The sequence below is a fragment of the Microvirga sp. GN3 genome, assembly GCF_055792825.1.
The window spans coordinates 1-57,671 of sequence record NZ_JBVVAK010000042.1 but is presented as its reverse complement, the minus strand read 5'-3'; the positions used below and the strand labels follow the sequence as shown (position 1 = coordinate 57,671).

The 57,671-nt window shown below is 61.2% G+C and carries 44 protein-coding genes and 1 pseudogene (1 of these 45 running past the window's edge); 3 read left to right on the top strand and 42 right to left on the bottom strand.

Annotated elements, in window-relative coordinates; genetic code table 11:
• The 4 genes from ACS5Q1_RS20450 to ACS5Q1_RS20435 all read right to left on the bottom strand — a co-directional run.
• Nucleotides 1-1,539: the 5' portion of a cadherin repeat domain-containing protein gene (locus ACS5Q1_RS20450; protein WP_473099898.1), read on the bottom strand. Its footprint begins 1,302 nt before the window's first position; 1,539 of the gene's 2,841 nt are visible here — the first part of the coding sequence; the start codon lies at nt 1,537-1,539; its stop codon lies off the left edge, out of view.
• Nucleotides 1,540-1,632: 93 nt separating this feature from the next.
• On the bottom strand, nt 1,633-4,233 hold the full coding sequence (locus tag ACS5Q1_RS20445; RefSeq protein WP_473099897.1) for a hypothetical protein: 2,601 nt from the start codon (nt 4,231-4,233) through the stop codon (nt 1,633-1,635).
• Nucleotides 4,139-7,339 carry a calcium-binding protein gene (locus tag ACS5Q1_RS20440; protein WP_473099896.1) on the bottom strand — a complete coding sequence of 1,067 codons (3,201 nt, stop codon included), beginning with the start codon at nt 7,337-7,339 and terminating at the stop codon, nt 4,139-4,141. Before ACS5Q1_RS20440 ends, ACS5Q1_RS20445 begins: the two co-directional genes overlap by 95 nt.
• A 930-nt stretch (nt 7,340-8,269) precedes the next feature.
• Nucleotides 8,270-9,700, bottom strand: a complete 1,431-nt coding sequence (locus ACS5Q1_RS20435; protein ID WP_473099895.1) for a calcium-binding protein — start codon at nt 9,698-9,700, stop codon at nt 8,270-8,272.
• A gap of 255 nt (nt 9,701-9,955) precedes the next feature.
• Between ACS5Q1_RS20435 and lexA the strand changes: the two genes are divergently transcribed.
• Nucleotides 9,956-10,660 (top strand): transcriptional repressor LexA, encoded by a 705-nt coding sequence (lexA, locus tag ACS5Q1_RS20430; protein ID WP_473099894.1) that lies wholly within the window; start codon nt 9,956-9,958, stop codon nt 10,658-10,660.
• Here the strand turns inward: lexA and ACS5Q1_RS20425 are convergent.
• Nucleotides 10,638-12,914: pseudogene (locus ACS5Q1_RS20425) on the bottom strand (ComEC/Rec2 family competence protein). The gene lexA and the pseudogene ACS5Q1_RS20425 sit on opposite strands and share 23 nt — an antisense overlap.
• A 142-nt stretch (nt 12,915-13,056) precedes the next feature.
• Between ACS5Q1_RS20425 and gltX the strand changes: the two are divergent.
• Together gltX and gltA are read left to right on the top strand one after the other, a co-directional pair.
• On the top strand, nt 13,057-14,487 hold the full coding sequence (gene gltX, locus ACS5Q1_RS20420) for a glutamate--tRNA ligase (RefSeq protein ID WP_473099893.1): 1,431 nt from the start codon (nt 13,057-13,059) through the stop codon (nt 14,485-14,487).
• A 174-nt stretch (nt 14,488-14,661) separates the two neighbouring features.
• Nucleotides 14,662-15,954 carry a citrate synthase gene (gene gltA / locus ACS5Q1_RS20415; protein WP_473099892.1) on the top strand — a complete coding sequence of 431 codons (1,293 nt, stop codon included), beginning with the start codon at nt 14,662-14,664 and terminating at the stop codon, nt 15,952-15,954.
• Nucleotides 15,955-16,133: 179 nt separating this feature from the next.
• On the opposite strand, the gene lpxB is transcribed toward gltA, so the two are convergent.
• The 37 genes from lpxB to ACS5Q1_RS20230 form a co-directional block, all read right to left on the bottom strand.
• The gene (gene lpxB, locus ACS5Q1_RS20410; protein ID WP_473099891.1) at nt 16,134-17,312 is read right to left on the bottom strand and encodes a lipid-A-disaccharide synthase; all 1,179 of its coding nucleotides are present in this window, start codon (nt 17,310-17,312) and stop codon (nt 16,134-16,136) included.
• Nucleotides 17,305-18,168 (bottom strand): LpxI family protein, encoded by an 864-nt coding sequence (locus ACS5Q1_RS20405; RefSeq protein ID WP_473099890.1) that lies wholly within the window; start codon nt 18,166-18,168, stop codon nt 17,305-17,307. Before ACS5Q1_RS20405 ends, lpxB begins: the two co-directional genes overlap by 8 nt.
• Complete coding sequence (lpxA, locus tag ACS5Q1_RS20400) at nt 18,168-18,980, bottom strand: acyl-ACP--UDP-N-acetylglucosamine O-acyltransferase (RefSeq protein WP_473099902.1); 813 nt, start codon at nt 18,978-18,980, stop codon at nt 18,168-18,170. The genes ACS5Q1_RS20405 and lpxA overlap by 1 nt, the downstream gene beginning before the upstream one ends.
• Entirely contained in the window at nt 18,977-19,441 is a 465-nt protein-coding gene (fabZ, locus tag ACS5Q1_RS20395; RefSeq protein ID WP_203439557.1) for a 3-hydroxyacyl-ACP dehydratase FabZ, read from the bottom strand. The genes lpxA and fabZ overlap by 4 nt, the downstream gene beginning before the upstream one ends.
• Nucleotides 19,442-19,481: 40 nt before the next feature.
• Nucleotides 19,482-20,546: a UDP-3-O-(3-hydroxymyristoyl)glucosamine N-acyltransferase gene (gene lpxD, locus ACS5Q1_RS20390; RefSeq protein ID WP_473099889.1), complete on the bottom strand. Its 1,065-nt coding sequence runs from the start codon at nt 20,544-20,546 to the stop codon at nt 19,482-19,484.
• A 39-nt stretch (nt 20,547-20,585) separates the two neighbouring features.
• Complete coding sequence (gene bamA, locus ACS5Q1_RS20385; RefSeq protein WP_473099888.1) at nt 20,586-22,970, bottom strand: outer membrane protein assembly factor BamA; 2,385 nt, start codon at nt 22,968-22,970, stop codon at nt 20,586-20,588.
• Between the two features lie 166 nt (nt 22,971-23,136).
• On the bottom strand, nt 23,137-24,300 hold the full coding sequence (rseP, locus tag ACS5Q1_RS20380; RefSeq protein WP_473099901.1) for an RIP metalloprotease RseP: 1,164 nt from the start codon (nt 24,298-24,300) through the stop codon (nt 23,137-23,139).
• Nucleotides 24,301-24,320: 20 nt separating this feature from the next.
• Nucleotides 24,321-25,502, bottom strand: coding sequence for a 1-deoxy-D-xylulose-5-phosphate reductoisomerase (gene dxr, locus ACS5Q1_RS20375; protein ID WP_473099887.1), 1,182 nt, complete (start codon nt 25,500-25,502; stop codon nt 24,321-24,323).
• A gap of 6 nt (nt 25,503-25,508) precedes the next feature.
• On the bottom strand, nt 25,509-26,363 hold the full coding sequence (locus ACS5Q1_RS20370) for a phosphatidate cytidylyltransferase (RefSeq protein ID WP_473099886.1): 855 nt from the start codon (nt 26,361-26,363) through the stop codon (nt 25,509-25,511).
• A 2-nt stretch (nt 26,364-26,365) separates the two neighbouring features.
• On the bottom strand, nt 26,366-27,133 hold the full coding sequence (locus ACS5Q1_RS20365; RefSeq protein ID WP_473099885.1) for an isoprenyl transferase: 768 nt from the start codon (nt 27,131-27,133) through the stop codon (nt 26,366-26,368).
• Nucleotides 27,134-27,160: 27 nt separating this feature from the next.
• Nucleotides 27,161-27,721, bottom strand: a complete 561-nt coding sequence (gene frr / locus ACS5Q1_RS20360; protein WP_473099884.1) for a ribosome recycling factor — start codon at nt 27,719-27,721, stop codon at nt 27,161-27,163.
• Nucleotides 27,722-27,792: 71 nt separating this feature from the next.
• Nucleotides 27,793-28,506 carry a UMP kinase gene (gene pyrH / locus ACS5Q1_RS20355; protein ID WP_473099900.1) on the bottom strand — a complete coding sequence of 238 codons (714 nt, stop codon included), beginning with the start codon at nt 28,504-28,506 and terminating at the stop codon, nt 27,793-27,795.
• A gap of 71 nt (nt 28,507-28,577) precedes the next feature.
• Entirely contained in the window at nt 28,578-29,507 is a 930-nt protein-coding gene (gene tsf / locus ACS5Q1_RS20350) for a translation elongation factor Ts (protein ID WP_473099883.1), read from the bottom strand.
• Nucleotides 29,508-29,612: 105 nt separating this feature from the next.
• On the bottom strand, nt 29,613-30,635 hold the full coding sequence (locus ACS5Q1_RS20345; RefSeq protein ID WP_203439565.1) for a 30S ribosomal protein S2: 1,023 nt from the start codon (nt 30,633-30,635) through the stop codon (nt 29,613-29,615).
• Between the two features lie 146 nt (nt 30,636-30,781).
• On the bottom strand, nt 30,782-31,264 hold the full coding sequence (locus ACS5Q1_RS20340) for a GNAT family N-acetyltransferase (protein WP_473099882.1): 483 nt from the start codon (nt 31,262-31,264) through the stop codon (nt 30,782-30,784).
• Between the two features lie 55 nt (nt 31,265-31,319).
• Nucleotides 31,320-34,793: a DNA polymerase III subunit alpha gene (dnaE, locus tag ACS5Q1_RS20335; protein ID WP_473099881.1), complete on the bottom strand. Its 3,474-nt coding sequence runs from the start codon at nt 34,791-34,793 to the stop codon at nt 31,320-31,322.
• Between the two features lie 386 nt (nt 34,794-35,179).
• Complete coding sequence (locus ACS5Q1_RS20330; RefSeq protein WP_473099880.1) at nt 35,180-35,875, bottom strand: ABC transporter ATP-binding protein; 696 nt, start codon at nt 35,873-35,875, stop codon at nt 35,180-35,182.
• Nucleotides 35,876-35,877: 2 nt separating this feature from the next.
• Entirely contained in the window at nt 35,878-37,167 is a 1,290-nt protein-coding gene (locus tag ACS5Q1_RS20325; protein ID WP_473099879.1) for a lipoprotein-releasing ABC transporter permease subunit, read from the bottom strand.
• A gap of 6 nt (nt 37,168-37,173) precedes the next feature.
• A complete protein-coding gene (gene proS, locus ACS5Q1_RS20320; RefSeq protein ID WP_473099878.1) occupies nt 37,174-38,502 on the bottom strand; it encodes a proline--tRNA ligase in 1,329 nt (442 codons plus the stop codon).
• 390 nt (nt 38,503-38,892) lie between these two features.
• A complete protein-coding gene (locus ACS5Q1_RS20315) occupies nt 38,893-39,228 on the bottom strand; it encodes a DUF1467 family protein (protein ID WP_473099877.1) in 336 nt (111 codons plus the stop codon).
• Nucleotides 39,229-39,238: 10 nt separating this feature from the next.
• The gene (gene mce / locus ACS5Q1_RS20310) at nt 39,239-39,643 is read right to left on the bottom strand and encodes a methylmalonyl-CoA epimerase (RefSeq protein ID WP_473099876.1); all 405 of its coding nucleotides are present in this window, start codon (nt 39,641-39,643) and stop codon (nt 39,239-39,241) included.
• 22 nt (nt 39,644-39,665) lie between these two features.
• Nucleotides 39,666-41,339 carry a ribonuclease J gene (locus ACS5Q1_RS20305; RefSeq protein WP_473099875.1) on the bottom strand — a complete coding sequence of 558 codons (1,674 nt, stop codon included), beginning with the start codon at nt 41,337-41,339 and terminating at the stop codon, nt 39,666-39,668.
• Between the two features lie 5 nt (nt 41,340-41,344).
• Entirely contained in the window at nt 41,345-42,169 is an 825-nt protein-coding gene (locus ACS5Q1_RS20300; protein ID WP_473099874.1) for a biotin--[acetyl-CoA-carboxylase] ligase, read from the bottom strand.
• 2 nt (nt 42,170-42,171) lie between these two features.
• A complete protein-coding gene (gene nuoN, locus ACS5Q1_RS20295) occupies nt 42,172-43,611 on the bottom strand; it encodes an NADH-quinone oxidoreductase subunit NuoN (protein ID WP_473099873.1) in 1,440 nt (479 codons plus the stop codon).
• Between the two features lie 7 nt (nt 43,612-43,618).
• Entirely contained in the window at nt 43,619-45,130 is a 1,512-nt protein-coding gene (locus ACS5Q1_RS20290; protein WP_203439575.1) for an NADH-quinone oxidoreductase subunit M, read from the bottom strand.
• Nucleotides 45,130-47,172, bottom strand: coding sequence for an NADH-quinone oxidoreductase subunit L (nuoL, locus tag ACS5Q1_RS20285; protein WP_473099872.1), 2,043 nt, complete (start codon nt 47,170-47,172; stop codon nt 45,130-45,132). Before nuoL ends, ACS5Q1_RS20290 begins: the two co-directional genes overlap by 1 nt.
• An 85-nt stretch (nt 47,173-47,257) precedes the next feature.
• The gene (nuoK, locus tag ACS5Q1_RS20280) at nt 47,258-47,566 is read right to left on the bottom strand and encodes an NADH-quinone oxidoreductase subunit NuoK (RefSeq protein WP_036351479.1); all 309 of its coding nucleotides are present in this window, start codon (nt 47,564-47,566) and stop codon (nt 47,258-47,260) included.
• Between the two features lie 11 nt (nt 47,567-47,577).
• Nucleotides 47,578-48,192 (bottom strand): NADH-quinone oxidoreductase subunit J, encoded by a 615-nt coding sequence (locus ACS5Q1_RS20275; protein WP_203439577.1) that lies wholly within the window; start codon nt 48,190-48,192, stop codon nt 47,578-47,580.
• A 137-nt stretch (nt 48,193-48,329) separates the two neighbouring features.
• Complete coding sequence (gene nuoI / locus ACS5Q1_RS20270) at nt 48,330-48,818, bottom strand: NADH-quinone oxidoreductase subunit NuoI (protein WP_036351473.1); 489 nt, start codon at nt 48,816-48,818, stop codon at nt 48,330-48,332.
• Between the two features lie 12 nt (nt 48,819-48,830).
• Nucleotides 48,831-49,856 carry an NADH-quinone oxidoreductase subunit NuoH gene (gene nuoH, locus ACS5Q1_RS20265; RefSeq protein WP_473099871.1) on the bottom strand — a complete coding sequence of 342 codons (1,026 nt, stop codon included), beginning with the start codon at nt 49,854-49,856 and terminating at the stop codon, nt 48,831-48,833.
• Between the two features lie 12 nt (nt 49,857-49,868).
• Nucleotides 49,869-51,947 (bottom strand): NADH-quinone oxidoreductase subunit NuoG, encoded by a 2,079-nt coding sequence (gene nuoG / locus ACS5Q1_RS20260; RefSeq protein ID WP_473099870.1) that lies wholly within the window; start codon nt 51,945-51,947, stop codon nt 49,869-49,871.
• Between the two features lie 8 nt (nt 51,948-51,955).
• Nucleotides 51,956-53,257 (bottom strand): NADH-quinone oxidoreductase subunit NuoF, encoded by a 1,302-nt coding sequence (gene nuoF, locus ACS5Q1_RS20255; RefSeq protein WP_473099869.1) that lies wholly within the window; start codon nt 53,255-53,257, stop codon nt 51,956-51,958.
• 14 nt (nt 53,258-53,271) lie between these two features.
• Nucleotides 53,272-54,327, bottom strand: coding sequence for an NADH-quinone oxidoreductase subunit NuoE (gene nuoE / locus ACS5Q1_RS20250; RefSeq protein WP_473099868.1), 1,056 nt, complete (start codon nt 54,325-54,327; stop codon nt 53,272-53,274).
• 118 nt (nt 54,328-54,445) lie between these two features.
• Entirely contained in the window at nt 54,446-55,636 is a 1,191-nt protein-coding gene (locus ACS5Q1_RS20245) for an NADH-quinone oxidoreductase subunit D (RefSeq protein ID WP_473099867.1), read from the bottom strand.
• 18 nt (nt 55,637-55,654) lie between these two features.
• Nucleotides 55,655-56,257, bottom strand: a complete 603-nt coding sequence (locus ACS5Q1_RS20240; protein WP_473099866.1) for an NADH-quinone oxidoreductase subunit C — start codon at nt 56,255-56,257, stop codon at nt 55,655-55,657.
• A 14-nt stretch (nt 56,258-56,271) separates the two neighbouring features.
• Entirely contained in the window at nt 56,272-56,856 is a 585-nt protein-coding gene (locus ACS5Q1_RS20235) for a NuoB/complex I 20 kDa subunit family protein (RefSeq protein ID WP_203439584.1), read from the bottom strand.
• Entirely contained in the window at nt 56,847-57,212 is a 366-nt protein-coding gene (locus tag ACS5Q1_RS20230; RefSeq protein ID WP_203439585.1) for an NADH-quinone oxidoreductase subunit A, read from the bottom strand. The genes ACS5Q1_RS20235 and ACS5Q1_RS20230 overlap by 10 nt, the downstream gene beginning before the upstream one ends.
• Between the last annotated feature and the right edge of the window lie 459 nt (nt 57,213-57,671).

Here is a 57,671-nt window from a genome sequence, read left to right as displayed (position 1 = left end):
ATTGTCGAGGAGTTCGTAGGTGAGGTCATCGCCATCAGGATCTTCCGCATCGAGAGTGCCTACAAAGGTGTTGTTGGCACTGTTCTCCTGCACGGTATTCCCGGTTATGGACAAATTCCGTGGAGACTGATTTCCGGGCGTTTCGTCGAGATCAGTGACATTGATCGTGAAGGTCTTGTCAATGAAAAGCCCATTCTGATCCCCGACCCGGATCGTCACCTCATGCGAGGTATCGGTCTCGAAGTCTAGAACGGCACCAGCCCGTACCTGCAGTTGATTGTTGTTGCCGATCTGGAACTTCGACTCCGGATCGCTGAGAATGGTATAAGTGAAGGTGTTGCCCGCGTCCGGATCCGTGGCAGAGAGATTGCCGATAACGGTACCGCCCGGTGAGTTCTCAAAGACTGCGGACGCCGACAAGGCCATGTCGGACGGTCGCTCGTTGACGTTGGTGACGTTGATCGTGAACAGCTTGTTGAAGGTCAAGCCACCGCTGTCGGTCACCTGTACCGTCACCTGATGCGAGGTCTTGCCCTCGAAGTTGAAGGTCGCGCCGGCGCGCACCACGAGCTGGTTGTTGACGATCGCGAACTTGCTGTCGGCATCGCCCAGGATCGAGTAGGTCATCGTGCCGCCCTGCGCATCCGTCGCGCTCAGGGTGCCGACCACCGCTCCGCCCGTCTGATCCTCCGCCACCGTCGCGCTCGACAGCGCCATGTCCGTCGGAGCCGTGTTGGTACCGACGACGGTGGTCACCACCTCGATCTCGGTGTTGCTGACCTCGGTATGGGTGGCGTCCTTGGCCGTGACCGTGAACACCGTCGTGATCGGGTTGCCGGCCGCCGCCCGGTCGGTCGGGTTGAAGGTCAGCCCGTCCAGGATCGCCTTGATCTGCGCCGTCGTGCCGCTGAAGGTGTAGGTGATGGTGCTACCGTTGACCACGCCCTGCACGGCAGTCCCACCGAGCACGCCGTCGGCGTTGTTGAACGCCACCGTGACCGTGAGCACGTCACCGGGCTGAGCGTCCGTGATGGCCAGCTTGTTGAGGAACGGAGTGACCGGCGCACCGGTGTCGGTCGCAGTCGTCGTGCCGTTGCCCGTCACCACAATGTCCGGCGGCGTGTTGGCCGGTCCCTCGTTGGCGATGTCTTTCAGATAAATATCGTAGACACCTTCATGAACGGTTTCGGAAGGATCATTGCTGTCAAATACATCCACGGTAATCTGACCGTGGAGCGGTCCCTCGGGATCTTCGTAGTCAAATATGGTCGTTCCACCGTTTTTCACTACGAGGAAGAAGCCGTTAGTACGATCGCCGATCACCTGGTAACGATCACCCGGATCATTGCGGACTGAGAAGGTCAGCTGACCTGTTGCAGGCCAGGAAGCCTCCCAACCGACGATCCGCCCGATGACCGTGCCTGCCTCGACATTTTCATTGATCTGGACTGAATACTGATCGTTGGCGTTGTCAGGCGTGCCCTGTGAGGCACCGGTCTGGGGGTTCGCGACCGATACGATGGTGAGATTGAAAGCCATGATCGGCTCCTACTAGGTTTATAAGTTACGATATAAAGTTATTTTGTAGCGACATGAGAGGGCCTTGTGGAGGCCCTCTCCGCTGTTCTTGCGTTACACGATAAAGAAACTCGCGTGCGTGAGATTGGTAGGCTTGGTGTTCAGGGTGGCGAACTCAAGCGCACTGAAGCTACCGCCCGAACCATCGGCATCGTAGGATAGAATCCCAGTTGTCTGATTGTAGATGATCCGGTGCCCTGCGGTCGTCGCCTGCCCCCCTACAGTGAAGGCCCCAGCCGTGAGCTGACCGACATCTCCCAAAGCAAATGCAGTGAACATACTACGCGCCAATTCAATCCGATCATCGACGATGCTGAAGTCTGTAATCGTATCCTTGTTGGCATCGCCAGCCTGCTGGTTGAATACGAAGGTGTCTTTGCCGAAGCCGCCGGTGAGCTGATCATTGCCCAATCCGCCAATAAGGCGGTCAGCCCCCTGACCACCGATCAGGACATCATTCCCTGCAGCTCCGTTGAGGATATCATTGCGAGCCCCGCCCCTGATCGTATTAGCTTCCGCGGTCCCAGCCACATTCTCAATTGCAACATTACGCACGCCGATGTCGAAGGTCGTCTCAACGCTGCCTTTCCCGTCAGAGACTTGGATTGTTACTTTGAGTTCACGCAGGTCTTCAAAATCGATCCGAGTGTTGTCCACCACCTTGAGTCGTTGTCTGTCAAGAACGAAGCGTCCGCCGGCATTATCAATCAGCGTGTAAGTGAGTGTATCACCGTCCTCGTCAGTTGCGGCGAAGACACCGACGGTCGTACCCGCGTTAGCGTGCTCGCGAACGGTCGCACCGTCGAATGTGACTACGGGCAATCTGTTACCGGGCCCTTCAGCCACGTCGTTCACTTCGATCGTGAGCTCTTCCGTGTACTTGCCTCCATCGATATCGGCCACTTCGACGCTGACCTTGTGGAATGGATCGGTCTCGAAATCCAGGGTGGCATTTTCCCGAAGGCTGAGCACCCAGCGGCCGTCCGGCAGTCGTTCGATCAGGAACTTCTCGTCCGCATCGCCGACGATTCTGTATTGGAATGGGCCGTGAACATCGTCGACGGCGCTCAGCTCGCCGATGATGGAGAGACCTGGCGAGTTCTCATTGATCTCATAGGAGCTCAGCGCGATATCGGTCGGGTCGGACTCCGAACCCTGGCCACCTGTCGGAGGCGGAGGCGGGGTTATGTTCCGATAAACATAGTCAATGCCCATGGACTTGAGATGGTCCGCGAATATCGCAGCCTCAGCCGCCCCTCCGACGAAATTGCTATCCCAAATGTAGGCGACATCCATGTCGCCGCCGGTATCGGCATCAGACAGAGCATCACCTTTGTTGGCGAAGACATAGGTGTCGTTGCCGTCACCGCCCTCGAAGCGATCCGCCTCACCGGCACCACCGTGCAGGTAGTTTCTGCCTGCATTGCCTATAAGATGATTACTGAGGCTATTGCCGATCAGATGGATCGGGAAAGTGCCTTCGGCCGCTTTCAGCTCCTCAACTTCAACATCGTCCCCCAGGGTAAAGGTTCCGCCTGTGATGATCGCCCTGTCGGCTGTTCCTTCACCAGGGCCTTCGAAGACCGTGTCGCCGACACCGACATGGTAAGTGTCATTCCCTGCGCCGCCGACGAGCTCGCTTCCGGAGCCGTTGCCATGGATCGTGTTGGCGAGCTCGTTCCCGATCAACGCAAGAGCGCCGGTCGCATCCCTGGCATCCAGGATCTCGATGCCGGACGACAGGAAATAGACGGTCGGACCGCTCTCAGAGCTGAAATCACCGCGCAGGATGATGGTGTCGATGTCGGTATCATCGCCGTTATCATCGACGATGACCGTGGGTGCCGTGACAATATAGGTGTCATTGCCCTCGCGGCCCTCAAGGTAATCGTCTGCTCCACTGCTCTCGAGTGTATTCGCGAGATCATTTCCGATTAGAGTGCTAGGTGCGCCTTCATCCGCCGGTCGTCCGAGGAGCCAGACTCCCTCCACGCCGAGTTCGGCCTGCAGCACCTCGATACCGCTCCGACCTTCAAGCGAGTGCTTGCCAGCAGCGGTCACCATCAAGGTATCGGCGGTGCCAGCATCATCCTGAATGAAGTCATCGGCATCGGCATAGTAGACATCGTCGCCCCAACCGCCCTGCAAGGTGTCGACCCCGGCCCCGCCTTGCAGCGTATTTGTCCTGTCGGTGCCGATGACGGTCGTGCCGTGATTTCCCGCGATCAGCCAGAGACCCTCGATATCTTCACCACCGCTCAATGTCTCGATGCCGTCCGCGGCCGTAAATTTCCCTGAAGAGACCGCATAGGCGCTATCGTGATCACCGCCCGTATCGATGACAACATCACCTTCGGTGATAAAGTACCTGTCGTTCCCCTCGCCGCCTTCCAACTTATCGACGTGATCGTAGGAACCGGTCAATTCGTTGTCGTACTTGTTGCCGATCAGATGAACCGAGGATGTGACCGAACCATGCACTTCCAAGATCTCAAGTCCAATCGTGTCTTCGAGCTTGAAGTAGTCAGTGAAGATGACGGCGCGGTCGGTACCGGTATTTTCAACCTCCTCGATGACAACGTCGCCCACGCGAATCCAATAGGTATCCCCACCGTTGCCGCCCACCATGGTATCGGCGCCAGCACCACCATCCATCCATCCAGTCGGCGCCGTCGCCGCCGATGAGCCTGTCATCGCCCCCTTCTCCCCAAAGGGAGTCTGCGCCGTCCCGGCCCTCCATAACATTGCCCCGGTCGTCTCCGCGGATCCAATCTCCGTGCTTGGAGCCGATCACGTTCTCGATCGAGAGATACTGATCGCCTTTGGCCTCGCCCCCATTCTTCGTCGTGTCCGCAAGATTGACGTCGACCATGGCTGTGGCATTCTCATAGGAAGCGGCATCGTTTCCATCGCCGCCGACGAGAACGTCGACCTGGGTCGCCCCGTTGCCACCACCTTCAAGAACGTCATCGCCGTCGCCGCCATTCAGGTAATCGTTCGCACTACCGCCGACGAGTGTATCGTTCCCCCCATTGCCGTTGAACTCGTTATAGGCGTTAACGCCAACCATCCGGTCGGCGTTATGGGTTCCGCCGTAGGCATCAATCCCGACGAACACATCACCACGGGCTTCACCGGCATCGTTGTTCCGATTGCTCAGATCGAGCGTAATGCCAACGGTCGCCGTGGAGTATTCATAAGTCGCGTAATCCCAGACGATCGTCTCGGCAGTATCACCGCCGACCAGGATATCCCCCGCCGTGCCGCCACCGCCATAGAGCCAGTCGCTTCCTCCGCCGCCCTCAAGAATATTGGCAGCTTCGTTGCCGATCAGGACATCCTGGTAATTCGAACCGCGTATATTCTCGACCGAATTCAGAACATCGCCCAGCGCCTGATCGCCGGCATTCTGTGAATTATCCGTCAGGTTGACGCGGACACCCCAGACACTTCCCGCATCGGCCTTGGCTTCGTCATAAGTCGCCCAGTCGTTGCCGGATCCGCCATCGAGCCTATCGGCTCCCGCCCCGCCTCGCAGGTCGTCATCGCCGTCCATGCCTTCGAGCGTGTCGTTCCCCTCGCGGCCATAGAGCGTATTGTTGGTCTCGCGCCCGGTCAGGATATCGGCGAACCGGGTGCCGGCCATATTCTCGATACCTTCATAGGTATCGCCTTCGGCCTCTCCCTTGTTCTTCGTCGAGTCAGTGAGGTTGGCGGTCACTCCTTGACCATTGTCACCCTCATAGAGCGCCATGTCGAACAGGCCGTTGCCACCGATCAGTTGATCTGCACCTAATCCGCCAACCAGAACGTCCTCATCGTCTCCGCCGACGAGACGATCATTCCCGGAACCACCACGTAGCACGTCCCTGTCGGCACCACCGTCAAGGACATCGTCTCCATCGCCGCCGATCAGAAGATCAAAACCAGCACTGCCATCAAGTGTGTCATTACCCTTGCCGCCATCCAGAGCGTCACTGTCGGCTTCGCCGAGCAGTTTGTCGTTTGCATTCCCTCCCTGGAGAGTGTCATTGCCAGCCCGCCCCCGAAAAGTGACGGCATCGAACTCGCCATACATTCTGTCGGCCACATCGGTGCCCACAAAATTCTCGATGCTGTCATAGACATCATCAAAGGCATCGCCGTCATGGCCGCCATAAATCTGGAAGTCAGTGAGATCAATGACAACACCGCGACCAGACGTGGAGTACTGATAGGTTACGGTATCGTTGCCATCGCCACCGAAAAGATGGTCGCGATTCCCGTCTGCCCCGCCGTAGAGCGTATCGTCTCCTTTTTCTCCACTCAGAGTATTATAGAATGCATTGCCGCGCAGATCGTCGTTGAAGTTTGTACCTGTCAGATTTTCGATATCTGTATAGACATCATCCCTCGCTGCTCCTCCGTTGACGGAACGATCTGACAAGCTCGCCACGACGCCAGAACCAGCGCGAATGTAACTTACGGTATCATAATCATTGCCACCGTCGAAATGGTCACCCTCGTTCGTTGTATTACCAATGCCATTGTCGACGAAATGATCGTCACCACCTCTGCCGCTTAACTTGTCGTTGGCAAAATGCGTCGCAACATAGATGTCATTTCCATTGGTGCCCTCAAGTGTGACGGCAGCTCTGCGCGCATCGAAGATCTGAGTCTTGCCCAGCATCGTCCCGCGATCGCTGACTTCGGACCAGGCCACCATGAAACGCCCGTCCTGGAGGACAGTGATACTCGGCTGGACACTGTCTCCCACCGTTGATGTATTGACCACGATTTCCGGCTCGCCGATGGAGCGCGTTCCGTCTGCTTCAAAGATCTGAGCTCGGATGACCCATTTTTCGCCGCTATTGCGCTGAGCGACAGCAAGGACGAAACGGCCATCCTGCAACGTTCCCAGAGCCGGCTCTAATTGTTGACCAGAAGCCTCCATTTCAAAGGTGGAATTGGCCGACGGTCCAATTATTCGGCCTTGAACCTTAGAAATAACGCCAACACGATTGATACTCGTCCAAACCGTTGCAAAGTTTCCGCCGGCAAGAGCTGTTATTGCCTGAGGGACTTGATTATCGTTTCCAGTGACCATCGTCTCCGGACCCGACAGCATAACCCCGTCAGAGCTGTAGGTGGCCATCCGAATATCGGTGCCGAGCAGTTGGTCGCCTGTGCCATGCCCGTAGGCTATAGTAATAGTGCCGTCCGAGCGTTGCACCAGCTGCGGAAATGCGGAGCCCACCGACGGTGTCGAGACTTGTCTGAAGAGCGATCCGTCCGAATTGAAAATATTGAACCGGACTTCAGATGCCTGATTGTTAATGGTAGTCATGTGAGCAATGGCGAAGCGGCCATCCGCGAGCGCAGTGATCACAGATCCAGTCTGATTAGGCTCGTTTGCAACCCGCGTATGTGCGTACCACTCGCCGGTCTTCGGTTCGCCATTTACGTCAAAAACACGACCGAAAACATCCTGCCCAGTCCCATCCCCGGGCCCTTCCCAGATAACAACGAAGTCCCCATTGGGCAGCACGGCAATATCGGGATTATTCTGATCCCCCGATTTCGTTAGGTTGATGAGCCCTGCTGATTTCGTAACCCGACCGAGACCATCATGAACCTCCATCATGATGTCGGTGCCGGTCCCCTGAACGTTGGCCTGCCAGACCAGGACAAACCCACCATTCGGCAAGGCCCTGACTTTCGGACTCGTATGCTGCGCCTGGCCTGCAATGAACTCGATTTCGCCATCAAAGCGGGTGGTCATGATGCACCTTAACGGTAGGTCGATTAACGTTATATTAGCGCATTGTTACAAGGTTTCTCTCCATAAGTAAACTCCCTCTCCGACCTTCTGAAGTTATGGTTTACGGGGCAAGTTTGGCTAATCGAGCCCGCCAGCCAGAATACCGCTGATGTATACGACCGGACCTTCCGAAAGATATTAAGGAGGCACGGCCCTCTTCATTGACGTAGGGAGTTTGCTTTGATAAAATAACCTTTAGTTTATTTCAATGAAATCAAACCTATTATTCAGTATTTTTGTATAATTTCTTGCAACTTTTAAGCATGATATCCAATAGACACACCCTGGGTGGTGATCAGTTTTACTAAAATCCGACAAAGCACGCGTGAGAGGACTTTCAATGCTATGCTGAGAAGCAGAACCGGGCCAACGTGAGGGACTTGAGAAGTAAATACGCTTCATCTTGAAGGCCACACTCACCAACCATTTCATCAAGTGCATTTCGTGGGCTTAGAGTCTGACTCAAAATGCGGCTATCCGCTGCCACCGAGGTGTCTTCCTGGCGCTCCCCGCACCTGAAACGGTGAAAATCTGTCCCGTTTGGGCCTGATTAAGCTTCCTATTCCTGCCAGGATGCAGCCACAGGATGCGTTCCGGGAGTTTTCAGTCAGCCTCTTAGATCTTCAGAAGGAAAATGGGAATTATTTCCGAACCAACACTCATCGCACGAACATGCGGTGCTGCCTTTGAAATATCCCAAGTGCATCCGATCCAGATGAGGGTCGCTCCAGACATCTTGCACCCGGCACCGGGGCATCGGTCGATCCGATACTCGCCTTCTCATGAGCGCGTCGTCCGGTGCGAACCCAGGATCCGCGTCGAAAAAAAGCCGAGCCTGCCTTTCCGCGCGAGGCGCACACTAGCTGCCCTGATCCAAATCGGAAGGCTTCGTCAGATCACGAAGAAGTCGTGGTAAGATAGCTTGAGTTTCTTATCCAAAGTCGCGACCTTCACTTTCGCCGCCGAGCCTGTGCCATCCCTGTCGTAATAGAGCGCGCCGGTCTTCTTGTCGTAAAGGATCCGGTCCGAGGAATCCTTGGCCTTGTCGCTCATCGCAAACATGCCGGACTTCAGCTTCAGCGGCCTGGACGGGCTGTCCTTGCCGAGTTTCGTGAACACAGCATTGTCGAGCCAGATCGTATCGTCCTTCACATTGTATTTGTAGATCCGATCGATGTTCGACTTGCGTGCCGCCGTGTCGAAGACAAAGGTGTCGCGGCCTGCCTCTCCATAAAGCCTGTCCATCCCGGAACTGCCATAAAGCGTATCGTTGTCCGTGCCACCGTAAATCGTGTCGTTGCCCGATCCAGCCTGGATCAAATCCTGCCCGCCATATCCTCTGAGAAGATTGGCGCCTTCGTTGCCAGTGATGGCATTGGACGTGTCGGAACCATCAAGATGATATGATACCGAACTTGCGAGATCCTCGAGCTTCAACACTTCAATTTCCGCATCTCGGGCGAGAGAATAAGATGACGATGCGAGGACGGTATCGAACCCGCCGCTGTTGGCGTCTCTGATCTGGTCACCCAACTGGTCGACCTTGTAGACATCGTCCCCCAGGCCGCCCATGAGGATGTCGGCGCCGCCTTTTCCATCCAGAAAATTGGCCCCCCGATTGCCAACCAGAGTGTTGTTCAGGCTGTTCCCCGTTAACGTCAGCGCGATGCTGCCGGTGGGGTCCAAAGCCATGAGATTCTCGATCACAAAGCCTTCGGTCAGAGTGTAACTTTTGCTCGTGCGGATCGTATCGTTTCCTCCGCTGTCGAGGATGACATCACCGAAGGGATCGACATAGACATCGTCTCCCGCTCCTCCCTCGAGCGTGTCGATCCCAGCGCCACCTTCCAGGGTATCGCTACCGTTTCCGCCGATCAGGTGATCATGATCAAGGCTGCCCATGATCCAATCGTTGAAGATCGAGCCGATCACACCCTGGATGCTGTCGTAACGATCGCCTGCAGCCTCGCCGGTGTTCAGAATCGGATTGGCGAGAGAAATCGTCAGGCCCGTTCCTGCCTGCGCATAAGAAGCGAAGTCGAATCCTCCCCCTCCTTCCAGCAAGTCCCTGCCCAGACCGCCCGCGAGGGTATCCTTGTCGTCGCCCCCATAAAGGCTGTCGTTTCCTTCACCGCCGAAAAGCTGGTCGTCCCCGCCCGCCCCGTTCAAAGTATCGTCGTTGGCAGTTCCGGTACGGGTTTCGCTCCCGGCTGTTCCAGTCCAATTCTCTCCTGGAGCTAGTAAGGCGGGGGAAAACTCAGGCAATTTTGCGATGTCCCCTGTATGACCGATGACATTCACGATACGCGGTTCAGCCGCCATTTTACTCTCCAGCCAGATCACGATACGTTAGTACGTATCAAATTCGAGCCTGGAAATGCAATGCGTTTCAATAACCATCTGCTCACAGAGGGTCTGAACAGCCGAGGACGCCCCCTTTGGTTGTCCTGGGGCTATCCAGGAGCGCTCTGGCCTCTGCAATACCTTGGCAGGAGACTTGCGGAACACAGCGAGAACGGCTACCTTGTTCCCGATTTGTTTCAGAATCGCTCCGCTTGGGAGCAGTAAGGGCCAGCCATGCTGACGCGCAAACAGCACGAATTGCTCCGCTTCATTCATGAGCGGCTACGTGAAACCGGGGTGCCGCCGTCCTTCGACGAGATGAAGGATGCGCTCGATCTCAAGTCGAAGTCCGGCATCCACCGCCTGATCACGGCGCTCGAGGAGCGCGGCTTCATCCGCCGCCTGCCGAACCGAGCCAGGGCGCTCGAAGTGATCCGGCTGCCGGAGAGCACCAGCGGGGCGGGAAGCCAGCGGCGCTTCACGCCGAGCGTGGTCGAAGGCGGTCTGGCCGGCAAGGCCAAGGCTGCGCCTCAGGCGGCTCCCGATCCGCGCGACCGCGAGATGTCGATCCCGGTCATGGGCCGGATCGCCGCCGGCGTGCCGATCTCGGCGATCCAGACCCGCAGCCACTCGATCACCCTGTCGGGCGATTTCCTCTCTCAAGGCGACCACTTCGCCCTCGAGGTGCGTGGCGACTCGATGGTGGAGGCCGGCATCCTCGACGGCGATCTCGTGGTGATCCGCCGGCAGGACACCGCTAATACGGGCGACATCATCGTGGCTCTGATCGACGACGAGGAGGCGACCCTGAAGCGCTTCCGCCGCCGCGGCTCCTCCATTGCGCTCGAAGCCGCCAACCAAGCCTACGAAACCCGCGTGCTCGGCCCCGACCGGGTCAAGATCCAGGGCAAGCTCGTCAGTCTGGTTCGCCGGTACTAACGTCTTCTTCAGGGAAGTCCTGCTCGGGGACAGGCTGCGCGCGGCGCGGTCTTTCCCGGGCGGGTGGCGTTTCGGCCCGAAGCGTTTCTGCGCCTGGCCAGGGCGAGATCTCACGCCCTCTTTTGACCGAGCGCATTTCGATGGCGTCCGTGCCGAAGCGGATCGTCGTCGCGCCGTGCTCCTTCAGTCTTTCACCATCCAGAACGAGGCGCGCCTTGCACGTTGGCGGCGCCTCAAGTCTTGAGATGATTGCGGTCGCGCGGCGGCAATCCTCGTCGAAGGCCGAAAAATCCTGGACGAATGCGATCCAGCGTTGATCTCCAGCGGCAACGACACAACCTGCCGCATCGCATCTTGCCTCCCGCCTGAGGCTTGCATCATCGATGCTTCTTGCATCTCCATCGGCGCGCAGCCACTGCTCGGCGACGAAATCGGATGGGCGCCCCGCAAGTGACAACCGTCCGCTTTCGCTGCGAATGGCAGCCCCTGCCCCATCCCGGTCGATGAAGATGTCGTAGCGATGAGGCGTGGCGGCGAAAGCCAGCCCTGCTCCGGCGGGCACGAGAGCGAGCCATCGCAGGGGCGAGACTGGGATGGTCAGAACGATCAAGCCGATGCTCAGGAGGACAAGAGCAGCAATGCCCAATGCCGGAACGACGATGGTCGAACCGCTGAAACCGCCGACCCAGGCCGAGACATCGAGCACCAGCGAGACAGCGGCTCCCATGAGTTGCCAAATCGGACGGTCGAGGCCGAAGGGATAGGCCAGCACGCCGAGGACGGCGGATGGCATCACAATGAGCGACACAAGTGGCAGAGCGAGCGCATTGCCGATGAGACCGTAGGGGTTCAGGCTCTGGAAGTGATAGGCAGTGAAAGGCGCGGTTGCGATGCTGGCCACGAGCGTCGTCGTAAGGAGCCCCAACATCGCCTAACCGCTCCAGGCAAGACCTCGATCGAATAGGGTGGCAGGAGCCCCTTCTCTGTGCTGCCAATGCATCAACGGCACGAGCGCCATCATCGCGGCAACGGCACCAAACGACATCTGGAAACTCGGACCCAGCAGCGCCTCCGGCTCGCGCGCCAGCACGATGAGTGCGGCAATCGACAGGTTGCGCATGCTCAAGGCCGGACGATCCACCAGAACCGCACCGAACATCACGAGCGTCATGATGAGCGAGCGCTCGGTGGCGACATCGGAGCCGGAAAAGACGCAATAGATCGTCGCTCCGATCATCGCCGCGATAGCCGCGATCTTTTTCACCGGCCAAAGCAGTGCGAGCTGGGGCGCAAGGGCCAGCAGCGCGCGCACGAGCCAGAAGACGGTGCCGGCGGCCAGCACCATGTGGAGGCCCGAGATCGACACGATGTGATAGATGCCGGCCCCGCGAAGGACGTCGTTCGTGGGTTCCGGAATAAGTCCTCGCTTGCCCGTCACCAGCGCGGCACCGACGCCACCGGCGGCCCCGCCGATGGCCGAGGCGATGCGCTCCGTCAGCACATTGCGCGCCTCGTCGACACGTGCCGCCAGCCACAGGGGCCAGTCCGGCTTTGCCGATGAGCCGATCTGGCGCACCTGACCAACCATGGAGCCCACCGCGCCGATCACTTTGAAATGGGCATCGCGGGCAAAGTCGTAACCTCCAGGCCAAGCGGCCTGCGGTGGAGGAAGCAGGCGTGCCGTGCCGGCGATCATCTGTCCGGGTGAGAGCCCCTCGCCCTTGCGCACCGAGACCCGCACGCGCTTGGGCCGTTCGGCTTCGGCGATGTCCTTCATCTCCGTCACGCGCAGAAGCAGCCGCTTTCCCTCCTCACGGTCTTCGATGCTCTCGATGAAGCCTGTCATCGGCGTGATGACCATGCGGGTGAGAGCGGGCGCCGCCACGCTCCTGGCGCGGATCACGCCGGCAGAGAAGCCTGCGAAGAGCGCCGCGAGCGCGATCAAGGCGGAAAAAACTGCCAGGTTCCGGCGAAGGGCAATCGCGCCGGCACTGAAGAGCGCAAAGGCTCCGAGTGGCGCCCACAAGGCAGGCTGTCCCTCGGCCTGGAAGAACAGGACGATACCGATCCCGATGAAGATCGCGATCCAGGGAAAGAGCCGGCGCTGTTCGATCTCCAGGGCGATGTTGCGAGACAGCCACCCGCGCCCATCCGGAAGCGCCCAGTCCCAGGGAGCGCTCCGGGGCCGAGACAGCACCGCAACCCGCGCGGTGCTGCGCGGGATCCTGCGGGGCCTTTCTCGGTTGTCTTCCATCGCGGCTTCGTCTTAACGCGGGTCTCAACGCATGCTAGACGACCGCACGCTCCGGCCCAAACCGCCCTGTGGATTGAGTCGGATGACGCTGCGGATGGTAAAGCCGCGTGCCCGAAAGTTTTTCAAGTCAAGGTTTCCTGCGATGACCGTCGTCACCCGCTTCGCCCCGTCTCCCACCGGCTTCCTGCATATCGGAGGGGGACGCACGGCCCTGTTCAACTGGCTCTATGCCAAGCGGCACGGGGGCAAGATGCTTCTGCGCATCGAAGACACGGATCGGGAACGCTCGACAGACGCCGCCATCGCCGCCATCCTCGACGGGTTGAAATGGCTCGGCCTCGATTGGGATGGTGACGTGGTCTACCAGTTCTCCCGCGCCGCCCGCCACAAGGAAGTCGCCGAGAGCCTGTTGGCGCGGGGCCGCGCCTATTATTGCTATGCGAGCCAGCAGGAGCTGGAGGAGATGCGCGAGACCGCCCGCAAGGAGGGCCGTCCCCTTCGTTATGACGGCCGCTGGCGCGACCGCGACCCGTCCGAGGCTCCGGAGGGCGTCAAGCCCGTCATCCGCCTGAAGGCGCCGGCCGAGGGCGAGACGGTGGTCGAGGATGAGGTGCAGGGCCGCGTCGTCTGGCAGAACAAGGATCTCGACGATCTCGTGCTCCTGCGCTCGGATGGCACGCCGACCTACATGCTCGCCGTGGTGGTGGACGATCACGACATGGATGTGACGCACGTCATCCGTGGTGACGATCATCTGACCAACGCGGCGCGCCAGACCCAGATCTATCAGGCCCTCGGCTGGGATGTGCCGAAGATGGCTCACATCCCCCTTATCCATGGCCCGGACGGCGCCAAGCTCTCCAAGCGTCATGGCGCTCTCGGCGTCGAGGCGTATCGCAGCATGGGCTATCTGCCGGAGGCTTTGCGGAACTATCTCGTGCGCCTCGGCTGGAGCCATGGCGACCAGGAGATTTTCTCCACGCAAGAGATGATCGATGCCTTCGATCTCGGCAGTATCGGTCGCTCGCCGGCGCGCTTCGATTTTGCCAAGCTCGAGAACCTCAACGGGCATTACATGCGTCAGTCCGACGACGAGCGGCTGGTGCAGGCGCTTGAGGATCTGCTGCCGGAGCTCGATAAGGACGAGCACCATCTCGGCCGGACGTTCAAGCCCGGCCTGCGCCAGAAGCTGATCGCCGCCATGCCGGGTCTGAAGGAGCGCGCCAAGACGCTCGTGGAGTTGCTCGACAGCGCCTATTATCTCTACGCCCAGCGGCCGCTGCATCTCGACGAGAAGGCGGCGAGCCTGCTGGCGGATGGCCGTTTGCGCCTCGTCGGCATCGCCGCGAAGCTCGAAGCCATCTCCGACTGGTCGTCCCACAGCGTCGAGGCCGTCGTGCGCGAGCATGCGGAGGCGATCGGAGCCAAGCTCGGCCAAGTGGCGCAGCCGCTCCGAGCGGCTTTGACGGGGCGCGCCACCTCACCCGGTCTCTTTGACGTGATGGCGGTCCTCGGCAAGGACGAAACCCTGTTGCGCCTGAACGACCAAATCAAGGATGCGCCCGCTGCATAGCGGGCGAATCTCGCCTTTAGACGTGCTTGCTCCGTTCCTACGGATAAGCTACCGAAGGCGCCATTATCCTACCGACCGACCGGCAGACCTCGGTTCGGCAGCCGCGGAGACCTTCTCCGTTCCACAGGTTGCTCTAGGTTCTGCCCGGCCTCCTTTTTGAAAGGGCCATGACGCATGAGTTCCAACACCAGCACACTCACAGTCGACAACAAGTCCGTGGAACTGCCGGTCAAAGAAGGCACCATTGGCCCGAGCGTCATCGACATCTCGAAACTCTACGGCCAGACCGGGATGTTCACTTACGATCCCGGCTTCACCTCGACGGCGGCGACCGAGTCGAAGATCACCTATATCGACGGCGACGAGGGCATCCTGCTCTATCGCGGCTATCCGATCGACCAGCTCGCCGAGCATGGCGACTTTCTGGAGACCTGCTACCTGCTGCTCTACGGCGAGCTGCCGACCGCAGCCCAGAAGGCCGATTTCGACTACCGCGTCACGCGCCACACCATGGTGCACGACCAGATGAACCGGTTCTTCACCGGCTTCCGCCGCGATGCGCACCCGATGGCCATCATGGTCGCCTGCGTCGGCGCCCTTTCGGCCTTCTATCACGACTCGACCGACATCTCGGATCCGCACCAGCGCATGATCGCGTCCATGCGCATGATCGCCAAGATGCCGACGCTCGCCGCCATGGCCTACAAGTATTCCATCGGCCAGCCCTTCGTGTATCCGCAGAACGATCTGGACTACTCGTCCAACTTCCTGCGCATGTGCTTCGCGGTTCCGGCCGAGGAGTACAAGGTCAATCCGGTGCTCTCGCGCGCTCTCGACCGGATCTTCATTCTGCACGCCGATCACGAGCAGAACGCCTCGACCTCGACCGTGCGTCTGGCTGGCTCCTCGGGTGCCAACCCGTTTGCCTGCATTGCGGCCGGCATCGCCTGCCTGTGGGGACCGGCTCACGGCGGCGCCAACGAAGCGGCGCTGAAGATGCTGGAAGAGATCGGCACGCCGGATCGCATTCCGGAATACATCGCCAAGGCGAAGGACAAGAACGATCCGTTCCGCCTGATGGGCTTCGGCCACCGGGTCTACAAGAACTACGACCCGCGCGCCCGCATCATGCAGAAGACCACGCATGAGGTGCTGAACGAGCTCGGCATCAAGGACGATCCGCTCCTCGATGTGGCCGTGGAGCTCGAGCAGATTGCGCTGAAGGACGATTACTTTGTCGAGAAGAAGCTCTACCCGAACATCGACTTCTATTCGGGCATCACGCTGAAGGCGATGGGCTTCCCGACTTCCATGTTCACGGTGCTGTTCGCGCTCGCCCGCACGGTCGGCTGGATCGCCCAGTGGAGCGAGATGATCGAGGATCCGTCCCAGCGCATCGGCCGCCCGCGCCAGCTCTATACGGGCGAGAAGGAGCGCGATTACGTCACGGTCGCCCAGCGCGGGTGAGACAAGCGGAAACGCTGACATTGAAAAGGGGCCGAAAGGCCCCTTTTCATTGCTGCTGTTTACTGGCTTAGTGTCATTCCCGACCGGAGCGGTGGGGAAGGGAATCCATAGCGACAGAGCGTGTGAGTGGATCCCCTTCCCGCGCTTCGTGCGCCGGAGATGATATTCGCGAAAAGCGCCTATGCTTTCGCCGGGCCGGTCAACACCTCGTCGACAATCCTTGCCGCACGCTCGCTCGGTACCTCGTTCCCGATTTTCATCAATTCATCGAGCTTGCTGAACGCTGCGAGCTGTCGCTGCCGCTCAGGAGTCTCGCTCAGGAGTGGCAGAAGCGCATCGGCGAGCCTCTCGGGCGTGCAATCCCACTGGATCAGCTCGGGGATGACGTTCTCGCCGAGCACCAGGTTCGTCAGCACGATGGACGGTGCCTTGATGAGGTATTTCAGCACTTCCTCGATTTTTGAAACCCGGTAAGCGACGACCATCGGCACGCCGGAGAGTCCGAGTTCGAGAGTCACGGTGCCGGAAGCGGCGAGCGCTACGTCGGCCTGCCTGAAGGCTGCCCACTTGGCGGCCTCGCCTTCCACGATCCGTGGCTTCACGCTCCAGGATTGCGCCCGTGCCCGGATCTCCTGCGCGACGTGCGAAACCGCCGGGATCGTGACCTCGAAGGGATGTGGCGAACGCTCCTTCAGGAGCGTCAACGCCTCACCAAAGGGCTCCATGAGTCGGCTCACCTCCGAGCGGCGGCTCCCCGGCAGGACAAGGAGCTTGAGAGGTTTGCTCTCCACACTTCCGCGCTCACCGGGCGCAGGCCTGATCTCGGCGAGACGCTCGATCAGTGGATGACCGACATACGTTGTCGGCGGGCCGCCTAGACGCTTGTGGGCCTCTGGCTCGAAGGGCAGCAGGGCGAGAACGTGATCCACATAGGCCCGCATCTTCGGCGCGCGGCCGGGTCTCCAGGCCCAGACGGATGGGCTGACATAGTCGATAATGGGAATCTGAGGGGCACGCTGTCGGACGGCCTTAGCGACCCGATGCGTGAAATCCGGACTATCGATGATGACGAGCATGTCGGGATTCGCCGCGACAGCAGCATCAGCTGTGAACCGAATGCGCTTTAGAATAGAGGGTAGCCGCGCGATGACGGCGGAAAACCCCATGACGGCAATCTCTTCAAGAGGAAACAGGCTCTTCAGGCCTTCCTTCTCCATGGCGTGCCCGCCCACACCGCCGAAGCGCACGCGTTCGCTGCCGAGCCGGACCTTCAGGGATCGCATCAGCTTCGCGCCGAGCTGATCGCCCGATTCCTCGCCGGACACGATCCAGATCGTCAGCGGCTTTTCCTCAGCCAAGGGAATTCTCCATCCAGGGCAGGTGGACGGCGACGAGAAACAGGCCGAGCCGGTCAGCCATGTGCAGGGTCTTCTCCTGCTCCAGCACAAAAGTGGAGCCCGCGCCGACGGCAATGCCGGAAAGCCCTGCCTTTGCCGCTTCGACGACTGTGCGGGGTCCGATGGTCGGCATGTCGACCCTCAGGTCCTGACCGCGCTTGGCGGCCTTGATCAGCACCCCGCCCTCCTCGCGGCGGCGAAGGCCAAACCACGATTGGCGCATCTTCATGACCCGCCTCATCATCCGGTCGGTGCCCTCGGGTCCTTCGATCGCCAGCACGTGCCGGCGAGCGATAACGGCACCCTGGCCGATATCGAAGGCTGACAAGGATTTGAGGAGATCGAGGCCAAGGGCAATGGCCTCACGGTCATCCGCCTTGGGTGAAAGTTTTCCGCTCAATGACCGCGCGGCAACGAGATCGGGCGCGAGCTCATGGGCGCCGACCACTCGATGGCCCCGCTCCTCCAGCAGCATCACGGCTCCGCGCAGCACCTGATCGTCGCCGCGCGTGATGACCTCCTTCACCTCATGCATGTTTCGCAGCAGCGAATAGGCACTGAGGAGCGCGGAAAAGCCGGGACGGCGTACGGCGCCGACAAGGGAGACGGCCTGCGGCTGCCACCCTTCCAGTGTGTTCATGATGGTCTTGAGATCGAGAAGGTCGACGGTGGCATGGGCGCGACGCTGGAGTTCGGCTTCCGCGAAGCCGCGGAAGGCCAGCACGCGGACCTCTTGTCCCGTCCGCTCGAGATGGTTCACGAGTTGGATGGGAAGCTGCCCGGCCCCGGCGAGAATCGCGATTGGGCCTGCAGACATCAGCCCACCGAACTGACGGGATCCCGCGGTGTGCAGATCGCGCGATCCTTGCCTTCACGGATGAAGTCGAGGATCTCGTGCACGAAGGGATGATCGTCGAACTCGCCGGCCACGTCCTCGACCCGCTCCGACAAGGTGCCCTCATCGGCGAATAGCAGGCGATAGGCCCGACGGATGTCGTGGATCTGCTCGCGGGTGAAGCCGCGGCGGCGCAGACCGATGATGTTCAGACCGGCCAGATGCGCCCGGTTACCCATGGCCATGCCATAAGGAATGAGATCGTTCTCGAGCCCCGACATGCCGCCGACGAAGGCGTGGGAGCCGACACGGGCGAACTGGATCACGGCGGAGCCGCCGCCGAAGATCACGAAATCGCCCACCGTGACATGGCCCGCCAGCATCACGTTGTTGGAGAGAATGCAGTCGTTGCCGACCTTGGTGTCATGGCCCACATGGGAATTGGCCAGGAAAGCGCAGCGGTCGCCGATGATTGTGCGCAGGCCACCGCCCTCGGTGCCGGGGTTCATGGTCACGCCTTCGCGGATCATGCAATCGGCACCGATCTCGAGCGTCGAGGCCTCGCCTTTGTACTTCAGGTCCTGCGGAATGTGACCGATGGAGGCGAAAGGGAAGATCCGTGTCCGTGGCCCGATTTTCGTGCGTCCGGCCAGGGCCACATGGCTCATGAGCTGGCAGCCCTCGCCAAGCTCAACCTCGGGACCGACCGTGCAGAACGGGCCGATCTTCGCGCCCGGGCCGATCTTCGCGCCATCCTCGATGATGGCGGTCGGATGAATCGCGGTTTCCATTATTCGAGCACCAGCATGGCACTGACCTCGGCCTCACAGACGAGCGTGCCGTCCACCTTGGCCTCGCCTTTGTACCACCACATGTTGCGGCGGTTGTTCAGCTTGCGCATGTGGAACTCGACCCGATCGCCCGGCTCCACCGGTTTGCGGAATTTCACCTTATCAATCGTCATAAAAAATACCTGCTTCGGCTTAGCCTGCTGCGCAATCTTCGCCTTGACGCAGATGGCGCCTGCCGTCTGAGCCATGGCCTCGATCAGGAAAACGCCTGGAAAGATCGGGCGGGACGGGAAATGGCCCGTGAATTGTGGCTCATTGAAGGTGACATTCTTGATGCCGATGCAGGAATTGTCGCCGTCGATCTCAATGATCTTATCGACCAGGAGGAAGGGATACCGGTGCGGCAGAAGCTCCAGGATCTCCATGATATCGGCGGATTGAAGCGTGGTAGCCGCTTCGGACATGACGGGAACTCCAGGCAGTAATGGATGCCTTCAACGAACGTTATGAAGACGCATCGTCGTCTTTGGCGGAATCGCCCTGGGATGCAAGCTTTTTCAGCGCCGTGATCTCGCGGAACCACTCGCGCATCGGCCTGGCCGGGATGCCGCCCCAGCGGGCGCCGGCCGGTACATCGCCGTTGACGCCGCTGGTGGCCGCGATCTGCGCGCCCATGCCGATCCGCACATGGCCTTTGACGGCGACCTGACCACCGATAGCCACATAGTCCTCGATCGTCGTCGAGCCGGCGATGCCGACCTGGGCAACGATCACGCAATGGCGGCCGATCACCACATTATGGGCGATCTGGACAAGATTATCGATTTTCGTGCCCTCGCCGATCACCGTATCTCGGCTGGCACCCCGGTCCACGGTCGTGTTGGCACCGATCTCCACGTCGTCCTGGATGATGACCCGGCCAACCTGCGGCACCTTGAGGTGTCCCTGCGGCCCCATGGCAAAGCCGAAGCCATCCTGTCCGATACGCACGCCCGGGTGGAGAATGACGCGGTTGCCGACGAAGGCGTGGGATACGGTCACGCTAGCAGCGACGGTGCAGTCCCGCCCGATCTTAACCTTTGGCCCGATCACGGAATGGGCTCCGATCAAGGTCCCAGCGCCGATCTCCGCATGGGGGCCGATAACGGCCCCGGGATCGACCCGAACTCCATGCTCCAACCTGGCGGATGGATGCACGAAGGAGCCTGGCGAAATCCCAGTCGAGACGAAGGATGATTCCGGCCGCATGGCGGACGGGAACATGAGCCCGAGCACCTGGGCAAAAACGCGATAGGCCTGCGGGGTGACGATGGCGATGGTCTGGGACGGCACCTTCGCGGCGTAGCGCGGCGTCACGAGGCATGCCACCGCGCGCGTTGCCGCCAAAGCGCCAACATAGGCCGGGTTGTCCATATAGGCGAGATCGCCGGGACCGGCACTTTCCAGAGGCGCAACGCCTTTAAGCAAAAACTCCCCGTCGATGCCGTCGGGGAGCGTTGCATTCGCCAACTCTGCCACCTGACGCAGATTCAACGTCTGGCTTTGCGGAAAGAAATTGGATTCTGTCATGAAGAATAAGTGAGGGCACCTCTCGGCGCCCTCCCCGATTTAGAAGCGCGTACCGCCCGAGAACCGGAAGGCCTGGGTGCGGTCGGCTCCGACCCGAACACCATCTCTGAAAACACCCTCTTCCTTCGAGAGCGCATATGCGTAGTCGAAGCGGATCGGACCGAGCGGCGAGTTCCACAGGATGGAGGCGCCGACAGAGGAGCGGATCATGTCGCTGTCGAGAACCTCGATGCAGTTCTGCGGCACGTTGGGATCCTGCGTGCAAACCGCGTCGGCGGGATCGAGGATGCTGCCGCCATTCACGTTAAAGACAGTCGGACCTTCATAGCCGAAGAGCGTACCGGCATCGGCAAAGACGGCACCCTTCAGGCCGAGCTCGCGCGGCAGACCCCAGATCGGGAACTGCACTTCGAGCGTACCGCCGAAATAAGTGGTGCCGCCGATGGCGTTCGCACGGCTGTCGAGGCTCGAGATATCACGCGGTCCGATGCCGTTCGGTGCGAAGCCGCGGACCAGCGACGGACCCATGAAGAAGTGGTCGACGATGCGGAGATCGCCGTTATCGCCGTCATCGTCGCCGCTGTTGAAGCCCATGATGTGACCACCCTGGATACGAGCGATACCGACCACGTCTTCGAACAGTTCGCGGTAGTAGCGTGCATCGCCGGTCACACGGAAGTAGCGGGAGTCACCACCAAGACCGGCGAAGTCCGTCTTCACTTCGGCGTAGAAGCCGTTACGCGGCTCACGGATGCTGTCGAGCGTATTGTAGTTGAACGTCAAGCCCGCGAGCGAAGTAATGGTGTCGCCCTGCGATTCCTTGATAGCCAGAGAGGCTTCACCGTTGCCTTCGCAGAACTGACGGTTCGGCGTCCCGTTCGCGTTCAGCTGCGTATAACCCGGGATCGGAGCCGAGCAGTCGTTATACGGCTGATCGAGGTCGTTCGGGATATCCAGCGACTGCTGATAGAGCGAGTAGCGCGCAGTGACCGTGAACTCTTCCGTCATCGGAAGGCCGAGGCGCAGCGTACCGCCGGTCATCCGGTTCTCGTAACGGGAATACCGGGTCTGATCGCTGAACTTCGAGAACAGATCGATACCAGCCGACATCCGGTAGCCGAGGAAGTACGGCTCCGTGAACGAGAAGTCGACGCCGTGAGCGCGTTGACCGAGCTGGCCGGCGAGACGGACGAACTGACCGCGGCCAAGGAAGTTGGTCTCGGTGACCGAGACTTCACCGATGAAGCCGTCAGCCGTGGAGTAGCCGCCCGAGATGGCGAACGACCCGGTGGACTGATCCTCGACATCGACGTTCACGACCACACGGTCGGCCGAAGAGCCGGGCTCGTTCGAAATGCGAACCTGCTTGAAGTAGCCGAGGTTGTTCAGACGACGCTCGGCGCGATCGACGAGCACCTGGTTATAAGCATCGCCCTCACCAAGCTCGAACTCACGACGGATCACGTAGTCACGGGTACGGCTGTTGCCGCGCACGTTGATGCGCTCGATGTAGATTCGCGGACCTTCCTCGACCACGTAAGCAAGGTTGACCGTGCGGGTCGCAGGATCGCGGGTGCCGACCGGGCGCACCTGAGCGAACGGATTTCCTTGGCGACCGACATTGGTGGTCAGCGCCTGAACCGACTTCTCGACGGAGTCAGCATTGTAAACCGAACCCTCCGAGGTCACGATTCCACGGCGAAGCCCTTCGGCCTCAACCCCAGCAAGTCGGGGATCGACGCTGATATTGCCGAATCGATACTGCTCACCCTCATCCACCGTGATGGTGATGATGTAGCCGCCGGCATTGGCGTCAAACGTCACATCGCTGGAGACGAGACGGTAATCGGCATAGCCGTTCTTCAGGTAGTAGCGGCGGATGAGATCGAGATCGTTCGAAAGCCGGTTCGGATCGTAGACGTCGGTGCTCTTGAGAAAGCTCAGGAGGTTCGACTCGGTGGTCTGCATGACACCACGCAGACGGCTGGACGAGACCTGATTGTTGCCGACAAAGCGGATCTCTTCCACGCCAGTCTTGTCACCCTCGTTGATGGTGTAGACCACGTCGACCGTGCCGTTGGGCAGATCGACCAGGCGAGGCGTGACCGCGGCCAGACCACGGCCAGAACGGCGATAGACCTCAAGAATTCTCTGAACGTCGGCGTCGACGGTCGCCTGATTATAAGGAGCGCGGGCACGGGCCTGCAACTGATCCTCGATCAGGGCCTTCTCGACCCTCTTGTTACCTTCGATCACCACCCGGTTGACGATGGGACCCTGAGCAGCCGAGGCGCGGCGATTCCCCGGGGCCACCTGCTGCGCGAAGGCGCTCTCCGCGGCAGTAATCCCGACCATCAGCGCACTGATCGCGACAATGGCGGTGGTAGCCGGCTTTTTCCGGCGAGGCGTGGTCGTCGACATCATCAACTGGCCCGTTCTTTATATTCTGTCCCTAGCGAGGAAGGCCCCGCAGGTTGGAGACGAGTGCCCCCAACCTTATCTGTGTGGACCGCTTGTACAAACTTTCGCCGTTATTGCAAACGGCACATCCACAACAGAGTACCAATTTTTAAATAGCGTGGCGTCCTTGTCACGATCCCTGGGTCAGAAAACTGGTGCCAAGGTGAACAAGATCATTCCAAGTGGCGAAAAGCATGAGCATCGCCACCAGGGCAAACCCAATTCTGAAGCCGATTTCCTGGGCTTTTTCGCTCAAAGGACGCCCGCGAACCGCCTCAATGGCATAGAACAGAAGATGGCCGCCATCCAGCAACGGAATGGGAAAAAGGTTAATGAGACCGATCGAGACGGACATGAATCCGATCAAACTGACCAGACTATAGACCCCTCCGACATCGAAAGCGGTGCCCGAGGCCCGGGCGATTCCAATAGGGCCGGAGAGCTGGTCGGTCGATTCCCAGCCCATAACCAGGCGGCGGATGAAGTTGATGGTCCGCTCGACAAGGTTCCAGGTTTCGACCACGGCGGCCTTGACTGCCCCCCACGGCGTATAGGTCAGACGCTTGATTGCAGAAGGATCGCGGGAAGCCTCGACACCGAGCAGTCCGATGCGCTGCTTGCCGAAGGGACTGGTCCGCTCGACGAAGTTGGGCGTTGCCGTAAGGGCAACGACTTGGCCGCTGCGCTCAACCGTGAAATCAAGGGGTTCCCCCGCGCTGGAACTCACAATGAGCTGCATATCGGCGAAGGTTTGGATCTGTCGGCCGTCGACAGTCAGAATCAGATCCTTGGGCTGGAAGCCCGCCTTTTCGGCCGCGCTTCCAGGCTGGACGGCCTCGATGCGTGGCTCCAGGACCTGCCGACCGTTGAAGTAGTTGAAGCCGGCGAAGATGGCGATGGCCAGGATGAAGTTGGCTATGGGGCCTGCCGCCACGATGGCCGCACGCTTGGCCACATTCTGGTGGGGAAAACTGATCGCCCGCTGCTCCAGGGGCATTCGATCGAGCTGATCCTGGTCAGGAACGCTGGCCGCATTGAGGTCGCCGACGAATTTGACGTAGCCGCCGAGGGGAATCGCAGAGATCTTCCAGCGGGTGCCCTTCTTGTCAGTCCAGCCGATCAACTCGCGCCCGAAGCCGATGGAAAAGGCCGTGACGCCGACCCCGCAGAGGCGTCCGACCCAGAAATGACCGAACTCGTGGACGAACACGACGACCGTGAGAACTACAAGGAAGGAGATCAGGGTCAGGAACAGGGTACCTGTCGCGCCGCTGATCATCGAGAGAAAATCCATCATCGTCCCTTTCGCGCTCTTTAGAGCTGCGTCGCTTCGGCATAGGCCGGAATGAGCTGCCGCGCCGCCTGCCGGGCCTCCTGATCGATGCCTAGCGCATCCGCCACAGTTTCCGGCGCAGGAATTTGTCTTCCCGAGAAGGTCGAGCAAATGCTCTCAACCATCTCTGAAATATTGTAAAATCCGATCCGATCCGCCATATAGGCCTCGACTGCAATCTCGTTGGCGGCATTCAGGATCGTAGGCATCGCGCCTCCGGCCTTCAGCGCAGCTTTCGCCAGAGATAGGCATGGGAACCGTTGTTCGTCAGACCGCTCGAAGCTTAATCGACCAATCGCGGCGAGATCGAGACGGGGCAGGTCCATCGTCAGACGCCCCTGGTTGCGTAGCGCATTGGCGATCGGGACCTTCATGTCGGGCAGGGCGAGGCCGGCCGTCACGGCGCCATCGCTCCACTGAACGAGGCCGTGCACAATCGCCTCCGGATGAACCAGGACATCGAGACGCTCCTCTTCGATGTCGAACAGGTGATGCGCCTCGATCAGCTCGAGCCCCTTATTCATCAGGGTGGCCGAGTCGATGTTGATCTTCGATCCCATGGACCAGACCGGATGGGCCGACGCCACCTTGGCGCTAGCCTTTGCGATGCGCTCTCTGGGCCAGGTGCGGAAGGGGCCACCAGAGGCGGTTATCACCGCCTTTTCCACATCCCGGTTTGCACCCGCCGTAAGAGCATGATCCAGGGCGTTATGCTCGGAATCCACCGGCATGATCTCCACACCGAGACGGCGGGCATCGGCCATGAAGGCGGCGCCGGCGCAGACAAGACTTTCCTTGTTGGCAAGGGCAATTCGCCGGCCCGGCTTCAAAGCCGCGTGGGTCGGGGCCAAACCGGCCGTTCCGCTGATGGCGGCCACCACGACGTCGGCATCGCGCTCTGCAGCATCCAGAACCGCGGACGGGCCCGCACCATTCCTAATTCCGGTTCCTGACAAGGCCTGCTTTAACGCCTCCCCTCCGCGCTCATCGGCAAGGGCGGCGAATTTGGCTCCAAGCCGCCGAGCGGCATCCGCCAGGGCGGCCGCATCGCGCCCGCCCACGACCGCTTCAACACGAAACTCATCCCGATGGGCCAAGACGACATCGGTCGTCGAGCGGCCGATTGAACCGGTTGCTCCAAGAATCGTAAGGGAACGGGTCATCAATGCCTATGTCGTGAAATGAACAGTCAAAAGAACGGCTGCAACGATGAAGCATACGGCCCAGAAGCCGTCGAGGCGATCCATCACGCCGCCATGCCCTGGGATGAGATGGCTCGAATCCTTGACGTTGCAATGGCGCTTGAGAGCAGACTCGCCGAGATCTCCGATCTGGCTCGCGATGGATGCAATGATAGAGATAACAGCTGTGCCGAGAAGACCGAATGGCAGGCTCAGCCCATATTTCTTCCCGCCCCAGGCGACCAGCATCCCGCCCAGAGCTGCAGCGACGACGCCTCCGATGAACCCGGACCAGGTCTTTTTCGGGCTGATGGCGGGATAAAGCTTAGGCCCACCAAAGGTCCGTCCGGTGAAATAGGCGGCGATGTCGGTCGCCCAGACCACGGCAAACATCCACAGCAGCCCCAGAATGCCGAGTTCGAGATGGTCGCGCACGATCGGCGGCACGAGAACGATCAGAGACGCATAGAGGAAGCTCGAAGCGGCCCATCTCTTCTGCGCGCCCTTGGTAAGGACAAGACTCGCTGCCAGAAACACAAGACATGCTGCCACGAACAGGCCAAAGCTGGCATCGGTCAGAAAAAGCAGCGTCAGAACAGCAAGGCCGGAACCCAGGATCGCCTGCACCAACCGGCGCGGCTCGACCCCGGTCATGTCCGTCCATTCCACCATGATGGCGACACCGGCTGCCAGCCAGAACAGGGCGAACGGCCATCCGCCCCAATAGGCGGTCAGGAGGGCGAGTACGATCATGACGACGGCGGACAAAATCCGTGTCGTCAGTTCCTTGGACGGGGCTGGTTTCGGGCTGGATGGCAGGGAGGAGCCTTGGTCTGAGACCATCGTCAAACCGCCCGGGCGCTCAGGCCGCCGAACCGGCGCTCGCGCCTGCAGTATTCGTCAATGGCTGCCTTGAAGGCGGCCTCGTCGAAGTCCGGCCAGAAGCAGGGCAGGAAGACAAACTCGGAGTAAGCCGTCTGCCATGTGAGAAAGTTCGACACCCGCTGCTCACCTGAGGTCCGGATAACGAGATCCGGATCGGGGATGTCGTGAGTATCGAGGGCGGCTCCGACCGTATCCATATCGATATCGGCCGGATCGAGCGAACCTTCCTTGACCCGGCGCGCAAGAGCCCGCATGGCGCTCACGATCTCCTGGCGCCCACCGTAGTTGAACGCGATGACCAGGGTCAGGCCGGTGTTGGACCGGGTGAGCTGCTCCGCCTCTTCGAGCAGCAGACGGATGTCGGAGGTCAAGCCTTCACGCTCGCCGATGATCCGAACGCGGATGTTGTTGGCGTGAAGCTCGGCCAAGTCGTGGCGCACGAAACGCTTGAGGAGGCCCATAAGATAGGACACCTCATCAGCAGGTCTGCGCCAATTCTCCGCTGAGAAGCTGTAGACGGTGAGGTAACGGATACCGAGATTGGTCGCGGTTTTCACCGCACGGCGTATCGCCTCGATCCCCTTCCGATGGCCCTCGAACCGGGGCAGCCCTCTTTGAGCGGCCCAGCGTCCGTTTCCATCCATGATGATGGCAACATGGGTCGGCGTCCCCTCGCCCGCCTCTTGATGGGCTAGGATGGGGGCCGACCGCTTGGCTTCGCCGCTCATATTTCCGTCCCGATGCACGCCTGACGATCAGACGTGCATGATTTCCTTTTCCTTCGCCGCCAGAAGGGTGTCGACCTCAGCTACGAACTGATCCGTCGCCTTCTGCACCTGGTCGGCGTGGCGCTTTCCGTCATCCTCGCTGATGGCGCTGTCCTTCTCAAGCTTCTTGAGCAGGTCGAGACCGTCGCGGCGCACGTGGCGAACCGCGACCTTCGCCTCTTCAGCGTATTTGTGCGCGACCTTCACCATTTCCTTGCGGCGCTGCTCGTTCATTTCGGGGATCCGCAGACGGATCACCTGCCCCTCGGTCTGCGGATTGAGGCCGAGATCCGATTCCCGGATCGCCTTCTCCACGGCGGCCACCATACCCCGGTCCCAGACCTGAACGCTGAGGAGACGCGGCTCCGGCACGTTCACAGTGGCAACCTGCGCGATCGGCATCATGGCACCATAGGCGTCGATCTGGATCGGATCGAGCAGATTCGGCGAGGCGCGTCCGGTGCGCAGGCTAGCCAGGTCGTTCTTGAAAGCGTTGATGGCGCCCTGCATGCGGCGCTTCACATCGGCGAGATCAAAGGTCGTGGCCATCAGTTTCTGTCCTTACGCGAACTATTTAAACGGGCTTACGCTTCCAAGGGTCCAGCATCAAGGCCCTAGGATCAAGGGGCGACGACCGTGGAGGGCACTTTCCCCTGGAGAAGAGCGGTGACGGAGCTGGGAGCATGCACCGAGCCCACGATGATCGAGAGCTTGCTCTCGCGGGCCAGGGCGAAGGCTGCGGTATCCATGACCTTCAGATCTTTGGCGATGGCCTCGTCATGGGTCAGGCGGTCGAATCGGATCGCATTCAGGTCTTTTTTCGGGTCAGCCGAGTAGACGCCGTCGACCTGGGTCGCCTTCAAGACCGCGTCGCACCGCAGCTCGGCGGCGCGAAGGACGGCAGCGGTATCGGTCGTGAAGAAGGGATTGCCGGTGCCACCGGCCAGAACCACCACCTGCCCCTTGTCGAGGTGGTGCAGGGCCGGCTGACGGGCATAGGTTTCGCAGATCGTCGGCATGGAGACCGCCGACATGGTGCGGGCCGGGACGCCGGCGGCATTCAGAGCCGTCTCGATGGCGAGCGAATTCATCACTGTGCCGAGCATGCCCATGGAATCGGCCGTGGGACGGTCGATCCATCCGGCGGCGCTCATGCGGGCGCCACGGATGATGTTGCCGCCACCGATGACGACGGCAATCTCGAATCCGGCGCGGGTAGCCTGGGCCAGATCCTCGGCCAGGGAGGATAGGATCTGAGTATCGAGCCAGTAGCCGTCGGGAGCCATCAAGGCCTCACCCGAGAGCTTCACCAGGATGCGCCGGAACGTTGCCATCATCAGACCTTTCTTTTCGAGACCTCTCATGAAAACGGCGGCTGAAGAGCCGCCGTTTGCTTGGGTTCGATTTAGGCCTTGAGACCGGCCTGGGCGGCCACTTCGGCCGCGAAGTCCGGAGCCTCTTCCTTCTCGATGCCCTCGCCGAGAGCATAGCGGACGAAGGCCTTGAGGGTGACCGGCTTGCCGGCCTTGGACTCGGCTTCCTTGAGAACCTGGGTCACGGTCTTCGAGGGATCGTGCACGAAAGGCTGCTCCAGGAGGGTGACCTCCTTGAAGTAGCTCTTCAGACCGCTCTCGATGATCTTCTGCATGACATGATCCGGCTTGCCGGCGTTCTTGTCGCGCAGGATGGCGCTCTCGCGCTCGATCGTGGCGGCGTCGACGCCGGAGGCGTCAAGCGCAACCGGGCTGGTCGCGGCCACGTGCATGGCGATCTGGCGACCGAGCGTGCCGAGAACGGTCACGTCGCCCTCGGACTCAAGCGCCACCAGGACGCCGATCTTGCCAAGGCCTTCGGTCACTGAGTTATGGACATAGGACGCGATTACGCCCTTGGACACTTCAAGCTTGGCGATGCGGCGCAGGGTCATGTTCTCGCCGATGGTGGCGATGAGCTCCTGCAGGCGGTCCTTCACGGTCGTCTGCGAACCGGGGAAGTGAGCGGCTTCGAGCGACTCGACGGTGCCGTTGCCCATCAGGCCGATCTTGGCGGCTTCGCGCACGAAAGCCTGGAACTGGTCGTTACGGGCGACGAAGTCCGTCTCGGAATTGACCTCGAGGATCGTGGCAGTGTGACCGGAGGACTCGACGGCCACGAGGCCCTCGGCCGCCACGCGACCAGCCTTCTTGGCAGCCTTCGACAGGCCCTTCTTACGCAGCCAGTCGATCGCAGCTTCCATGTCGCCGTTGGTCTCGGCGAGAGCGGCCTTGCAGTCCATCATGCCAGCGCTGGTCGTCTCGCGCAGCTCTTTCACCATCGCAGCGGTAATGTTCGCCATGGCTTTTCCTTTCAATGGTTCACGCATAGAGGGAGCCCGGCGCTCGTGGAACGCCGGGCTCGATCATTCGTTCAAGCGGCGCTGCATGTTGCGGCGCCGTAAGGCTTACGCAGCAGCGGCTTCGATCATCGAGCGGGCCTGGTTGATCCAGCCATCACGCTCGAGACGGCCGTTCAGCTTCAGATCCTTGTCGAGCTGGGCGGTATCGCCCGGCTGCATGGCGGCAAGCTGCCAGTAGTGGAAGATGCCAGCCTCGTTGAGCTTCTTCTCGAGCTGCGGGCCAACGCCGTTCAGCTTGGTCAGATCGTCCGGGGCGCCGCGGGGAGCAGCCAGACGCTCGAACTGCTCGCCTTCATAGGCTGCGGTTGCCGTCTCAGCAGCCGGGAGCTCTTCGGCCATCGGGTTCTCGGACGCGCCGATATCGATACCCATGTCGCCGGCACCACGGGAGATGCCGTCGAGGGCAGCACGAGCAACCAGATCGCAGTAGAGCGAGATCGCGCGGCCGGCGTCGTCATTGGCCGGAACCGGGAAGGTAATGCCGTCCGGATCGCAGTTCGTGTCGACGATGGCAGCCACCGGGATACCGAGGCGCTTGGCCTCCTGAATCGCCAGCTGCTCCTTGTTGGTGTCGATGATGAAGATCAGGTCGGGCGTACCGCCCATATCCTTGATGCCGCCAAGAGCGCGCTCGAGCTTCTCCTTCTCACGGGCAAGCATGAGACGCTCTTTCTTCGTGAGGCCCTGGCCGCCGCCGGCGAGAATCTCGTCGACCTTGCGCAGGCGCGCGATGGAGCCGGAGATCGTCTTCCAGTTGGTCAGCATGCCGCCGAGCCAGCGGGAGTTCACATAGTACTGAGCCGAACGCTTGGCCGCATCGGCAACGGCATCGGAAGCCTGACGCTTGGTGCCGACGAAGAGCACGCGACCACCCTTGGCAACCGTGTCGCTGACGGCCTGAAGGGCGCGGTGCAGCATCGGAACCGTCTGGGCGAGATCGATGATGTGGATGTTGTTACGGGTGCCGAAGATGTACTGACCCATCTTCGGGTTCCAACGGTGAGCCTGGTGGCCAAAGTGAGCGCCAGCCTCAAGCAGGCTGCGCATCGAAAAATCGGGAAGCGCCATAGTTTATTCTCCGGTTAAGCCTCCGCGGAACAGTGGACCGGGTTAAGCCGGCCACCGGGATACCTCATGGGCTTATGAGGTGGATTCCGCGTGTGGGATAGGCGCGCATATAGGGGTAAAGCCGCCGAAATGCAAGCTGAAGGATGTCAGCCCCGGGAAGAGGCCTCAATCGCCCTATCTGGCCGCGGAAACCTCTTGCAGAGAAAGAACCGGGCATGGCCCTGAGGTTTCTCCCCTTGCTTGTTCTCCAGCATCCCGAAGGTTTCATAGCCAAGCTTCTCATAGAAGCTCCTGGCGCGCTGGCTGGAGGTGTCGAGCCAGGCTCCATGACAGCCGCGGCTCAAAGCCTCCTCCTCGGCCAATCGCATGATTCTGGCACCGAGCCCCTGGCTGCGGAGCTCTTCCGCAACCCAGAGAATCTTGATCAGCAGCCATCCATAAGATGTTCCGCCGATGAGCCCGCCGAGAACCGCGCCTTTCTGATCCCGCGCGAGAATCCCGAAAGGCGCATAGTCGCTTGCCGGGACGTTCTGCTTCAGGGAGGCGAGAAGGCGCATCTCGATCTCCTCCGAAAAAGCATCAGGATCGGGCTCGACCGCGATGCGGATATGAGAAAGCCTGTCATCCATGAATTTCCTGACGGGCGACCGATTCACATTGCTAGCATAAACCGTTCTGACCGGCTCAGTTCATGTGAACATCTACCACACCCGGCACGGCGCGGAGCGCTCCGGCAATCTGGGGCGTCGTCATATACTTGTCGCGCAGCTTGATCTCGACCTCCCGGTCTCCGTCGTCGAGGATGAGAACGAGAGACACCTCCCCTTCACCTCGCGTTTTCAGCCGCTCGTAGACGCTGGAGATCGGACGCTCGTCGCGCAGGAAGATCCGCATGCTCTTCTGGTGCTTGGCGAGCGCCTCATCCAACGGCTCCGCCATGCCGATACGCGCCCTTACCTCCTCGCCTTCGAGACCGGCTTGCAGCATAAGGACGACAGCCGTGCCGGGCTCCAACACGTCGCGAAGGCGCACGAGGCCTTCGGAGAAGATGATCGCTTCGAACTGCCCGGTCTGATCCGACAAGGTCAGGATGCCCATCTTGTTGCCGGTCTTGGTGCGGCGCTCCTGCCGGTCGAGAATCGTAGCCGCGACCCGTCCCACAGAATTGCCCGCTTTCACGGAGCGACAGAATTCCATCCAGGTTTGCACCCGCAACTTCTTCAGGAGATCGCCGTATTCATCGAGCGGATGTCCGGAGAGGAAGAAGCCGACCGCATCGTATTCCCGCTGCAGCCTCTCAGCGGCCGGCCAAGGCTCGTAAGGCCCGATGCGCAGCTGCACATCGGCTGACGCGACGCCGCCGAACATATCCATCATGCCACCATTGGCGGCTTCATGGGATTGCTGTGCCAGACTCATCATGGCGTCGATGGACGCGCAGGCCTTCGCCCGATCCGGCTCCAGTTCATCGAAGGCACCGGCCGCGATCAGGTTCTCCAGCGTGCGCTTGTTGAGCATGCGCGGATTGATGCGTCGGGCGAAGTCGGCAAGATCCTTGAACGGCTCCTCGCCTCGTGCTTCGACCACGCTCTCGACGGCCTGGCGCCCGACACCTTTGACGGCAGCAAGCGCGTAGAGGATCTGGCCCTTGCCTTCCGCATCGTACTGCACGTCGAAGACCACGCCCGAACGGTTGATCGACGGCGGGATGACCTTGAACCCGAGGCGCTGCGCCTCTCGGCGGAATTCGGCGAGCTTGTCGGTGTTGTCGAGATCGAGCGTCATGGACGCTGCCAGGAACTCGACCGGGTAATTGGCCTTGCAATAGGCCGTCTGGAACGCCACCAGCGCATAGGCTGCCGCGTGGCTCTTGTTGAAGCCATAATCGGCGAACTTGGCGAGCAGGTCGAAGATCTCGTTCGCCTTCGCCTTGTCGAGGCCGCCCTCTTTCGCACCAGAGACGAAGCGCTCACGCTGCGCATCCATCTCGGCCTTGATCTTCTTACCCATGGCACGACGCAGAAGGTCGGCGTCACCGAGCGAGTAGCCGGAGAGGACCTTCGCCACCTCCATCACCTGCTCCTGGTAGACGATGATGCCGAAGGTCTCGCGCAGGATCGGCTCCAGCTTGTCGTGGGGATACCAATCCTTCTTGTTGTGCTCGTCCTTGCCGAGCTTGCGCGCGCAATAGACCGGGATATTCGCCATCGGGCCCGGGCGATAGAGTGCCACGAGAGCGATGATATCCTCGAAACGGTCGGTCTCCATCTCGACGAGCGCCTTGCGCATGCCCGCCGATTCCACCTGGAACACGCCGACCGTCTCGCCGCGCCGGAGCATTTCGTAGGTCTTGCGATCATCGAGCGGCAGAGCCGAGAGATCGACTTCGATGCCTTTGCGCCGGATGAGATCGACCGCGGTGCGCAGGACCGTGAGCGTCTTGAGGCCGAGGAAGTCGAACTTCACGAGACCCGCCTGCTCGACCCATTTCATGTTGAACTGGGTCACGCGCATGCCGGTCTTCGGGTCTCGATAGAGTGGGACCAGTTCCTGCAGCGGTCGGTCGCCGATCACCACGCCGGCGGCATGGGTCGAGGCATGCCGGTGGAGGCCTTCCAGCTTCTGCGCAATATCGAGCATGCGCTTGACGACCGGCTCCTCATCGATGGCCGCCTGCAATTTCGGCTCGCCTTCGATGGCCTGCGCGAGAGTCACCGGATTGGCCGGATTCTGAGGCACGAGCTTGGTCAGCTTGTCCACCTGACCATAAGGCATTTCGAGCACACGGCCGACGTCGCGCATCACGCCGCGGGCGAGCAGGGTACCGAAGGTGATGATCTGCGCGACCTGCTCTTCGCCGTAGCGCTGCTGCACGTAATCGATGACTCGCTCGCGCCCCTCGACGCAGAAGTCGATGTCGAAGTCCGGCATCGAGACACGTTCCGGGTTGAGGAAGCGCTCGAAGAGAAGTGCGAACTGCAGCGGATCGAGATCGGTGATGGTAAGCGCATAGGCCACGAGCGAGCCTGCACCTGAGCCACGGCCCGGTCCGACCGGGATATTGTGATCCTTCGCCCATTTGATGAAGTCGGCCACGATCAGGAAGTAGCCAGGAAATTTCATCTTGCGGATAATGCCGACCTCGAAGGCGAGACGGTCGCGGTAATCCTGCTCGGTCAGGCCCGGCGCGGGTCCGTGCGCCGCGAGACGCTTCTCAAGCCCCTCCTCCGCCTGCCGTTTCAGCTCCTCGCCCTCATCCAGAGAGGCGGCATCGGGACCGGCTCCGAAACTCGGCAGAATGGGCTTGCGGGTCCTGACGCGCGTGGCACAGCGCATGGCGATCTCGACGCTGGCCTGCAGCGCGTCCGGCAGATCCGCGAACAACTCCATCATCTGCTGACGCGTCTTGAAATGGTGCTCCGGCGAAAGACGGCGCCGATCCGGGTTCGAGACGATCTGTCCTTCCGCGATGGCGAGCAGAGCGTCGTGCGCCTCGTAATCCTTCTCGCCTGAAAAGAAAGGCTCGTTCGCCGCGACGATGGGCAGGCCGTTGCGGTCGGCCAAGGCCAGCAGGTCGTTCTCGATCAGACGCTCGTCTTCCAGCCCATGACGCTGGAGCTCTACATAGAGTTGATGGCCGAAGGCGTTTTTCAAAATGTCTAGCCGCGCCTGCGCCAGATCCTGGCGTCCGCCGTTGCGCAGGGCGCTATCGAGCGGGCCTGAGAAGCCGCCGGTCAGGGCGATCAAGCCCTCGCTATGGGCTGCCAGCACAGGCGCCATGACGCGCGGGTCCTCACCCAACGGCACGCCGAAATAGGCGTGGCTCACGAGGCGCATGAGGTTGCGGTAGCCCTCCTCATTCTGCGCGAGCAGCACGATATTGGACGGCTGCGGCATCGCGCGGGCGACCGGATCCGGCTCCTCAAAGCAGACGGAAAGCTGGACGCCTGCAATGGGCTGGATGCCCGAGCCCGCGAGCTTCTCGGAGAATTCGAGGGCGCTGAAGAGATTGTTGGTGTCGGTGAGCGCAAGCGCTGGCTGCTTATCGGCGGCGGCGAGTTTAGCCAGCTGCGCGACCTTCAATGCCCCCTCGAGCAACGAGTACGAGGAATGGACATGCAGATGGACGAAACCGATATCGTGAAGAATGCGCGCCATAAAACTCTACTCATCGAATGGCGCGCATAGTGCCACGATTCTTTTCTAACGAAGCCTAACCTCCGGCCTCAAGGATTATGTTCCTGTGAATCGCGGTGGGTAATTGTGGATCCCGGTATCAAGCGATGGGAGAAAGAACCAGAGCCCAGATTGCCACGGCAGAGCCGAACATTGCGAGCGAGGCGATTTCGGCGGTGGTCTCGAGGATGAAGCGAAGCATGGTCTGATCTCCGTGTTCCCAATATGTTCATCTTTGTTCATTGAATGTTCTGTGTAAAGCGTGTGCAGAGTCCTGGCTCGGGACGGAGTCAATAGATCGTTAAGATGCACGGTCGCGCATCTTCGTCGGCGCCTGAGGCGCCCTTTCTATTTGGTTTTGGGAAGTCTTAAGGCAGCTGGACGATCAAGCCATCGCGGATCGTGACGCGCCGGTCCATGCGGGCTGCGAGATCCATGTTGTGCGTGGCAATCAAGGCCGCGAGTTTCGATGCGCGGACGATGGCGACGAGCGTCTGGAAAACGCGGTCTGCCGTATTGGGATCGAGGTTGCCGGTCGGTTCATCCGCCAGAAGCAGGCGTGGGGCGTTGGCGACGGCGCGGGCGATGGCGACGCGCTGCTGCTCGCCGCCGGACAGTTCGCCAGGGCGGTGATCGAGGCGCTTGCCGAGACCTAGGAACGTCAGAAGCTGCGTCCCACGATCCTGGGCTTCCGTCTTGGACAGGCCGCGGATGAGCTGCGGGATCACCACGTTCTCAAGCGCAGAGAACTCCGGCAGCAGATGATGGAATTGGTAGACGAAGCCGAGCTCCTCGCGCCGGATGCGGGTGCGCTCGTGGTCGTTCATGGCGGCCGTCGGCTTCGACCCGACGAAGACCTCGCCACCATCGGGCTTTTCGAGCAGACCCGCCAGATGAAGCAGCGTCGACTTGCCTGTGCCGGAGGGCGCGATCAACGCCACGATCTCGCCCGGCCAGATCGCCAGATCGGCGCCGCGCAGCACCTCCAGAAAGCTGTCTCCTTGCGGATAACGGCGCTCAACTTTGGAGAGATTCAGGGCGGGTTGGGACTGGGGTGCCGACATACTTATCCGTAACGCAACGCTTCGACCGGATCGAGCTTCGCGGCCCGCCAGGAGGGATAGAGAGTCGCCAGCAGTGACAGCACCATCGCCATGATGAGGATGGTCGCCACCTCGGTCGGATTCACCTCGGCCGGCAGGCGGCTCAGGAAGTAGAGTTCCGCTGGGAAGAGATTGGTGTTTGTGAGCCGCGAGATGACATCGCGGATGGTCTCGACATTGAGCGCGAGCAGCAGCCCGAGGCCGAAGCCCGCGATCGTGCCGACGATGCCGATCGACGCGCCCGTGATCAGGAAGACGCGCATGACGGCGCCGCGCGTCGCGCCCATGGTACGCAGGATCGCAATGTCCTCGGACTTGTCCTTCACGAGCATGATGAGGCCGGAGATGATGTTGAGTGCGGCCACAAGCACGATCAGCGTGAGGATGAGGAACATCACGTTCCGCTCGACTTCGAGAGCCCCGAAGAAGGTTCGGTTGCGCTGGCGCCAGTCGGTCATCAGGATCGGGCGACCTGCCGCCTCCTCGATGGCCGCACGTGCCTGGTCCACCCTATCCGCATTGTCGAGATAGACTTCGATAAGCTGCACATCGTTCTGGCGGTTGAAATAGTTCTGCGCTTCCGTCAGCGGCATGAAGACGAACGTGGAATCGAACTCCGACATGCCGATCTCGAAGATCGCTTTGACTGGATAGCCTTTGACCCGCGGAGCCGTACCGAAGGGTGTGGACGCGCCGCGCGGCGTGATGAGCGTGAAGGTGTCGCCGGCCTGCAGCGAGAGCGCATCGGCCAGGCGGCGCCCGATGGCGACCCCCTCGCCGCTATCGAAATCGTCCAGGCTACCCTGACGCAGGTTGCCGGCAATGTGATCGATCTTGCGCAGATCCTCCGGGCGGATGCCACGTACGAGGACACCGCTGCCGTTGTATTGCGAGGAGCCGAAGGCCTGTCCTTCCACGAGCGGAATGGCGCGCTTGACACCCGGTACCGCCGCGATGCGCGCCGCGACCTCCGGGTAATCGGTGAGCGGGCTTTCCAGCGGCGCTACGAAGATATGGCCGTTGATGCCCACGATCTTGTCGAGCAGTTCCTTGCGGAAGCCGTTCATGACCGAGAGCACCACGATCAACGTGGCGACGCCGAGCATGATGCCAAGAAACGAGAAGCCGGCAATAACCGAGACGAAACCTTCCCGCCGCCGCGTGCGCAGGTACCGCCCGGCGAGCATCCACTCGAAGAGCGAGAAGGGTTTCGTTCCGGCCGGTGCCGTCTTGGCTTCTCTGTTCTTGGCCATGACGGCTTATTGATGAGCTGTGAGACGGGCGACCACATCCTCGAGAGGAAGTGTCTCGCGCTCGCCGGTGGCGCGGTGTTTCAGTTCCACCTTGCCCTCGGCGAGCCCCTTCGGCCCAACCAGAATCTGCCAGGGCACGCCGATGAGATCGGCGGTAGCGAACTTGCCGCCCGGACGCTCGTCGCGGTCGTCATAAAGCACGTCGCGACCCGCTGCGCCGAGTTCGCGATAGAGCCGCTCGCTGGCTGCATCCGTGGCGGAGTCGCCTGCCTTCAGATTCAGGATCGCCACATCGAATGGAGCAACAGCTTCTGGCCAGATAATGCCGTTCTCGTCATGGCTCGCCTCGATGATCGCGGCGATCAGGCGGCTCGGGCCGATGCCGTAGGAGCCCATATGGACCTCCCGCTCCTGCCCGTCGGGGCCCATGACCTTCGCGCCCATGGGTTCGGAATACTTGGTACCGAAATAGAAGATGTGGCCGACCTCGATGCCGCGGGCGGACATCTTCTTGTCCTCCGACACCGCATTGAAGGCCGCCTCATCGTGCATCTCGGAGGTGGCGGCGTAGAGTGACGTCCATTTGTCGACGGTGCTCTGGAGGCCGGGGATGTCGTCGAAGTTGGTATCGGTCGGCGGAATGTCGAAGTTCAGGTAATCCGCATGGCAGAAAACCTCGCTCTCGCCCGTCGAGGCCAGGATGATGAATTCGTGGCTGAGGTTGCCGCCGATGGGGCCAGTATCGGCTCTCATCGGGATCGCCTTCAGGCCCATCCGGGCGAAGGTGCGGAGGTAGGCCACGAACATCTTGTTATAGGAATGGACGGCGCCGGCCTGATCGAGATCGAAGGAATAGGCGTCCTTCATCAGGAACTCGCGCGAGCGCATGACGCCGAAGCGCGGGCGCACCTCATCGCGGAACTTCCACTGAATGTGATAAAGGTTCAGCGGCAGATCCTTGTAGGAGCGCACATAGCCTCGGAAGATCTCCGTGATCATCTCCTCGTTGGTTGGGCCGAAGAGCATCTCACGCTCGTGCCGGTCCTGGATGCGCAGCATCTCCTTGCCGTAGGCGTCGTAGCGGCCTGATTCCCGCCAGAGGTCGGCGGACTGGATCGTCGGCATCAGAAGCTCAACGGCGCCGGAGCGGTTCTGCTCCTCGCGGACGATGGCATTGACCTTGTTCAGCACCTTCAAGCCGAGCGGCAGCCAAGCATAGATCCCCGCTGCTTCCTGGCGGATCATGCCGGCGCGCAGCATCAGGCGATGGGAGACGACCTCCGCCTCTTTCGGCGTCTCACGGAGAATGGGGAGGAAGTAGCGGCTCAAACGCATAGGACGCCTTTTGGGTCTCGATCAGAACGGGAAAAGGTAGCGACTCGCTTCCAGCACACAACACAGGCCCTAGGCAAAAGACAAGCTGTCATCGCCCGAACGCCCCTGCGGCGAGATGGATTAGACCAAAGATCAATACAAGAAATGCCAAAAAATGCATCAGGACGTGCCTACAAAAGGTGACACCGCTAGGTAAGGTCTCTATAAACGAAACCCTAACGTCTTAGACCTTCAAAGGTCAGAGGCTACGGTCCGAGTTTCGGGAGGAACAAGATCCCCAAGCGCCACGAGGCGTTGGTCTAAGAAAGCCAGGGATCAAAAATTGCCAAAAGGCAGTTTAGGCAAGGCGAAAGCCTTGCTTTTCTTTTTTGGCTCCCGTTGCGGTTCCGATCAAAGCCCGGCCAGGGGGAACACCGCGGCAACCACAATAAGGACGATGGACGCGACAAGCGTCGTCCAGATCGCCTTTTCCCTTAAGGCAGGAAGCGCCGGGGCCCCAGGCTCGCTTCCTTGAACGACCTCCCCGCTTTCGACCTGGCTGCGAACGCCGAAGGGCAGGACGGCAAAGAGCAGGATCCACCAGATCACGAAATAGAGAGCCAAGCCTCCGCTTACCCGCAGGCCAAATCCGGTGATGGCGATGGTGACGGCGATGGCGGACACGACCGCGACGACCGCAATCGTGGACCAGAGCGATCCTGCCAAGGTTTTTACAAAGCGTATCAACAGCTTGTCCTCAGGCTTGCTCAAGCTCGATGAGCGTGCCGTTGAAATCCTTCGGATGCAGAAAAAGCACGGGCTTTCCATGGGCTCCGATCTTCGGCTCGCCGGAGCCGAGCACCCTTGCCCCGGAATTCACAAGTTGGTCCCGCGCCGCGACGATATCGTCCACCTCGTAGCAGATATGATGCATACCGCCGTCGGGGTTCTTCTCCAGGAACCGAGTAATGGGCGATTCCCCGCCTAGAGGCTCCAGGAGTTCGATCTTGGTGTTGGGCAGGGTGATGAACACGACCGTGACACCATGCTCCTCCAGCGCCTCAGGCGCCGAGACCTCGGCTCCCAGCGTGTTCCGATAAACCTCCGAGGCCGCTGCGATATCGCGCACGGCGATGGCGACATGGTTGAGACGTCCGATCATCGTCCCTCTCCCCGTTTAGACCTCAAGCCTCGATGACGAGCACATGGCAGGCGGGCTTCTTGCCCCATTCCTGATTGACAGCCGCGCGGACGGCCCGGTGAACCGCATTCTCGACGGCGTCCGGATCCCGGCGCTTGGCCTTTGGCAGACCATCGAGCAAATCGGCCACGGTGTCGGCAATGATGTCGGTCAGATCCCGCCCCTGCCGGTTCTTATCCGGCAGGCCCATGGCATCGATCACGGGATCGCCGACGAGTTCGCCTCGATCATCAATGGCAATCGCCACGGTGACGATGCCCGCAAAAGCGAGCTTGCGGCGCTCCGGCAGAGCCCGCTCACCAGCTCCGATGACGATGTTACCGTCGCGATAAAGACGCCCGGTCGGAACAGTATCGACAATCTCAGCGGGACCGGGCGAGAGACGTACGAGGGTCCCGTTCTTGGCTCGAACGACCTCCTGCACCCCCTGGGCTCGCGCGAACTTGGCGTGCTCGCTCAGGTGCAACGGCTCGCCGTGGGCAGGAATGGCGATGCGCGGCCGGGTCCATTGGTACATTTGCGCCAGCTCACCACGGCGGGGATGGCCGGAGACGTGAACCAGTTCCGTCCGGTCGGTGATAACCTCGATGCCCTGTTCGATCAGGCTGTTGATGATCGAGCCTACATCCTTCTCGTTTCCGGGAATGGCACGCGACGAGAAGATCACACGGTCACCGGCGGAGAGCGCAATGTCCGGGTGCTCGTCCTGGGCGACACGGGCAAGCGCTGCCCGAGGCTCGCCCTGCGAGCCTGTCAGGATGGCAACGACCTTGTCGCGGGGCATGTAACCGAAATTTTCCGTCGAGCGGAATTCGGGCAGGCCGTCGAGGTAGCCGCATTCCTTCGCCACATCGACCACACGATCCATGGCACGGCCCACAACGACCACCTCCCGCCCGCACTCACGGGCCGCTTCTGCCACCGAGCGGATGCGGGCGACATTCGAGGCGAACGTCGTGATCGCAACGCGGTGTGGGGCATCCTTGATCAGCTGCGCTAGATTCCTGGAGACATCGGATTCGCTCGGGCTCGTGCCTTCGCGGACCACATTGGTGGAATCACACACGAGAGCCAGCACCCCTTCGTTGCCCAAGGCACGGAAGGCTTCTTCCGATGTCAGGCTGCCGAGATAGGGCGTATCGTCTAGTTTCCAGTCGCCTGTATGCACCACGAGCCCATGCGGCGTGCGGACGGCGAGTGCATTCGATTCCGGAATCGAATGCGCGACCGGGACATACTCGATGTCAAAAGGACCTATCTTCAGACGCTGACCGGGCACGATCTCGCGAAGATCGACCTTCGGCGCATTGGCCTCTGACAGGCGACGCGTTTCGAGCAGGCCAATGGCGAACTTCGTAGCGTAGACCGGAGCGTTGAGGCGCGGCCACATTTCGACCAGCGCACCGATATGGTCTTCGTGGGCGTGGGTGATGAAGATACCTAGAAGGTTGTGACGTTCTTCCTCGATGAAGCGCAGATCGGGATAGACGACCTCTATTCCAGGCAGATGCTCCTCACCACCGAAGCCCATGCCGCAATCGACCAGAATCCATTGCCGATCCTCCTCCGGCCCGAAGCCGTAGAGCGCAGCATTCATTCCGATTTCGCCGAGTCCTCCGAGGGGAAGAAAGACCAATTCGTCCTGGTGGGAAGCCATTAAGTTTAAGACCTTATCGAGCCAGTGTCAGGCTTGGCTATATCGTGCAGTAAATTGGGAAAATAAAGGTCGCCTGCATCGATGAGTTCCATGCCATCGCGAGTTTTCAGCTGCAGACGTCCAAAACGGTCGAGCCCCTCGAAAACGCCCCTCTTCTCGCACGACGGCAATCGCAGAGTCACTTCCTGCCCGACGCCGGCAGCACGCTCCAGCCAGAGCCGCCGGATCGCTCCGAACGGATCCGATGCATTCATCCGCGATCCGGCACGCCAGGCGGAGAAGGTTCGGGCGAATGCCGAAGACAGAGCGCGGAGGACCTCGTCCTTGTTCAGCCCAGGCCTGACCATCTGCAAAGCAGCGGCGGGATAAGGCGTGCCCGTTGGCGCGAAAGCAACGTTCACGCCAAATCCGATGACGATGGCCAGCAGTCCATTCGGCTGAAGACGATGACCTTCAAGCAGCAGCCCCGACAACTTCGCGCCGTCGAGAAGAAGATCGTTCGGCCATTTGAGGGACAGGCGCGGCGCTCCGATGCCTATGACCTCCTCGATGGCCTCATGCAACGCGAGCCCGGCCACGAAACCGAGTTGGGGTGCCACGGCCATGTCGCATGGATCGATCAGGAGCAGGCTGGCATAGAGGTTACCGGGGGGCGACGACCATTGCCGGCCGTGTCGCCCCCTTCCCGCAAGCTGCTCGGCCGCCGTGATCCAGAGTTGTCCCAGATCGCCGGACCGGGCGGCCTGGAGCGCGTCGTCGTTCGTCGAGTTGGTCGCCTCGAGCGAGAGAAGCCGATAACCGGCGGCCTCGGTCTCGGGCGACAGATTCACGATCAGAACAGCGAGCGCGCAGCGGCGCCCGCAGCGTTGACGATGGGTGTCGGCACCAGCCAGAACAGCAGCACCACAGCGCTCGACACGACGAGCACGAAGCTCACGCCCGGCGACATGGGTTCGAACCGCTCGACCGGCGCATCGAAGTACATCACCTTGACGATGCGCAGGTAGTAGTAGGCGCCGATCACGCTCGTCACGACGCCGATCACCGCCAGGGTCACGAGATTAGCCTGGATCGCTGCAGCAAAGACGTAGAACTTGGCGAAGAAGCCCGCGAGCGGCGGAATACCGGCCAGTGAGAACATCATCATGGCCAGGCAGAAAGCCAAGGCAGGGTGGGTGCGAGAGAGGCCGGAAAGGTCGTCGATCGACTCGAACATCACATTGCCGCGACGCATCGCGAGGATGATCGCGAAGGAACCGAGCGTCATAGCGAGGTAGATCGCCATGTAGATGGCGACGCCCTGAACGCCCTCAGGCGTGCCGGCGGCAAGACCGATCAGCGCATAGCCCACATTACCGATTGAGGAATAGGCCATTAGGCGCTTCAGGTTGCGCTGGCCGATAGCGGCAAAGGAGCCAAGCGCCATCGAGGCGATCGAGATGAAGACGATGATCTGCTGCCACTGGACGAGGATGCCCGGGAAGGCATCGATGAAGACGCGGGTCGCCATCGCCATGCCGGCCATCTTGGGAGCGGCGGCGAAGAAGGCCGTCACAGGGGTCGGCGAACCCTCGTACACGTCTGGCGTCCACATGTGGAACGGCACGGCCGAGATCTTGAAGGCGATGCCGGCGGCAATGAAGACGAGGCCAACGATGGCACCAATGCCGACAGTTCCTTGCAGAACCGTCGCAATGGTCGGGAAGGACACGCTGCCCGTGAAGCCATAAACCAGCGAGGCACCATAAAGGAGCATGCCGGAGGAAAGCGCACCAAGCACGAAGTACTTCAGGCCGGCTTCGGTGGAGCGCACGTTGTCGCGGTCGAAGGCCGCGATCACGTAGGACGACAGGCTGAGAAGCTCAAGGCCGAGATAGAGGGCGATCAGGTCGTTTGCCGAAATCACCATCATCATGCCGATGGTCGAGAGCACGATCAGGATCGGATACTCGAAGCGATAGATCCCCTCACGGCGCATATAGTCCATAGAGAGGATGATGCCGCCGGCCGACCCCAAAAGCGTCAGTGCCTTCATGAACTTGGCGAAGCCATCGACGACGAAGGAACCGGCCATGGTCTCGACCCGCTCGGACGGGAGCATCAGGACGGCCACGAAAGTGACGGCGATCAACGCCAGTGCGATGACGTTCATGCCATAGCCCGACCGCTCGCCACGGAACGCGCCGTAGAGGACCAGGATGAGAGCCCCTGCTGCCATAAGGATCTCTGGCAGCATCGGACCGAAAGCGGGAATGGTGAGGGCGGGATTCATCGTGACCTCAGTGTGCGATGACAGCGGCCGTTTTCACGGTGGCGAGCGCAGCCTGTACGCTATTCATGAGCGCATCCGTCGGCGCCGCGAAGGCGTCGAGGATCGGACCGGGCTGCACGCCGTAGTAAATGATGAGCAGGACGAGCGGCGCGAAGGTGATGATCTCGCGGCGGTTCAAGTCCGTGATACCCTGGAGGGCCGGCTTGTCGAGCTCTCCATAGACCACGCGCCGGTAGAGCCAGAGGGCATAGGCGGCCGAGAGGATCACGCCGGTCGCGGCGAAGAACGCGACCCAGGTGTTGGACCGGAAAGCGCCCAATAGGGTCAGGAACTCGCCGATGAAGCCCGAGGTGCCGGGCAGCGCCACATTGGCCATGGTCAGGATGAGGAAGACCACCGCATAGAGCGGCATCCGGTTCACCAGACCGCCATAGGCCTTGATCTCGCGGGTGTGCATCCGGTCATAGATCACGCCCACGCTGAGGAAGAGCGCGCCCGAGACAAGGCCGTGGGAGATCATGGTGAACATGGCCCCCTGGATGCCCTGCTCGTTCATGCTGAACAGGCCCATGGTGACGAAGCCCATATGCGCCACCGAGGAATAGGCGATGAGCTTCTTGATGTCCTCCTGCATCAGGGCGACGAGCGAGGTGTAGATGATCGCGATGATGGAGAGCGCATAGACTAGCGGCGCGAAATAGAGCGACGCATCCGGGAACATGGGCAGCGACATTCGGATGAAGCCGTAACCACCCATCTTCAGGAGAACGCCCGCCAGGATCACGGAACCGGCCGTCGGCGCTTCCACGTGCGCATCCGGCAGCCAGGTGTGGACCGGCCACATCGGCATCTTCACCGCAAAAGAGGCGAAGAAGGCGAGCCAGAGCCAGATCTGGAGATTCGGCGCGAACTTGTAGGTCAGCAGTGTCGGGATGTCGGTCGTGCCTGCCGTCCAGTACATCGCCATGATGGCCAGAAGCATCAGGACGGAGCCGAGGAGCGTGTAGAGAAAGAACTTGAAGCTCGCATAGATGCGTCGCTTGCCACCCCAGATCCCGATGATGAGGAACATCGGAATGAGGCCCGCCTCGAAGAACAGATAGAACAGCACGAGGTCGAGCGCGACGAACACCCCGATCATCGTGGTCTCGAGCACGAGGAAGGCGACGAAATATTCCTTCACCCGGTTCTCGATCGATTCCCACGAGGCCAGGATGCAGAACGGCATCAGGAATGTCGTCAGCAGAATGAGCGGCATCGAGAAGCCGTCGACACCGAGCTTGAACCGGATGGTCTCGGTCAGCCAGGCATGGCTTTCCACGAGCTGGAACGACGCCGAAGCGATGTCGAACCGCGCCCAGGCGACAAGAGACAGAAGGAAGGTCGCGATCGTCGTGGCAAGCGCGGCCCAGCGAGCGTTGGAGCGAGTAGCCTCGCTATCTCCGCGCAGGGTCAGGATGAAGGCCGCTCCGACGAGTGGGAGAATGAGAAGGCCGGAGAGGATGCCGAAGCCGAGCATTAGTGGGCTCCCCTGAAGAGATAGAAGGTCACGAGAGCGGCAACGCCGATCAGCATGGCAAAGGCATAGTGGTAGACGTAGCCCGTCTGGATCCGCACCACGCCGCGCGTCACGTCGAGGACACGGGAGGAAATGCCGTCAGGTCCGAGCCCGTCGATGATGCGCTGGTCGCCCGTGCGCCAGAAGAAGCGGCCAATGGCCATGGCCGGCCGCACGAAGATGGCGTCGTACAGCTCGTCGAAGTACCACTTGTTCAGCAGGAAGCGGTACAGGATCGGGTGATCGGCTGCGAGCTTCGCCGGCTGCTTGTTGTCAATGATGTACATGTAGACGGCCAGCAGGAAGCCCAGGATCATCATGATCGTCGGGAGCAGCGGCACCCAGCCCGGGAGATGGTGCATCTCTTCCAGGATGTGGTTGTCGGGACGGGTGTACAGAGCACCCTTCCAGAACTCCTGATAGCCTTCACCGATGAAGGCACCGTGGAAGACGATACCGGCCAGAACCGCCCCGATGGCGAGAACGAGCAGCGGCAGGAGCATCACGAGCGGGCTCTCGTGGGGCGTGTGCGATCCGTGATGTCCGTGGTCATCATGACCGTGCGCGTGCTGGGCATGAGAGGCCGGCTCGACATCGTGGCCGGTTTCATCATGCTCCACGCCCTCATGGGCGCTCGGAGCATGGTGTCCGTGGCCCCAGCGCGCAGTGCCCTCGAAGGTGAGGAAGAACAGACGCCAGGAGTAGAACGAGGTCATGAAGGCGGCGACGACGGTCGCCAGGAAGGCGAAGGAGCCTGCCGAAGAATGGGCCGCATAGGCCGCCTCGATGATCGCATCCTTCGAGTAGTAGCCTGCCGTGAACGGGAAGCCGGTTAGCGCCAGGGTGCCGATGGCCATCATTGCCGTGGTGAACGGGATGTAGCGGCGCAGGGCACCCATGTGGCGAATATCCTGCTCGTGGTGCATCGCATGGATGACCGAGCCGGCACCCAAGAACAGCAGCGCCTTGAAGAAGGCGTGCGTGAACAGATGGAACACACCGGCGCTATAGGCACCGACGCCGAGGCCCACGAACATGTAGCCGAGCTGCGAGCAAGTCGAATAGGCGATGACGCGCTTGATGTCGTTCTGAACCAGACCGACGGTCGCGGCGAAGAAGGCAGTGATTCCGCCGATGACGGTGACGACTGCGAGCGCGGCCGGAGCGTATTCGAAGATCGGCGACAGGCGCGCGACCATGAACACGCCGGCGGTCACCATGGTGGCGGCATGGATGAGTGCGGAAACCGGGGTCGGGCCTTCCATCGCGTCCGGCAGCCAGGTGTGCAGCAGGAACTGGGCCGACTTGCCCATGGCGCCCATGAAGAGAAGCAGGCAGGCGATGGTCAGGGCATGCCACTCGATGCCGAGGAACATGAAGCGCGCATTCGCGAACTCGGAAACGCGCGGGAAGATCGCGTCGAACGTGACGCCGTTGAACAGCACGAAGACCGTGAAGATGCCGAGCAGGAAGCCGAAATCGCCGACGCGGTTGACAATGAAGGCCTTCATGGCCGCTGCGTTGGCGGAATCCTTCTGGTACCAGAAGCCGATGAGCAGGTAGCTCGCGAGTCCCACGCCTTCCCAGCCGAAGAACATCTGGACCAGATTGTCGGCCGTCACCAGCATGAGCATGGTGAAGGTGAAGAGCGACAGATAGGCGAAGAAACGCGGACGGTGCGGATCCTCGTGCATGTAGCCGATGGAATAGAGATGCACGAGCGCCGAGACCGTGTTGACCACGACCAGCATCATGGCGGTCAGCGTATCGATCCGGAAAGCCCAATCGACCTGAAGATCTCCGACCGACATCCACTGGGCGACCTGGATCCGGATGGCCCCGTCACCGAAGCCGACCTGGATGAAGGACACCCAGGACAGGACGGCCGCCACGAAGAGCAGCGCGGTCGTTATGATCTCGCTCGGCCGGGCGCCGAGGAGCCGACCGAAGATGCCTGCGATGAGGAAGCCGACGAGCGGCAGGAAGACGATTGCGTGATACATTGTCGTTTACTTCGCCGTTCGGGCCTGGCTCATGGCCGCATGATCTTGATCAGAAAACCGGTTCCCACTTTTCTGGATCATGCTCCTAGCCCCTCAACCTGTTGACATCTTCAACCGCGATGGAGCCGCGATTGCGGAAGAAGACCACGAGGATCGCAAGGCCGATGGCCGCCTCTGCCGCCGCGACCGTGAGGATCAGCATGGCGAAGACCTGGCCGACGATGTCGTTCAGGTGGGTCGAGAAGGCAACCATGTTGATGTTCACGGCGAGCAGGATCAGCTCGATGGACATCAGGATGACGATCACGTTCTTCCGATTGATGAAGATGCCGAAGACCCCGAGCGTGAAGAGCACGGCGGCAACGGTGAGATAATGGCCCAGTCCGATAACCATTGCGTGCCTCCTTAGATGCCCTGGCGGAAGGGAACCTTCCGCACCTCGACGGCTGTCTCTTGCGTCCGGGCATTCTGCTTGGAAATGTCCTGGCGCCGGATGCCAACACGCTCACGCAGGGTCAGCACGATGGCGCCGATCATAGCGACCAGCAGGATCAGGCCGGCTGCCTGGAAGAAATAGAAGTACCGGGTGTAGAGAACCTGGCCGAGCGCCTCGGTGTTGGTCATGACGTCGGGCGCCGGGATCGGAACCGCGGGCGAGCGAACGAGGCCCGGATCGACGGCATAGGCACCGATCACCAGGATCAGCTCGAGCAGAAAGATCACACCGATCAGCCCGCCGATGGGCAGATATTGCAGGAAGCCCTGGCGAAGCGCCGCAAAGTCCACGTCGAGCATCATGACGACGAAGAGGAAAAGCACCGCGACCGCGCCCACATAGACGATGACCAGGATCATCGCCAGGAACTCGGCTCCCATCATCAGGAACAGCCCCGCCGCATTGACGAAGGCCAGGATGAGGAAGAGCACCGACTGCACGGGGTTGCGGGAGGCAATCACCATAAAGCCGGAGGCGATCGTGATCGTCGCGAACAGATAGAAGAAGGCGGCGGTAACCGTCATGCTTGAGCTCAGCCGCTGGAGAGCGGCCCCTTCCGACGTGGCACCGGAGAATCCGGCGGCCTGTCTATAAAATCCGAATCCGGGGGGCACAACCCACCGGACATGCTTGCCCCCTGCCCTTACCGGGCAGGACGCTCTTACCGGTAGGGGGCGGTCTTCGCGAGGTTCCTCGCGATCTCGCGCTCCCAGCGCTCCCCGTTATCGAGAAGCTTGGCCTTGTCGTAATAAAGCTCCTCGCGGGTCTCCACGGAGAACTCGAGGTTCGGTCCTTCCACGATGGCGTCGACCGGGCAGGCCTCCTGGCACATGCCGCAATAGATGCACTTCACCATGTCAATGTCGTAGCGCGTCGTGCGGCGAGTGCCGTCGTTGCGGCGTGGGCCGGCCTCGATGGTAATGGCCTGGGCCGGGCAGATGGCCTCGCAGAGCTTGCACGCGATGCAGCGCTCTTCCCCGTTGGGATAGCGGCGCAGGGCGTGCTCGCCGCGGAAACGCGGGCCGCGATGGCCCATCTCGAAGGGATAGTTCAGGGTCGCCTTCGGCTTGAAGAAGTATTTCACCGTCAGGATAAAACCCGAGATGAACTCCTTCAGCAGGAGGGATTGGGCAATGCGGTCGAGCTGCATGGCCGATCTCCTTTAGCGGACGCCCGGCGCATTGCCGGTGACCATCAGAACAGCCGCCACGACGATGACCATGGCGAGCGACAGCGGCAGGAAGACCTTCCAGCCGAGGCGCATGAGCTGATCGTAGCGGTAGCGTGGCACCAGGGCTTTCACCATGGCGATGAGGAAGAAGAGGAAGCTCGCCTTCAACACGAACCAGATCACGCCCGGCACCCAGGTGAAGGGCGCGAACGGGATCGGCGACAGCCAGCCGCCGAGGAACAGGATCGTGCCGAGCGCGCACATGGTCATGATGGCCACGTATTCGCCGAGCATGAAGAGCAGGTATGGCGTGGAGGAATATTCCACCATATAGCCGGCCACGAGCTCCGATTCCGCCTCAGGGAGGTCGAAGGGCGGACGGTTCGTCTCGGCCATGGCCGAGATGAAGAACACCACGAACATCGGGAAGAGCGGCAGCCAGTACCAGCCGAGGATACCGAGGCGGGTGTTCTGCGATTCCACGATGGCCGACAGGTTCAGGGTTCCCGCGCACATGAGCACGGTCACGATGACGAAGCCGATGGAGACCTCGTAAGAGACCATTTGCGCCGCCGAGCGAAGCGCGCCGAGGAACGGATACTTCGAGTTCGAGGCCCAGCCGCCCATGATGACGCCGTAGACGCCGAGCGACGAGATCGCGAAGATGTAGAGGATGCCGACATTGATATCGGCAATCGCCCAGCCCGCGTTGAGCGGAATGACCGCCCAGGCCGCGAGCGACAGGGTGCACATCACCAGCGGTGCGAGCAGGAACATGCCCTTGTTGGCCGGTGCCGGGATGACCGGCTCCTTCAGCACGAACTTCAGCAGGTCGGCGAAGGACTGGAACAGGCCCCAGGGGCCGACCACGTTCGGGCCGCGGCGCAACTGCACCGCTGCCCAGACCTTGCGGTCGGCGTAAAGCGCATAGGCGATGAAGACGAGAAGCGCGACGAGCAGGAGGAGGCTCTTGCCCAGCATGATCGCGACTGCGAGGAGGATATCTCCAAATTCCATGATCCGTTCCTCTTACTCAGCCGCCTCGAGCTTCAGCTCACGAGCGAGCGCGGAGCACTCGGCCATGACGCCGGAGGCGCGGGCAATCGGGTTCGTCAGATAGAAGTCCTTCACCGGGCTCACGAACGGCTCGCGGCCAGGGATGCCGCCGATATTCGACAGCGCCTGAACGGCCGCAAAGCCATCGGCCGGCTGGACCGTGTCGATGGCCGCAAAGTGCGGGTAATGCGCATAGAGCTTCGCACGCAGCGCATTCAGCGAGTCGAACGGCAGACGGTGGCCCAGCACGTCGGACAGGGCACGCAGGATGGCCCAATCCTCGCGGGCTTCGCCGGGAGCGAAGGCGGCGCGGTTTGCGACCTGCACCCGGCCTTCCGTGTTCACGTAGGTACCAGACTTCTCCGTATAAGTCGCGGCCGGCAGGATCACGTCAGCGCGGTGCGCACCACGGTCGCCATGGGTGCCCTGGTAGATCACGAAGGCGCCAGGCGCGATGTCGATCTCGTCGGCGCCGAGATTGAACAGCACATCCACCTCGCCCTGTGCCATGGTCTGCGCATTGAGACCCCACTCGCCCGGCACGAGGCTGAGATCGAGCGCGCCGACGCGGGAGGCTGCCGTATGGAGCACCGAGAAGCCGTTCCAGCCGTCTTTCACCGCGCCGACATCGCGGGCGAGCTGCGCGACCGCCGAGAGAATGGCGAGACCGTCCGGACGGGAAAGAGCGCCCTGCCCCACGATGATCAGCGGACGCTCGGCAGCCCTCAGCTTGTCGATGAAGCTGTGGCGGCCGGCAGCGAGCTCGGTCAGCGTTTCGGGACCGGCGCCGAGATACTCGTAGGGATAGGTCAGGTCGGCGTGCTCGCCGATCATCGCAATCGGCGGCGGAGCCATGCGCCAGCGCTTGCGGATGCGCACGTTGACGAGTGAGGCCTCGATGCGCGGGTTCGAGCCCACGATGAGGATCGCGTCTGCATCCTCGATGCCGGCGATGGTGGTGTTGAAGATGTACGAGCCGCGGCCATAGACCGGCGACAGCAGCGAGCCGTCCTGGCGTGCATCGACATTGGTGACGCCGAGGCTCTGCATGAGAAGCTTCAGGGCGTACATCTCTTCGACGGCGGCGAGATCACCTACGATGGCGCCGACGCGCTTCGGATCTGTGCCTTTCACGCGGCTGGCGACGGTGGCGAAAGCCTCCTGCCAGGAGGCCGGACGCAGGCGGCCGTTCTCGCGCACGAAGGGACGGTCGAGGCGCTGCAGGCGCAGGCCGTCGACGATCTGGCGGGTCTTATCGGTAATCCATTCTTCGTTCACCGCCTCGTTCACGCGCGGCAGGATGCGCATCACTTCACGGCCACGGGAATCGACTCGGATCGCGGAGCCGACCGCATCCATCACGTCGACGGAATCGGTCTTGGTGAGCTCCCATGGGCGGAAATGGAAGGATTCCGGCTTGTGGGTGAGCGCGCCGACCGGGCAGAGATCCGCCACGTTGGCCTGGAGCTCGGAGCCGAGAGCCCGCTCGAGATAGCTGGTGATCTCCATGTCCTCGCCACGCCAGATGGCGCCGAGATCCGGCACGCCCGCCACTTCGGCAGAGAAGCGCACGCAGCGGGTGCAGTGGATGCACCGGTTCATGGAGGTGCGGACCAACGGGCCGAGATACTTGTCGGTCACCGCGCGCTTGTTCTCGTGATAGCGGCTCGTATCGACGCCGTAGGCCATGGCCTGGTCCTGCAGGTCGCACTGTCCACCCTGGTCGCAGATCGGACAATCGAGCGGGTGGTTGATGAGGAGGAACTCCATCACCCCTTCGCGCGCCTTCTTCACCGTCGGCGACTTGGTCGAGATTTCCGGCGGCTCGCCGTTCGGACCCGGGCGGCAGTCACGCACGCCCCAGGCGCAGGATGCGACCGGCTTCGGCGCGCCCTTCACCTCGACGAGGCACATGCGGCAGTTGCCGGCGATCGAGAGCCGCTCGTGGTAGCAGAAACGCGGAATTTCAGCGCCAGCGGCCTCAGCGGCCTGGAGCAGCGTGAATTCCACGGGAACGTCGACCTCGACGCCATCAACGATGATTTTCGCCATCTTCAATCTCACTCCGCCGCAATGAGGACGGATTCGGAATGCGGGTTCGCCGCGTAATCGTCGATCCGCTTCTCGATCTCATGACGGAAGTGGCGGATCAGACCCTGAACCGGCCAGGCCGCCGCATCGCCGAGCGCGCAGATGGTATGGCCTTCGATCTGGGTCGAAACTTCGAGCAGCATGTCGATCTCGCGCTTCTGGGCGCGGCCTTCGGCCATGCGGGTGAGCACGCGCCACATCCAGCCCGTGCCCTCACGGCATGGCGTGCACTGGCCGCAGCTCTCGTGCTTGTAGAAGTAGGAGATGCGGGCGATGGCGCGGACGATGTCCGTGGACTTGTCCATCACGATCACGGCGGCAGTACCGAGACCGGACTTCAGGTTCCGCAGCGTGTCGAAATCCATATAGGCATCGATGATCTGCTCGGCGGGAACGACGGGCACCGACGAACCACCCGGGATGACGCCGAGCAGGTTGTCCCAGCCGCCGCGGATACCGCCGCAGTGGCGGTCGATCAGCTCGCGGAAGGTGAGGCCCATGGCCTCTTCCACGTTGCAGGGCTTGTTGACGTGGCCCGACACGCAGAAGAGCTTGGTGCCCACGTTGTTCGGGCGGCCGATGCTGGAGAACCAGGCGGCACCGCGGCGCAGGATCGTACCGGCAACGGCGATGGACTCGACGTTGTTGACCGTGGTTGGGCAGCCGTAGAGGCCCATATTGGCCGGGAACGGCGGCTTCAGGCGCGGCATGCCCTTCTTGCCTTCCATGCTCTCGATGAGAGCCGTCTCCTCGCCGCAGATATAGGCACCTGCGCCGTGGTGGACGTAGAGGTCGAAGGGATAGCCGTGGATGTTGTCCTTGCCGATGAGCTTGGCCTCGTAGGCCTCGTCCACCGCCCGCTGAAGCGCATGACGCTCGGCCACGTACTCGCCGCGGATATAGATGTAGGCCGCGTGTGCGCCCATGGCGAAGGAGGCGATGAGGCATCCTTCGACGAGAAGATGCGGATCGTTCCGCATGATCTCGCGGTCCTTACAGGTGCCCGGCTCCGACTCGTCCGCGTTCACGACAAGGTAGTGCGGACGGCCGTCCGACTGCTTGGGCATGAAGGACCATTTCAGGCCCGTGGGGAAGCCCGCGCCGCCGCGGCCGCGCAGGCCCGACCCCTTCATCTCGTTGACGATCCAGTCGCGGCCCTGCTCGAGGAGGAACTTCGTTCCGTCCCAGGCGCCGCGCATCTTCGCGGCCTTGAGGTCCGGGGAATGGAAGCCGTAGAGGTTGGTGAAGATACGATCTTTGTCCTGAAGCATTCCCGATCACTCCATCAGGACGACTTGTTGTCTTTGTCGACGGTCACACCCGGCTTGCTCTCGCTGCCGTCGCGGCGGGCCTCAGCCTGTGAAGGCGAAGTGCCAGCCTCTGGCGTCGTCGGGCTGGCGGGCACCGCCTGGCCTTCCTTCGTCGGCGTGGCCACGTAGGACTTGCCGCTTTGGGGAGCGGGCTGTGCACCCTTTTCCTTCGACTCGACCTTGGTTGCCTTTGACGGATCAGCGGCATCCTTCTGGTCGGCCGGATGGATCGGCTTCTCGCCTTCCTTGGCGCGCTTGGCCGGGGTGTCGGCAGCATCGCTTTCGGTGGCTCGGCCTGATGCAGGTTTCGCAGCCTTTGCTTCCTGCGGAACGCTGGCGACCGCCGCTGCAGCCTCGCCGGTCTCGGTGGCTTTCGCCTGCTCCTCGAAGCGCTTGCGCCAAGCACCGACGATCGAGCCGTCGTAGAGGGCCGGATCCTTCAGCGTGTTGACGGCCTCGAAAGGCTCGGAGCTGTTGCGGCCAATCTGAGAACCCACCTTCACCGGGCGGCCAGCCGCGAGATCGTCGAGAAGCTTCTCGAAGTTCTCCGTCGTCAGATCCTCATAGTAATCATCGTTGATCTGCACCATCGGCGCATTGGAGCAGGCACCCAGGCACTCGACCTCGAGCCAGGAGAAGTTGCCGTCCACCGTCACGTGGTTCTGGTCACCGATGCGGTGCTCCAGAACCTTCTTGATGTCGCCAGCACCGCGCAGAACGCAGGGCGTGGTACCGCAGAACTGGATGAAATACTTTCCGACCGGCTCGAGGTTGAACATCGTGTAGAAGGTCGCCACCTCCATCACGCGGATGATCGGCATGTCGAGCTTCGCCGCGACGGCCTCAATGGCCTTGCGGGGCAACCAGCCACCGGCCTGCTCCTGAGCCTTGGTCAGGAGCGCGATCACGGCCGACGCCTGGCGGCCTGGCGGATACTTGGCGATTTCCTTGTCCGCGAAAGCCTCGGTCTCCTGGGAGAGAACGAAGCTCTCGGGCTGCATATTTTCAGGCGCGAGCTTACGAACGGCCATACACTCTTCTCCTCATCGCCAAGGCCGGGCATGAGGCCCGGCCACTCGCGACTTGAACTTTTCCGACACGCCTCAAAGTGCGTGGATCATCTGTCCCGGACCCGAGGCGGTCTTTGTCTTAGCGATCGACCTCGCCGAAGACGATGTCGATGGAACCCAGAATGCCTGCGACGTCGGCCAGCATGTGGCCGCGGCACATGAAATCCATGCCCTGAAGGTGGGCGAATCCCGGAGCGCGGATCTTGCAGCGATACGGCTTGTTGGTGCCGTCCGACACGAGATACACGCCGAACTCACCCTTCGGAGCCTCAACCGGGACGTAAACCTCACCGGCCGGAACGTGGAAGCCTTCCGTGTAAAGCTTGAAGTGATGGATCAGCGCTTCCATGGAGCGCTTCATATCCTTGCGGGACGGCGGCGCGACCTTGCCGTCGAGGGTACTCACGGGCCCCTGCCCGTCCGGCGCCCGCAGCTTGTCCAGGCACTGACGCATGATGCGCACGCTCTGGCGCATCTCCTCCATGCGGATGACCTGACGGTCGTAGTTGTCGCCGTTCAGGCCCACGGGGATGTCGAAATCCATCTCCTCATAGAGCGAGTACGGCTGCGACTTGCGCAGATCCCAGGCCACGCCGCAGCTGCGGACGATAGCCCCCGAGAAACCCCACTTCCAGCAATCGTCCAGCGTGAGAACGCCGATATCAACGTTGCGCTGCTTGAAGATGCGGTTGCCGATCACGAGGGTGTCGAGATCGTCGAGCACCTGCAGGAATGGATCGCAGAAGGCCTCGATATCGTCGATCAGCTCCGGCGGAAGATCCATGTTCACGCCGCCGGGCCGGAAGTAATTGGCATGCATGCGAGCGCCCGAGGCACGCTCGTAGAAGATCATGAGCTTCTCGCGCTCCTCGAAGCCCCAGAGAGGCGGCGTGAGCGCGCCGACGTCCATGGCCTGCGTGGTCACATTGAGGAGGTGCGAGAGAAGGCGTCCGATCTCGGAGTAGAGCACGCGGATCAGCTCTGCCCTGCGGGGTACCTCGATGCCGAGCAGCTTCTCGACCGCCATGCAGAAGGCGTGTTCCTGATTCAGCGGCGCGACGTAGTCGAGCCGGTCGAAATAGGGATTGGCCTGAACGTAGGTCTTGTACTCGATCAGTTTCTCGGTGCCGCGATGCAGCAGGCCGATATGCGGATCGACGCGCTCGACGACCTCGCCATCCAGTTCCAGCACGAGGCGCAGGACGCCGTGCGCGGCCGGATGCTGGGGGCCGAAATTGATCGTGAAGTTGCGGATATTATGCTCGCCCATGGGTCGCCCTTCCGCTCCTTAAGCCTTGGCCTTCTCGTCGCCGGGCAGCACGTAATCCGTGCCCTCCCAGGGCGAGAGGAAATCGAAGTTGCGGAACTCCTGATTGAGCTTCACCGGCTCATAGACCACGCGGCCCTGACCGTCGTCGTAGCGGACCTCGACATAGCCGGTGAGCGGAAAGTCCTTGCGCAGTGGATGGCCCTCGAACCCGTAATCAGTGAGCATCCGGCGCAGGTCCGGATGGCCAGAGAACAGGATGCCGTAGAGGTCATAGGCCTCACGCTCAAACCAATTCGCAGCAGGCCAAATGCCGACGAGCGAAGGAACCGGAGTCACCTCGTCGGTCTCAACCTTCACACGAATGCGCTGGTTATGATGCGGCGCAAGAAGGTGATAGACCACGTCGAAACGGTTCTCGCGAGCAGGATAGTCTGCCCCGCAGATGTCGATGAAGCAGACGAACCGGCACTGCGGATCGTCCCGCAGGAAGGTCGCCACCCGCACGATGTCCTCACGGCGAACGACAATCGTCAGCTCGTCGAAGGCAATGGCCCGGCTCTCGATCGCTTCGCCAAGGGACGAGGCGATGTAATCGCTCAGGGCTTGGAGATCAGCACTCATGCAATGACCTTCGCTCAGCGCTCGATGGTGCCGGTCCGGCGGATCTTCTTCTGCAGAAGCAGCACCCCATACAGGAGCGCCTCAGCCGTCGGCGGGCAGCCCGGCACGTAGATATCGACCGGCACGACACGGTCGCAGCCACGAACCACGGCATAGGAATAATGATAATAGCCACCGCCATTGGCACAGGAGCCCATGGAGATGACGTAGCGCGGCTCCGGCATCTGGTCATAGACCTTGCGGAGGGCGGGAGCCATCTTGTTGGTCAGCGTGCCGGCCACGATCATGACGTCGGACTGGCGCGGCGATGCGCGCGGGGCGAAGCCGAAGCGCTCGACATCATAGCGAGGCATGGACAGCTGCATCATCTCCACGGCGCAGCACGCCAGACCGAAGGTCATCCACATGAGCGAGCCGGTGCGCGCCCAGGTGATCAGGTCTTCGGTCGAGGTGACGAGGAAGCCCTTATCGGACAACTCCTCGTTGATGGAGACGAAATAGGGATCCGTCGACCCGACCGGCTTGCCGGTATTCGGATCGATGATGCCGCGCGGCGCGGGAGCAACCAGGGTCGACTGGTTTTCGGAGATCAATCCCATTCAAGGGCTCCCTTCTTCCACTCGTAAATGAATCCGATCGTCAGGACGCCGAGGAAGATCATCATGGAGATGAAGCCGAACCAGCCCAAATTCCCGAACGTAATGGCCCAGGGAAACAGGAACGCCACTTCCAGGTCGAAGATGATAAAAAGAATGGCGACGAGGTAGAACCGCACGTCGAACTTCATTCGGGCGTCGTCAAAGGCATTGAAGCCGCACTCGTAAGCAGACAGCTTCTCCGAATCCGGGCGGCTATAGGCGACGATGAAAGGCGCCACGAGCAGCGCCACCCCGATCAGGAGCGATACGCCGATAAAGATTACGAGAGGCAGGTAGTCGGCGAGGAGATTCGTCATACGACACCTAGAAGGAACGGACTTCGGCTTAAAACCGGCAATCATTAACGCATTTAAGCCCCAGAAAGGCCTAAGAAAGGTCCCTGCGACAACACGCTGATTGCGCGGGAGGCTTAGCGGAGTTCCCCTTCCGTGACAAGTGTTTGCACTGCCGCAAAAAGAACGATTCCAAACTAAGTTTGGCTTGGCGGGCGGGCCGTTTTCTAAGCTTTTCTAGCGACATGCGCTCCAAGAGCAGGCAGGCCATGTTTCTGGCGCAGAAGAAATGTTACATCAAACCACTTGACCATCTCTTGGGGGCAAGTCAGTTCAGGCAGCGCTCGGTTATGACCTTAAGGGTAATTACCCACGCCGTTGCTGAGGCTGGTTTCAGGCGCTGACGGTAGCGAGAATGGTGCCGAAGACGGTGACACTTGGCGTGAGCCGAGCCGTATCGACGACGGTGCGCACGGCCGCTTC

Excerpts from the sequence above, each read along its gene's own strand:
- ACS5Q1_RS20445 (WP_473099897.1), bottom strand. The coding sequence starts at position 4,233 with ATGGATGGTGGTGCTGGCGCCGATACCATGGTGGGCGGCAACGGTGGG.
- ACS5Q1_RS20245 (WP_473099867.1), bottom strand. The coding sequence starts at position 55,636 with ATGGGCGAGCATAATATCCGCAACTTCACGATCAATTTCGGCCCCCAG.
- ACS5Q1_RS20275 (WP_203439577.1), bottom strand. The coding sequence starts at position 48,192 with ATGACGGTTACCGCCGCCTTCTTCTATCTGTTCGCGACGATCACGATC.
- fabZ (WP_203439557.1), bottom strand. The coding sequence starts at position 19,441 with ATGTCCGAAGCGGCTACCACGCTTCAATCCGCCGATATCATGGAGATC.
- ACS5Q1_RS20345 (WP_203439565.1), bottom strand. The coding sequence starts at position 30,635 with ATGGCGCTTCCCGATTTTTCGATGCGCAGCCTGCTTGAGGCTGGCGCT.
- nuoN (WP_473099873.1), bottom strand. The coding sequence starts at position 43,611 with ATGAATCCCGCCCTCACCATTCCCGCTTTCGGTCCGATGCTGCCAGAG.
- dnaE (WP_473099881.1), bottom strand. The coding sequence starts at position 34,793 with ATGGCGCGCATTCTTCACGATATCGGTTTCGTCCATCTGCATGTCCAT.
- nuoF (WP_473099869.1), bottom strand. The coding sequence starts at position 53,257 with ATGCTTCAGGACAAAGATCGTATCTTCACCAACCTCTACGGCTTCCAT.
- bamA (WP_473099888.1), bottom strand. The coding sequence starts at position 22,970 with ATGATGTCGACGACCACGCCTCGCCGGAAAAAGCCGGCTACCACCGCC.
- gltA (WP_473099892.1), top strand. The coding sequence starts at position 14,662 with ATGAGTTCCAACACCAGCACACTCACAGTCGACAACAAGTCCGTGGAA.
- proS (WP_473099878.1), bottom strand. The coding sequence starts at position 38,502 with ATGCGTTTGAGCCGCTACTTCCTCCCCATTCTCCGTGAGACGCCGAAA.
- ACS5Q1_RS20330 (WP_473099880.1), bottom strand. The coding sequence starts at position 35,875 with ATGTCGGCACCCCAGTCCCAACCCGCCCTGAATCTCTCCAAAGTTGAG.
- pyrH (WP_473099900.1), bottom strand. The coding sequence starts at position 28,506 with ATGGCAACGTTCCGGCGCATCCTGGTGAAGCTCTCGGGTGAGGCCTTG.
- tsf (WP_473099883.1), bottom strand. The coding sequence starts at position 29,507 with ATGGCGAACATTACCGCTGCGATGGTGAAAGAGCTGCGCGAGACGACC.
- ACS5Q1_RS20365 (WP_473099885.1), bottom strand. The coding sequence starts at position 27,133 with ATGAGCGGCGAAGCCAAGCGGTCGGCCCCCATCCTAGCCCATCAAGAG.
- lexA (WP_473099894.1), top strand. The coding sequence starts at position 9,956 with ATGCTGACGCGCAAACAGCACGAATTGCTCCGCTTCATTCATGAGCGG.
- lpxD (WP_473099889.1), bottom strand. The coding sequence starts at position 20,546 with ATGACAGAATCCAATTTCTTTCCGCAAAGCCAGACGTTGAATCTGCGT.
- nuoK (WP_036351479.1), bottom strand. The coding sequence starts at position 47,566 with ATGGTTATCGGACTGGGCCATTATCTCACCGTTGCCGCCGTGCTCTTC.
- ACS5Q1_RS20440 (WP_473099896.1), bottom strand. The coding sequence starts at position 7,339 with ATGACCACCCGCTTTGATGGCGAAATCGAGTTCATTGCAGGCCAGGCG.
- ACS5Q1_RS20405 (WP_473099890.1), bottom strand. The coding sequence starts at position 18,168 with ATGTCTGCAGGCCCAATCGCGATTCTCGCCGGGGCCGGGCAGCTTCCC.
- ACS5Q1_RS20340 (WP_473099882.1), bottom strand. The coding sequence starts at position 31,264 with ATGGATGACAGGCTTTCTCATATCCGCATCGCGGTCGAGCCCGATCCT.
- ACS5Q1_RS20305 (WP_473099875.1), bottom strand. The coding sequence starts at position 41,339 with ATGGCTTCCCACCAGGACGAATTGGTCTTTCTTCCCCTCGGAGGACTC.
- mce (WP_473099876.1), bottom strand. The coding sequence starts at position 39,643 with ATGATCGGACGTCTCAACCATGTCGCCATCGCCGTGCGCGATATCGCA.
- ACS5Q1_RS20240 (WP_473099866.1), bottom strand. The coding sequence starts at position 56,257 with ATGAGTGCTGATCTCCAAGCCCTGAGCGATTACATCGCCTCGTCCCTT.
- nuoE (WP_473099868.1), bottom strand. The coding sequence starts at position 54,327 with ATGGCCGTTCGTAAGCTCGCGCCTGAAAATATGCAGCCCGAGAGCTTC.
- dxr (WP_473099887.1), bottom strand. The coding sequence starts at position 25,502 with ATGACCCGTTCCCTTACGATTCTTGGAGCAACCGGTTCAATCGGCCGC.
- gltX (WP_473099893.1), top strand. The coding sequence starts at position 13,057 with ATGACCGTCGTCACCCGCTTCGCCCCGTCTCCCACCGGCTTCCTGCAT.
- ACS5Q1_RS20230 (WP_203439585.1), bottom strand. The coding sequence starts at position 57,212 with ATGACGAATCTCCTCGCCGACTACCTGCCTCTCGTAATCTTTATCGGC.
- rseP (WP_473099901.1), bottom strand. The coding sequence starts at position 24,300 with ATGGATTTTCTCTCGATGATCAGCGGCGCGACAGGTACCCTGTTCCTG.
- frr (WP_473099884.1), bottom strand. The coding sequence starts at position 27,721 with ATGGCCACGACCTTTGATCTCGCCGATGTGAAGCGCCGCATGCAGGGC.
- ACS5Q1_RS20370 (WP_473099886.1), bottom strand. The coding sequence starts at position 26,363 with ATGGTCTCAGACCAAGGCTCCTCCCTGCCATCCAGCCCGAAACCAGCC.
- nuoH (WP_473099871.1), bottom strand. The coding sequence starts at position 49,856 with ATGGAATTTGGAGATATCCTCCTCGCAGTCGCGATCATGCTGGGCAAG.
- nuoI (WP_036351473.1), bottom strand. The coding sequence starts at position 48,818 with ATGCAGCTCGACCGCATTGCCCAATCCCTCCTGCTGAAGGAGTTCATC.
- ACS5Q1_RS20325 (WP_473099879.1), bottom strand. The coding sequence starts at position 37,167 with ATGGCCAAGAACAGAGAAGCCAAGACGGCACCGGCCGGAACGAAACCC.
- ACS5Q1_RS20290 (WP_203439575.1), bottom strand. The coding sequence starts at position 45,130 with ATGCTCGGCTTCGGCATCCTCTCCGGCCTTCTCATTCTCCCACTCGTC.
- nuoL (WP_473099872.1), bottom strand. The coding sequence starts at position 47,172 with ATGTATCACGCAATCGTCTTCCTGCCGCTCGTCGGCTTCCTCATCGCA.
- ACS5Q1_RS20435 (WP_473099895.1), bottom strand. The coding sequence starts at position 9,700 with ATGGCGGCTGAACCGCGTATCGTGAATGTCATCGGTCATACAGGGGAC.
- nuoG (WP_473099870.1), bottom strand. The coding sequence starts at position 51,947 with ATGGCGAAAATCATCGTTGATGGCGTCGAGGTCGACGTTCCCGTGGAA.
- ACS5Q1_RS20235 (WP_203439584.1), bottom strand. The coding sequence starts at position 56,856 with ATGGGATTGATCTCCGAAAACCAGTCGACCCTGGTTGCTCCCGCGCCG.